The sequence below is a fragment of the Paenibacillus sepulcri genome (genome assembly GCF_042647105.1).
GTDB classification, from domain to species: Bacteria; Bacillota; Bacilli; order Paenibacillales; family Paenibacillaceae; genus Paenibacillus_Z; species Paenibacillus_Z sepulcri.
Map to the genome: position 1 here is coordinate 4,264,628 of NZ_JBHRUP010000001.1, position 57,671 is coordinate 4,322,298.

49 protein-coding genes (2 of these 49 running past the window's edge) are annotated in these 57,671 nt (G+C 53.7%); 27 read left to right on the plus strand and 22 right to left on the minus strand.

The features are described 5' to 3' along the window. Window positions 1-2,348, plus strand: partial view of an ATP-dependent DNA helicase gene (locus tag ACFOLF_RS18895; protein WP_210039134.1) — the 3' portion only. It extends 28 nt beyond the left edge of the window; the window shows 2,348 of its 2,376 coding nt (coding positions 29-2,376); the start codon falls outside the window, past its left edge; the stop codon is at window positions 2,346-2,348. A 67-nt stretch (window positions 2,349-2,415) separates the two neighbouring features. Here ACFOLF_RS18895 and ACFOLF_RS18900 read toward each other — a convergent pair whose 3' ends face one another. From ACFOLF_RS18900 to ACFOLF_RS18920, 5 genes are all read right to left on the minus strand, one after another. Then, window positions 2,416-3,165: an anti-sigma factor gene (locus tag ACFOLF_RS18900; RefSeq protein ID WP_210039133.1), complete on the minus strand. Its 750-nt coding sequence runs from the start codon at window positions 3,163-3,165 to the stop codon at window positions 2,416-2,418. After that, a complete protein-coding gene (locus ACFOLF_RS18905) occupies window positions 3,162-3,734 on the minus strand; it encodes an RNA polymerase sigma factor (protein WP_210039132.1) in 573 nt (190 codons plus the stop codon). The genes ACFOLF_RS18900 and ACFOLF_RS18905 overlap by 4 nt, the downstream gene beginning before the upstream one ends. A 140-nt stretch (window positions 3,735-3,874) precedes the next feature. Beyond that, on the minus strand, window positions 3,875-4,831 hold the full coding sequence (locus tag ACFOLF_RS18910) for a plastocyanin/azurin family copper-binding protein (protein WP_210039131.1): 957 nt from the start codon (window positions 4,829-4,831) through the stop codon (window positions 3,875-3,877). Window positions 4,832-4,842: 11 nt separating this feature from the next. After that, window positions 4,843-6,438, minus strand: a complete 1,596-nt coding sequence (locus ACFOLF_RS18915; protein ID WP_210039130.1) for a plastocyanin/azurin family copper-binding protein — start codon at window positions 6,436-6,438, stop codon at window positions 4,843-4,845. 185 nt (window positions 6,439-6,623) lie between these two features. Next, the gene (locus ACFOLF_RS18920; protein ID WP_210039129.1) at window positions 6,624-7,487 is read right to left on the minus strand and encodes a LysR family transcriptional regulator; all 864 of its coding nucleotides are present in this window, start codon (window positions 7,485-7,487) and stop codon (window positions 6,624-6,626) included. Between the two features lie 154 nt (window positions 7,488-7,641). Between ACFOLF_RS18920 and ACFOLF_RS18925 the strand changes: the two genes are divergently transcribed. The 11 genes from ACFOLF_RS18925 to ACFOLF_RS18975 all read left to right on the plus strand — a co-directional run bounded on the left by ACFOLF_RS18925 (window position 7,642) and on the right by ACFOLF_RS18975 (window position 23,762). After that, window positions 7,642-8,532: a DMT family transporter gene (locus ACFOLF_RS18925; RefSeq protein WP_210039128.1), complete on the plus strand. Its 891-nt coding sequence runs from the start codon at window positions 7,642-7,644 to the stop codon at window positions 8,530-8,532. A 156-nt stretch (window positions 8,533-8,688) separates the two neighbouring features. Next, window positions 8,689-10,686, plus strand: a complete 1,998-nt coding sequence (locus ACFOLF_RS18930; protein WP_210039127.1) for a GTP-binding protein — start codon at window positions 8,689-8,691, stop codon at window positions 10,684-10,686. A gap of 35 nt (window positions 10,687-10,721) precedes the next feature. After that, window positions 10,722-11,831 carry a nitric oxide synthase oxygenase gene (locus ACFOLF_RS18935; protein ID WP_210039126.1) on the plus strand — a complete coding sequence of 370 codons (1,110 nt, stop codon included), beginning with the start codon at window positions 10,722-10,724 and terminating at the stop codon, window positions 11,829-11,831. Between the two features lie 170 nt (window positions 11,832-12,001). Next, window positions 12,002-14,227, plus strand: a complete 2,226-nt coding sequence (locus tag ACFOLF_RS18940; protein ID WP_379114428.1) for a methyl-accepting chemotaxis protein — start codon at window positions 12,002-12,004, stop codon at window positions 14,225-14,227. Window positions 14,228-14,420: 193 nt separating this feature from the next. Continuing rightward, window positions 14,421-15,965 carry a spore germination protein gene (locus tag ACFOLF_RS18945; RefSeq protein ID WP_379114430.1) on the plus strand — a complete coding sequence of 515 codons (1,545 nt, stop codon included), beginning with the start codon at window positions 14,421-14,423 and terminating at the stop codon, window positions 15,963-15,965. A 7-nt stretch (window positions 15,966-15,972) separates the two neighbouring features. Next, entirely contained in the window at window positions 15,973-17,190 is a 1,218-nt protein-coding gene (locus ACFOLF_RS18950; protein WP_210039125.1) for a Ger(x)C family spore germination protein, read from the plus strand. Window position 17,191: 1 nt separating this feature from the next. Next, window positions 17,192-17,416, plus strand: coding sequence for a hypothetical protein (locus ACFOLF_RS18955; RefSeq protein WP_210039124.1), 225 nt, complete (start codon window positions 17,192-17,194; stop codon window positions 17,414-17,416). A 16-nt stretch (window positions 17,417-17,432) separates the two neighbouring features. Next, on the plus strand, window positions 17,433-18,515 hold the full coding sequence (locus ACFOLF_RS18960) for a GerAB/ArcD/ProY family transporter (RefSeq protein ID WP_210039123.1): 1,083 nt from the start codon (window positions 17,433-17,435) through the stop codon (window positions 18,513-18,515). 132 nt (window positions 18,516-18,647) lie between these two features. Beyond that, complete coding sequence (locus ACFOLF_RS18965) at window positions 18,648-20,639, plus strand: DEAD/DEAH box helicase (RefSeq protein ID WP_379114432.1); 1,992 nt, start codon at window positions 18,648-18,650, stop codon at window positions 20,637-20,639. A gap of 185 nt (window positions 20,640-20,824) precedes the next feature. Then, a complete protein-coding gene (locus tag ACFOLF_RS18970) occupies window positions 20,825-22,222 on the plus strand; it encodes an MBOAT family O-acyltransferase (RefSeq protein ID WP_210039122.1) in 1,398 nt (465 codons plus the stop codon). Window positions 22,223-22,274: 52 nt separating this feature from the next. After that, entirely contained in the window at window positions 22,275-23,762 is a 1,488-nt protein-coding gene (locus ACFOLF_RS18975; protein WP_210039121.1) for a copper amine oxidase N-terminal domain-containing protein, read from the plus strand. Window positions 23,763-23,791: 29 nt separating this feature from the next. Here the strand turns inward: ACFOLF_RS18975 and ACFOLF_RS18980 are convergent, their stop codons facing one another. Then, complete coding sequence (locus ACFOLF_RS18980; RefSeq protein ID WP_210039295.1) at window positions 23,792-24,361, minus strand: nucleotidyltransferase family protein; 570 nt, start codon at window positions 24,359-24,361, stop codon at window positions 23,792-23,794. A gap of 47 nt (window positions 24,362-24,408) precedes the next feature. After that, entirely contained in the window at window positions 24,409-25,383 is a 975-nt protein-coding gene (locus tag ACFOLF_RS18985; RefSeq protein ID WP_210039120.1) for a helix-turn-helix transcriptional regulator, read from the minus strand. A gap of 177 nt (window positions 25,384-25,560) precedes the next feature. Here ACFOLF_RS18985 and ACFOLF_RS18990 point away from each other — a divergent pair, with 177 nt between their 5' ends. Beyond that, on the plus strand, window positions 25,561-26,697 hold the full coding sequence (locus ACFOLF_RS18990; RefSeq protein ID WP_379114434.1) for a GIY-YIG nuclease family protein: 1,137 nt from the start codon (window positions 25,561-25,563) through the stop codon (window positions 26,695-26,697). A 24-nt stretch (window positions 26,698-26,721) separates the two neighbouring features. Here ACFOLF_RS18990 and ACFOLF_RS18995 read toward each other — a convergent pair whose 3' ends face one another. The 4 genes from ACFOLF_RS18995 to ACFOLF_RS19010 all read right to left on the minus strand — a co-directional run bounded on the left by ACFOLF_RS18995 (window position 26,722) and on the right by ACFOLF_RS19010 (window position 33,490). Beyond that, complete coding sequence (locus ACFOLF_RS18995; protein ID WP_446686461.1) at window positions 26,722-28,380, minus strand: response regulator; 1,659 nt, start codon at window positions 28,378-28,380, stop codon at window positions 26,722-26,724. Between the two features lie 76 nt (window positions 28,381-28,456). Next, window positions 28,457-29,302, minus strand: a complete 846-nt coding sequence (locus ACFOLF_RS19000) for a CheR family methyltransferase (protein ID WP_379114485.1) — start codon at window positions 29,300-29,302, stop codon at window positions 28,457-28,459. Further along, window positions 29,295-33,020 carry a response regulator gene (locus tag ACFOLF_RS19005; protein WP_210039118.1) on the minus strand — a complete coding sequence of 1,242 codons (3,726 nt, stop codon included), beginning with the start codon at window positions 33,018-33,020 and terminating at the stop codon, window positions 29,295-29,297. Before ACFOLF_RS19005 ends, ACFOLF_RS19000 begins: the two co-directional genes overlap by 8 nt. A gap of 134 nt (window positions 33,021-33,154) precedes the next feature. Beyond that, window positions 33,155-33,490, minus strand: coding sequence for a general stress protein (locus ACFOLF_RS19010; RefSeq protein WP_210039117.1), 336 nt, complete (start codon window positions 33,488-33,490; stop codon window positions 33,155-33,157). Between the two features lie 184 nt (window positions 33,491-33,674). Here ACFOLF_RS19010 and ACFOLF_RS19015 point away from each other — a divergent pair, with 184 nt between their 5' ends. Continuing rightward, window positions 33,675-35,441 carry an alpha-glycosidase gene (locus tag ACFOLF_RS19015; protein ID WP_210039116.1) on the plus strand — a complete coding sequence of 589 codons (1,767 nt, stop codon included), beginning with the start codon at window positions 33,675-33,677 and terminating at the stop codon, window positions 35,439-35,441. Between the two features lie 283 nt (window positions 35,442-35,724). Further along, window positions 35,725-36,990, plus strand: a complete 1,266-nt coding sequence (locus tag ACFOLF_RS19020; RefSeq protein WP_210039115.1) for a glucose-1-phosphate adenylyltransferase — start codon at window positions 35,725-35,727, stop codon at window positions 36,988-36,990. 72 nt (window positions 36,991-37,062) lie between these two features. Here the strand turns inward: ACFOLF_RS19020 and ACFOLF_RS19025 are convergent, their stop codons facing one another. The 3 genes from ACFOLF_RS19025 to ACFOLF_RS19035 form a co-directional block, all read right to left on the minus strand. Beyond that, window positions 37,063-37,566 (minus strand): ferritin, encoded by a 504-nt coding sequence (locus tag ACFOLF_RS19025; protein ID WP_379114488.1) that lies wholly within the window; start codon window positions 37,564-37,566, stop codon window positions 37,063-37,065. Window positions 37,567-37,635: 69 nt separating this feature from the next. Continuing rightward, the gene (locus ACFOLF_RS19030; RefSeq protein WP_210039113.1) at window positions 37,636-37,860 is read right to left on the minus strand and encodes a DUF1450 domain-containing protein; all 225 of its coding nucleotides are present in this window, start codon (window positions 37,858-37,860) and stop codon (window positions 37,636-37,638) included. A 143-nt stretch (window positions 37,861-38,003) separates the two neighbouring features. After that, on the minus strand, window positions 38,004-39,173 hold the full coding sequence (locus ACFOLF_RS19035) for a hypothetical protein (protein WP_210039112.1): 1,170 nt from the start codon (window positions 39,171-39,173) through the stop codon (window positions 38,004-38,006). Between the two features lie 184 nt (window positions 39,174-39,357). Between ACFOLF_RS19035 and ACFOLF_RS19040 the strand changes: the two genes are divergently transcribed. Further along, window positions 39,358-39,567 carry a YwbE family protein gene (locus ACFOLF_RS19040; protein WP_210039111.1) on the plus strand — a complete coding sequence of 70 codons (210 nt, stop codon included), beginning with the start codon at window positions 39,358-39,360 and terminating at the stop codon, window positions 39,565-39,567. 64 nt (window positions 39,568-39,631) lie between these two features. Here ACFOLF_RS19040 and ACFOLF_RS19045 read toward each other — a convergent pair whose 3' ends face one another. Then, a complete protein-coding gene (locus ACFOLF_RS19045; RefSeq protein WP_210039110.1) occupies window positions 39,632-40,213 on the minus strand; it encodes a thioredoxin family protein in 582 nt (193 codons plus the stop codon). Between the two features lie 188 nt (window positions 40,214-40,401). Here ACFOLF_RS19045 and ACFOLF_RS19050 point away from each other — a divergent pair, with 188 nt between their 5' ends. Together ACFOLF_RS19050 and ACFOLF_RS19055 are read left to right on the plus strand one after the other, a co-directional pair. Further along, window positions 40,402-40,881 carry a YhcH/YjgK/YiaL family protein gene (locus ACFOLF_RS19050; protein WP_210039109.1) on the plus strand — a complete coding sequence of 160 codons (480 nt, stop codon included), beginning with the start codon at window positions 40,402-40,404 and terminating at the stop codon, window positions 40,879-40,881. A 96-nt stretch (window positions 40,882-40,977) separates the two neighbouring features. Beyond that, complete coding sequence (locus ACFOLF_RS19055; protein WP_210039108.1) at window positions 40,978-41,490, plus strand: CcdC family protein; 513 nt, start codon at window positions 40,978-40,980, stop codon at window positions 41,488-41,490. Between the two features lie 83 nt (window positions 41,491-41,573). Here the strand turns inward: ACFOLF_RS19055 and ACFOLF_RS19060 are convergent, their stop codons facing one another. From ACFOLF_RS19060 to ACFOLF_RS19070, 3 genes are all read right to left on the minus strand, one after another. Continuing rightward, window positions 41,574-41,975: an SRPBCC family protein gene (locus tag ACFOLF_RS19060; RefSeq protein WP_210039107.1), complete on the minus strand. Its 402-nt coding sequence runs from the start codon at window positions 41,973-41,975 to the stop codon at window positions 41,574-41,576. A 61-nt stretch (window positions 41,976-42,036) separates the two neighbouring features. After that, on the minus strand, window positions 42,037-42,525 hold the full coding sequence (locus ACFOLF_RS19065; RefSeq protein ID WP_210039106.1) for a DinB family protein: 489 nt from the start codon (window positions 42,523-42,525) through the stop codon (window positions 42,037-42,039). A gap of 41 nt (window positions 42,526-42,566) precedes the next feature. Then, entirely contained in the window at window positions 42,567-43,442 is an 876-nt protein-coding gene (locus ACFOLF_RS19070) for a DUF6597 domain-containing transcriptional factor (RefSeq protein WP_379114436.1), read from the minus strand. 187 nt (window positions 43,443-43,629) lie between these two features. Here ACFOLF_RS19070 and ACFOLF_RS19075 point away from each other — a divergent pair, with 187 nt between their 5' ends. The 8 genes from ACFOLF_RS19075 (at window position 43,630) to ACFOLF_RS19110 (ending at window position 52,327) form a co-directional block, all read left to right on the plus strand. Next, window positions 43,630-44,178 (plus strand): glutathione peroxidase, encoded by a 549-nt coding sequence (locus ACFOLF_RS19075; protein ID WP_210039104.1) that lies wholly within the window; start codon window positions 43,630-43,632, stop codon window positions 44,176-44,178. Between the two features lie 42 nt (window positions 44,179-44,220). Continuing rightward, on the plus strand, window positions 44,221-45,282 hold the full coding sequence (gene add / locus ACFOLF_RS19080) for an adenosine deaminase (RefSeq protein ID WP_210039103.1): 1,062 nt from the start codon (window positions 44,221-44,223) through the stop codon (window positions 45,280-45,282). Between the two features lie 346 nt (window positions 45,283-45,628). Continuing rightward, the gene (locus ACFOLF_RS19085) at window positions 45,629-46,867 is read left to right on the plus strand and encodes a sugar ABC transporter substrate-binding protein (RefSeq protein WP_210039102.1); all 1,239 of its coding nucleotides are present in this window, start codon (window positions 45,629-45,631) and stop codon (window positions 46,865-46,867) included. A 21-nt stretch (window positions 46,868-46,888) separates the two neighbouring features. Beyond that, window positions 46,889-47,809: a carbohydrate ABC transporter permease gene (locus ACFOLF_RS19090; RefSeq protein ID WP_379114438.1), complete on the plus strand. Its 921-nt coding sequence runs from the start codon at window positions 46,889-46,891 to the stop codon at window positions 47,807-47,809. Window positions 47,810-47,860: 51 nt separating this feature from the next. Next, window positions 47,861-48,718 carry a carbohydrate ABC transporter permease gene (locus ACFOLF_RS19095; protein WP_210039101.1) on the plus strand — a complete coding sequence of 286 codons (858 nt, stop codon included), beginning with the start codon at window positions 47,861-47,863 and terminating at the stop codon, window positions 48,716-48,718. A 444-nt stretch (window positions 48,719-49,162) separates the two neighbouring features. Then, window positions 49,163-50,173, plus strand: a complete 1,011-nt coding sequence (locus ACFOLF_RS19100) for an alcohol dehydrogenase catalytic domain-containing protein (protein WP_210039100.1) — start codon at window positions 49,163-49,165, stop codon at window positions 50,171-50,173. Between the two features lie 226 nt (window positions 50,174-50,399). After that, window positions 50,400-50,828, plus strand: coding sequence for a MerR family transcriptional regulator (locus ACFOLF_RS19105; RefSeq protein ID WP_210039099.1), 429 nt, complete (start codon window positions 50,400-50,402; stop codon window positions 50,826-50,828). Window positions 50,829-50,881: 53 nt separating this feature from the next. Beyond that, window positions 50,882-52,327 (plus strand): MDR family MFS transporter, encoded by a 1,446-nt coding sequence (locus tag ACFOLF_RS19110; RefSeq protein WP_210039098.1) that lies wholly within the window; start codon window positions 50,882-50,884, stop codon window positions 52,325-52,327. Window positions 52,328-52,345: 18 nt separating this feature from the next. Here ACFOLF_RS19110 and ACFOLF_RS19115 read toward each other — a convergent pair whose 3' ends face one another. Next, complete coding sequence (locus ACFOLF_RS19115) at window positions 52,346-53,266, minus strand: LysR family transcriptional regulator (RefSeq protein ID WP_210039097.1); 921 nt, start codon at window positions 53,264-53,266, stop codon at window positions 52,346-52,348. A gap of 102 nt (window positions 53,267-53,368) precedes the next feature. Between ACFOLF_RS19115 and aroC the strand changes: the two genes are divergently transcribed. Further along, the gene (aroC, locus tag ACFOLF_RS19120) at window positions 53,369-54,424 is read left to right on the plus strand and encodes a chorismate synthase (RefSeq protein WP_210039096.1); all 1,056 of its coding nucleotides are present in this window, start codon (window positions 53,369-53,371) and stop codon (window positions 54,422-54,424) included. A 680-nt stretch (window positions 54,425-55,104) separates the two neighbouring features. Here aroC and ACFOLF_RS19125 read toward each other — a convergent pair. The 3 genes from ACFOLF_RS19125 to ACFOLF_RS19135 all read right to left on the minus strand — a co-directional run. Next, window positions 55,105-55,758: a DedA family protein gene (locus tag ACFOLF_RS19125; protein WP_210039095.1), complete on the minus strand. Its 654-nt coding sequence runs from the start codon at window positions 55,756-55,758 to the stop codon at window positions 55,105-55,107. Window positions 55,759-55,858: 100 nt separating this feature from the next. Beyond that, window positions 55,859-56,767, minus strand: a complete 909-nt coding sequence (locus tag ACFOLF_RS19130) for a helix-turn-helix transcriptional regulator (RefSeq protein WP_210039094.1) — start codon at window positions 56,765-56,767, stop codon at window positions 55,859-55,861. Between the two features lie 270 nt (window positions 56,768-57,037). After that, a protein-coding gene (locus ACFOLF_RS19135; RefSeq protein ID WP_210039093.1) for an ABC transporter ATP-binding protein crosses the window boundary here: on the minus strand, window positions 57,038-57,671 show its final stretch. 1,364 nt of this gene lie beyond the right edge of the window; only the last 634 of its 1,998 coding nucleotides appear in the window; its start codon lies beyond the right edge, outside the window; its stop codon occupies window positions 57,038-57,040.

Sequence of the window (57,671 nt, forward strand, 5' to 3'; positions counted from 1 at the left end):
GATCACTCGTAGAGTATGTATTTCGCAGCGGAAGTATTGAGTCCGGTTTTCGTTCGGCCAGCTCGCTTACGGATGGGACGAAGGCCCATCAGAAGGTCCAGAAGCAGTATGGGGAGCTTGACCGGAAGGAAGTCTATCTATCAACGGAGATCGCCTATAGGGATCTCCTGTTTGTCATTGACGGAAGATGCGATGGGCTGCTTGCCGGAACTGCGGATACGGTTGCTGGCAGCCAAGGACTTACAATCGACGAAATCAAGTCGACTGCGGGGGATCTGGCCTCTATTGATGAGCAGTCCTACCCCGTTCACTGGGCACAGGCCAAATGCTACGCCTATATGATTGCGAAGGAGCAGGAGCTGGGCAGCATCGGGGTCCAGCTTACCTATGTACAGATAGCTTCGGAAGAGCAGAAGCGTTTTGCGGCGGAGCTGTCTTTTCAGGACCTTGAGCTGTTCATGCTTGAACTGCTGCAGGGCTATTATCCCTTTGCGGAGCAGAAGCGGAGGCATAGCGGGCTGCGGGATGCCAGCATTAAAGCGCTGCAATTTCCGTTCCCGGTGTACCGGGCGGGGCAGCGGAAGCTTGCGGGTTCGGTCTATCAGAGCATTGCGGATGGACGGAAGCTGTTTGCCAAGGCTCCAACGGGGATCGGGAAGACGATCTCCACGATATTTCCTGCTGTGAAAGCGATCGGGGAAGGGCTGCTGCAGCGGATGATGTATCTGACTGCCAAGACGATTACCCGTACTGCGGCGGAAGAGGCTTATGTCATGCTGGAGGCCAGAGGGCTTCATATGCATGTGGTGACGCTTACCGCCAAGGATAAGGTCTGCTTCCAGGAGGAAATGAACTGCACCAGGGAACATTGTCCGTATGCGGACGGATATTACGACCGGGTGAACGAGGCAATGATCGATATGCTCTCTCAGGAGACGCTGCTGACGCGCAGTACGATTGAACGGTACGCCCGCAAGCATACGGTGTGCCCGTTCGAGTTCTCGCTGGATGCAGCTTACGCGGCAGATGCCGTCATCTGCGATTATAATTATGTATTCGATCCGCGCGTTCAGCTGAAGCGTCTGATGGAAGAGCATAAACGTTCGACCGTTCTGCTCATCGACGAAGCGCATAATCTGGTGGACCGGGCCCGCGAGATGTACTCCAGCGAGTTGAAGAAGTCGGATTTTCTGGCGATTCAGCGGGAATATAAAGGCAGTAATTCCGAGCTTCAGCGTGCCGCCAAAGCGGTCAACGATTTTTTTATCGCGGTTCGTAAAGAGGTCGGCGACAGCGGGGTAGAAGTGAAACCGGAGCTGCCGGGACAGCTGCTGGAGCTGCTGGAGATTTTTGTGGAGCATGCGCAGAGTGAGCTGCTTGCAGCCGGCGGCCGCGAAGCGGGGCAGCTGCTGGATCTCTATTATGCGGCACAAGGCTTTATCCGCATTGGCAAGCTGTATGATGAACGATATGTGACTTATGTGGAAAGCGTGCGCAATGAAGTGCAAATCAAGCTGTTTTGCCTGGACCCGTCCTATCTGTTGAAACAGAATGGGAAGGGCTTCCGCTCCCATATTCTCTTCTCCGCCACGCTGTCGCCGCTCAGTTATTATATCGACATGCTCGGCGGCGATGCGGAAACGGATTATTCCGTCGTTGTGCCCTCTCCCTTCTCCAGCGAGCAGCTTGAGGTGTATATGGAGCCGCTGTCGACCCGTTACCGGGACCGCGGGCATACGAGGGAATCCATTGCGGTGCTGATCGGTAAGCTTACGGCCAAACGGACAGGCAATTATCTCATTTTCTTCCCGTCTTACGCTTACATGAATGATATTTATGAGCTGTTCACGACACAGTTTACATCGACAACGATGATACAGGGAGCCGGCATGACGGAGAATGAACGGGAAGCCTTTCTTGCGGCCTTCGATGCGGATAACCCGGAATCCCTTATTGCTTTTGCGGTCATGGGCGGTATGTTCTCTGAAGGTATCGATCTGGTAGGCGACCGGCTGACGGGGGTTGTAGTGGTGGGGGTCGGGCTTCCGCAGGTGGGCCTGGAGCGCAATATTATCAAGGATTATTTTGATGGACAGGGCAAGGACGGCTTCGAGTATGCCTATGTCTTTCCGGGTATGAACAAGGTTCTGCAGGCCGGGGGACGCTTGATCCGGTCGGAGCAGGACAGAGGCACGCTGCTGTTGATTGATGACCGTTATTTTCAACCCCGATACCAGCGTCTGTTGCCCCAGGAATGGAAGACCGCGGATGGCGGCGCTCCAATGATTCCCGAACAATACGGCAATAGGGATGACAGCGGCAGGGAGAGCTTCACGAGGCAAGAATAGAATCAGCCAAGGAGGTTATCCCTTAACCGGATGCCTCCTTGGCTGATTAGAATGGCTGGCAATGAAATTATGCCGAACCGAATATTTTGACGCCGCGCGGCTCGTCGCCGCGGTCATCGGGCTCCAGCGTAATGCCAATCGTATCGAATGCGAGGGTATTGGATGCAATGGGCATGGAGAGTACGCCCATTCCCTGGTCGGCGACCCGGAATGTTCCTGCGCTGCGGCGCTGCCCGTCCTTAACCAGCCATACCTGGTACGCTTCCTTGCTGTCCGTCTGCGGCGCGCCGAATACATAGACAACAAACTGCCTGGTCTTTCCGTTATCCACGATGCAAGCAACCCCGAACGAATCGGCTGCTTCTGCGGTTGGCTGCAGCGGTATGATCTGCTTGATCTGAGCGGCCGAAACCGACAAGGCTTGCTCGATAGAGGGAATTGCCTCCGTTCTGTCACGATACAGCTGCACATTCCAGATCGTGCCGATAATGACAAGGGCAGCCAGCGCAGAAGCGGCGATTGCATAGAAAGGCCGTCTGCTTCTTGCCCGTCTTCCGGGAGCGGAACGCTGCGCTTGCATTTCCACCGCCCTTGCGGCATCCATGACCTGCTGCTTTAAATCTTCGGGTGGTTCCATATGCTCCATATCGGCAGGAAGCGCCTCCCATACGAATCGTAGTTCTTCAAGCTCGATCTGACAGGCTTCGCAGTCGGGAAGATGACGCTCGAAGGCTGATTTCTCATCGCCGGACAGCAGGCCGGAGATATAGTCCAGACATAAATCGCAATGCTGCGGCGGCCGCTCATCCCGCATCATATTCCCTCCCTTCCCGCAAGCAGATGTCTGCGTAATATTTTTAACGTCTGATGAAGCCTGTTTTTGACCGTGCCAAGCGGCTGATTGTAGAGAAGAGCCAGCTCGTTCAAGCTGTAGCCCTGCCAGTAGAAATGCTCCAGCAGCATAATTTGCTGCTTGGACAAGTGGCAGTAGGCATCGCGTATCTCCTCTTTCAACGATTCCCGCTCCACGCGGTCTTCAGGCGAAGCTGTATAGGTATCGGGAATTTGCTCCAGCTCCTCCGGCAGAAAAGAGGCAAGTCCCGCATCCTCCCGGCGCTTTCGGCGCAGCCAATCTGTCGTAATGTTGCGCGTTATGGTGAGCAGCCAGCTGGTAAAGCGGCCTTTGTCCGGATCATATTCCGATTCGGTGGTCCACAGCCGCATAAAGACGGATTGGACAATATCCCTGGCCGCCGGCTCATCCCGCAGGGCTTTCCAGGCAAAGGAATAGATCAATGCCGAATAGCGGTCATACAGGACAGAAAGCGCCGAATGCCGTTTGTGCTTGATCAGCAGCATCAGTTCGTAATCGGAAAGATTCTGCATTACGGAAGTCCTCCGGGACAAGGAATAATGTTGAAGCCGACAAATGTAAGAAGAAACGGCTGCGCCCTTAAAAGCGGCGAGCGCGTTTCTTCTCTCTGGACCTTATCGCTATCAATGCGTTACAGGTTAAAAGCAAGCTGCTACTCCGTTACAACGATTGTACCCTTCATGGCCGGATGTGGCGAGCAGTAATATGAAAATTCACCTTTCTCGTCGAAAGTAACCTCTTTGCCTTCATCCTGACCCAGCAGATCGGTATCAAAGGAATCGTCATCGGCTACTGCACTGTGCCGGATTTCATCCCTGTTGACGAACTTGACGATGTCTCCGGCTTTGATCTCCAGCTTGCTTGGAGTAAAAGCGAAGCTTACGATTTCCACTACATAAACAGTCCCGGCCTTGTCATCCGCGCTTGCAGGACTGCCTGCGCTTTCCGTGTCGGCTTTGGTTGGTGCAGCCGGTTTGTTCTCTTCCGGCTTGGCGGCTTTGTTCCCGGCCGACGCGTCCTCCTGTTTCGGTGACTCCGCTTTTGGCGTCTCCGGTTTGGGGGAATCGGCTTTCGGTGTCTCCGGCTTTACGGTCTCCTGTTTCGGGGATTCCGTTTTTGCCGGATCCGGTTTCGTTGTCTCAGGGCTGACGGCATCGCTGCCTTTGACCGCCTGCTGCGATTCGGCATCCCCGCTTACGGAATCACCCTGAGCCGTATTCTTCGGGCTGTTATCGCCTTCCGCGGGAGCATTGTCATCGCCTTCAGCAGGCTGACCTTGGACAGCGGAGCCGCTGCTGCCCGGGCTGCCTGCCCCTGCCCCCGCGTCCGCCTGTCCGCCGGTAGTATCGGCAGGCTGCCCATCGGACTGGCTTTCATCTGCTGGCGGCGCAGAGTCGTTCTGATTCGTTGACACTGCCGCATTCCCTGCAGCATTTCCCGTGCCGCCTGCCATTTCGCCGTTCATCCCGCCTGCCATCTCGTCAGCTGTCATATTGGAATGGTTCTCTGCAGGTTCACCATTCCCGTTTCCGCTGCTGCATGCTGCCAGCAGCAGGATGCACAGCAGCGCGCAGAGGGACAAGGTCGTTCGAAAATGAAGAATTCTCATTGGCTGTCCACTCATTTCACGATGATCTGGCCGGTCATGAATGCTTTATGCGGCTCACAGAAGTAATCATAGGTTCCCGGTTTATCCAGTTTAATCGTGTAGGTGTCTCCTTTGGCAAGCAAAGGCGTGGCAAAGCTGCCGTCAACGGCAACCGCGTTATGCTTCATGTCGTCGAAATTGGTGAAGATGATGGTGGAGCCGGCTTCCACGGTAAGCGGCCCGGTGCCGAATGAATACTCCTTGATATCGACATGATAGGTTTTGGCTTGAGATGCCGGAGTCGTATCAGGCGTCGTTGTTCCGGCGAATTTAGCCGGGTCAATCACGAACCATACATTGCTGACATTCTGCCCCTTGGTATCGCCATGAGCCTTATCCTGAATGAAATAATAGAGCGGGTAGCCCTTGTAAGTGGACTGCTTGCTGCCGTCCGTACGGGTTATTGTGCCAAGATCGGCACTTGAGACGCCGGTAGGAGCGCTTTTTCCGGAAGCGTTGTAAGCCGGCCAATTGGCCAGGCAGGTTCCTTCGCAGGCGCTTTTTCCCTTCGTATCCTTGTCAAAATAATACAGGGTGCGGCCTTGATCGTCCGTCAGGTAATTACCGAGCGCGGAGGAGGTGCCGAGCATAACCGAGTAGTCCGCTTTGGCCGTGAACCATACGCCGCCGACGCCTTCGCCAAGCACATCGCCCGGGGCTGCATCTTTGGCAAAATAATAGAGCGGCCAGCCTTTGTAAGCGGTTTGTTTGGTGCCGTCCTCACGTGTGAGCGTTGTGAAATCAGCTGCGTTCAGCGAAGCGGGAACCTGCAGCTGGTCCGCATAGTAAATGGGCCACGACTTCAGGCAATCGCCCTGGCAGGAGTTGACGTTCTCGGCATCCTTGGTGAAGAAATACAGCGTCATGCCTGCTTTGTCGGTGAGATACGCACCCAGTTTGTCATTCTGCCCAAGACCGATTTGCATGCCCTGCGGAAGCGTCGCGGATGCCGGGAGAACGCCAGCCTCTTTCAGCATATCGAATAAGGAGTGGCCATGTGCGGTAGGCGCACCCAAAGCTTCAACGAGCGCTGTTGCGATATGTGCATTCGTGAGCGAAGCCATGCCGGCAATTTGCTGAAGTCCCTTGGACTTGGCGAATGTTTCGGTTTCGGCATAAGTATAGTCAGTCCCGGATGGATAGCCCATCACTTCAAGCAGTACCTTGTACAGCTGCTGGGAGCTGATGATGGCTGAAGGATCAAACAAGCCTCCTCCTGTGCCGGACCAGCCCAGCTCGGGATGATTTTTCAGATACGCCAGTACGGGCTTATTGGCTTTGCCCACCAGGTTCGCATCGGTAAAGCTGCTCGTGCCGGTGTAGGAAAGGGCTTCTTCCAGCTTTCCTTGCAGACGGAGCGAAATAATTGCGGCCTGCAGACGTGTCGATGTTTTGCCCAAATAAGCTGCGCTCACGCCATCTCCATCGCCAAGCAGCAGACCCAGCTGTGCGGCTGTGTCCGCATCAGAGGCTGCGCCTCCGGCCGCTGAAGCGCCGAGTGCAGGCAGCAGCAGTGCTGCAAATAATGATAATACAATAAATAATGACCCAAACCTGGCTTTCCCCATTAGAATGCCTCCTCTTATTATCACTTTCATAAGAAGCTAACGAACGGCAGGGACAAACGGTTTGAGTCTTTTTGCCATTCTTGCGAAAAAATATTTCGGGCAATAGGAGAAACGGCGCTGCCGTTCATCGGCAGCGCAGCAAGTTTCTACATATCGGAAATATCGGAGAAGGGTCAGGGCAAATTTTATATTTCTTGAGCGGCGGGAAGGCTGTCGATGAAAGCCCGCAGTGCGCTGCTGATAAAGGAGTCCCTGCGTGTGATGAAGGTTGTTTCGGATTGGCGCAGGGAGACCGGAAATTCATGTATGCGGACGGTGCCTTCCGCCTCATGCTTCTGAACGACGCTCCGCGGCATCAGGGATATGCCGAGTCCGGCGGAGACGCCGCCAATAATCGCCTCAAGCGTGCCGAACTCCATAATAACGGACCGATGAAGACCGCTTGTCCGCATCCACTGCTCCAACACATCCCTGTAGGAGCAGCCCGTGCTGAATACAAGTATGGGCTTCTTCGCCGCCTCTGACAGGTCGGGCACCGCAGCAGCGGATACGATAACAAGCTCCTCGGTGAAGGCGGGAGCGCCCTGGAGCTCGGGATGATCGCACGGGCAGCCGATGAAGGCTCCGTCCAGCTCGTAATGGAGTACTTTGTCCATCAGAAACTGCGAATTTCCGGTTGTGAGCGACAAGAGGACTTTGGGGTAATGGCTGTAATAAGAAGCAAGCAGCGCGGGCATCCGGACTGCCGCTGCTGTCTGGGTTGATCCGATCATGAGCGGACCGTTCGGCTCATCGGAAGAGGAGAAGACCATGGCGGCCTCGTCCAGGAGGCCGACGACCTTGTCTGCATAGCCAAGCAGCGTTCTGCCGCCGGATGTAAGGCTCATCCCCCGGTTGTGACGGAAGAACAGCACGGTGCCAAGCTCGGATTCCAGCTGCTGGACGCGTGCGGTGACATTCGATTGAACATAGCCAAGCCGGGCGGCCGCTTTCGTAATCGACCCTTCCCGGGCAACCATTTGAAATACGCGCAAATCGGAACTCTCCATGAAACCACGCTCCATCTATTTGAAGTATTCCCGCAGGTACATATCTAGTATCTCCAATAATGATAATTAATATCTTATATAATCATTTTACATGAAACCATGCCTCCCCTACAATATAAACATTCTCATCATAGATTAAAGGGAGAGCTGTCCTATGAATAAATATCTCTATATTAGCCTGGTGCTGCTGACAACAATATTAATGGGGCTGGCATTTCCAATCAGTAAAATCGGACTTACTTATGCGCCCCCGTTCTTTCTCATGGGGGCCCGCTTCATCATTGCCGGGAGCCTGCTGGCGGTTATCGTTGCCCGAAGGCCCCGCCCCCGGAGCAGCCAATGGTGGAAAGCCGCAGTACTCGGATTTTTTCAATCTGCGGGAGTTATGGGCTGCGCATCCTACAGCATGCACTGGATCACATCCGGTGAATCCTCCATCATAACCTGTACTAATCCGCTGCTTGTTATCGTACTCGGCACCTTGTTCACCGGGGCCGTCTACCGCGGCCGCCAATGGCTGGGAGTGGCAGTTGGCTTCGTCGGCGTTGCCTTTACTTTCGGCTTTCATATCGGCCTTCAGCCCGGTACTCTGATCAGCTTTGCGGGAGCCGTCTTTTTTGCCGTATCGACCCTGCTCATCAAACGGTGGGGGCCGGCGTTCGATATGACAGTGCTTGCCGCCTATCAAATGCTTGCCGGCGGAGTCATACTTCTCCTGCTCAGTGTCATTACGGGTCATCCTTATTTCATCATCAACAGCACCTCTGTCACCATACTGCTCATGCTGGCGATCCTGTGCTCGATTATTCAGTTCTCGGTCTGGTTCTATCTGCTGCGCAGCGGCGACCCTGCCAAGACGAGCGCCTTTCTTTTTCTTGTGCCGCTCTTTGGCGTAATCTTCAGCTGGCTGATGCTGGACGAAAAGGTGCAGTGGTATGTCGGAGTGGGGGGAGCGTTCATATGCTTAGGAATTTTTCTGGTGAATTGGGACAGCAGGAAACCCGCTGAAATCGTTATTCCGAAGGAGATGCCGCAGCAAGGCTGAGGCGCAGAATCCGCTGATATTTTGCCTGGAGAAAGCCTGCTTCAGACGCCGGGAAGCGGCGCAGCCGGCACTCTTGCCCGCTGCGCGGCTTCTCGCTTCTTCTTTGCAACTTGCGCTATAATAGGAGCAGCAGTTATAAGGGGATGAGCGAGAAGAATGGGGCACCAGCAGCAAGCCATGCGGAATGTTGGCATATTCGCCCATGTTGATGCGGGGAAAACAACAACAACGGAACAAATGCTGTTTCTGAGCGGACATATACGCTCGCTGGGCAGCGTCGATTCGGGAACCTCCCAGACGGATTGGCTCGACGTTGAGCGGGAGCGGGGCATATCGGTAAGAGCGGCGGTAACCCGCATAATGTGGAATGAGACGCCGGTCAATCTGGTGGATACGCCGGGACATGTCGATTTTCTCTCCGAGGTGGAGCGCTCCCTGCGCGTCATGGATGGAGCCGTGCTTATTATTTCGGCGGTTGAAGGCGTTCAGGCCCAGACCGAGGTGATCTGGCAGGCACTCCGCGAGCTGTCGATTCCAACCTTGATCTATATAAACAAAATGGACCGTGTCGGGGCTGATGCTCTGGCTGTATTGAAGCAGATCGGCAGATTGCTCTCACATGGCGTTGTTCCCGTTCAGGCGCCGGAGGGTGCGGAAGGGGATTTTGCAGGTTCACTGGATTTGCTGGCAGAGGACGGAACTGTTCAGGCCGATTGGATATCGCCCTATCGGGATATGATGGTGGAGGCGATTGTGGAACAGGATGAGGAGCTGACGTTCAGCTATCTGGAGGACGGCGATCTGCCTGCTGCCAAGCTGCTGCCAGTCTTGGAGGAAGGGATTCGCCGTTCGGAGCTGTTTCCTATTTTGTTCGGGGCGTCGAAAAGGGGAATCGGCGTGAAGGAGCTGATGGATGCGGTGGTTCGGTTTCTGCCGCCCCCGGAAGGTTCCGAGGATGCTCCTGTGTCCGGTGTTGTGTTCAAAATGGAGAAGGACCCGGCGATGGGCAAGATTGCGTATGTCAGGCTTTATGACGGTACCATCCGCAATCGCGACACGCTGTCCAACTTTACCCGCGATGTCCAGGATAAAGTGACGCAAATCCGCCGGGTGCACGGACAGAAAACAGAGGATATCGGCCTGCTGAAGGCCGGCGATATTGCGGCGGTATACGGCCTAAACCGGGCCCGGATCGGAGATATTCTGGGATCGCCGGACCGCGTGCCGGGAGAGAAGCGGCTTGCCGTCCCGCTGCTTACTGTGCAGGTGCAGTGGCGCAACGAGGCGGAATATCCCGCTATCGTGGCCGCATTCGGTGAGCTGGCGGATGAGGACCCGCTGCTGGATCTCCAGTGGCTGCAGGATGAGCGGGAGCTGCACCTGAAGGTCATGGGGCCTATTCAGATGGAGGTGCTGTCGCATCTGATGCAAAGCCGCTTCGGGCTCGATGTGACCTTCGGAGCTCCCTCCGTTATTTATAAGGAAACTCCCGCAGCTGCAGGGGAAGGATTCATCGCCTATTTGTCGCCAAAGCCCTGCTGGGCGATTCTGCGGTTTCTTATTGAGCCAGCGGAGCGGGGAAGCGGTCTTGCGTATTCCTCCCTGGTAAGGGGGGAGCAACTGCTGGACAGCTACCAGAATGAAGTGGCGCGGCGCGTGCCGGAGGCGCTCTCCCAAGGCATGCTCGGCTGGGAAGTAACGGATCTTCGCGTGACTCTGCTGGAAGGGGAGCATCATGTCTGGCATACGCATCCGCTTGATTTTGTCATTGCCACGCCTATGGGAATTATGAATGGACTGGCGAATGTCGGTACGAAGCTGCTGGAGCCGATGCTGAAGTTCCGCTTGTCCATACCGGAGGAATACGGCGGCAAGCTGCTCGGCGAGCTGGTTGTCATGCGGGGCGAATTCGACGCGCCGGTGGTCCGTCAGGAGCGCATGGAGATTGAAGGCCTGCTGCCGGTGGCGACCACGCTGGATTTCCCCGCGAGGCTCGGTTCGCTCACAAGAGGCAGAGGAACGCTGTCAACCTTCTTCCACGGCTATCGGGACTGTCCGCCGGACGTTCATGTGGAGCGGGTGCGCAGAGGAGTCAATCCGCTGGATCAGCCCAAATATATATTGGCGGCACGCAATGCATTAACTCAAAATTAATTAAAACGATCTTACACAGATGGGCAGGACTCTATATGCAAGAATTAAGCATCATCGACAATAAACAGCGCATGGAAGAGGCTGCTTCCTTTATTCGCGCCTGCTACAGCGAGCTTGGCAAATCCGGGCAGGAAGCGGAGCAGCGGCTTGCAGAGATCGAACAATCAATCAAGGACAGCGGAAGATACGAGCATACGGAGGAAGAACTTTGCCACGGGGCTAAAATGGCCTGGCGCAACAGCAACCGCTGCATCGGCCGGTTCTTCTGGGATTCACTGGCCATTCAGGACGCCCGCAAAGCGCAGACGGAAGAGGATGCCGCAGCGGCATTGCTGGATCATATCGAACATGCCACCAATGGAGGCAAAATACGTCCGGTTATTACAGTATTCGCACCCGAGCGGGCAGAGAACGGCTCGGGAATCCGGATTCACAACCACCAGCTGATCCGCTACGCGGGTTATGAAACGAGCACCGGCATTGTTGGCGATCCGGCATCTGTACCCTTCACATCCATGTGTTTGGAGCTGGGCTGGCGGGGGGCGGGCACGCCTTTTGACGTGCTGCCGCTTGTCATTCAAATTGGCGGACAGGCTCCCCGGTGGTTCGCCATTCCGGAACATCTGGTCATGCAGGTGCCAATCGTGCATCCGGATCTGGAGGCTGTGGCGGAGCTTGGGCTGCAGTGGTATGCGGTGCCGATCGTTTCGGACATGGTGCTGGAAATCGGCGGGATCAGATATATGGCGGCTCCCTTCAATGGCTGGTATATGGGAACGGAGATTGGCGCGCGTAATCTGGCTGATGATTTCCGCTATAACATGCTGCCGAAGGTTGCAGCCAAGATGGGGCTGGACACAAGCAGGGATTCTACGCTGTGGAAGGACCGGGCGCTTGTGGAGCTCAATGTGGCCGTCCTGCATTCGTTCAAGCTCAAAGGGGTAACCATTGTGGACCATCATACGGCGAGCAAGCAGTTCGGGCTCTTCGTCGAGAAGGAGACGCGCAGCGGGCGGGCGGTCACCGGCAGATGGTCCTGGCTGATTCCGCCGCTTTCCCCGGCCACGACTGCCATCTTCCACAACCGTTATGACGATGCGGTAGTAAAGCCGAATTTCTTCTATCGGGAAGACAGGGCAACGTAAGCGGGGCTGCTAGCCGATTTGGACAAATCCTATGAAAAATGCGCCGAAAGGCGCATTTTTTTGCCAATTAAAGCTAAAATTCTACATCAATTGTTAAGATATTAAGTATTTTGTCCCATTTTTTATGTTATAATTACTGACATAAAAAATAGATATGCAGAGGGTTGGGGATGCCTATGTTCGACTGGCTTGGATGGCGCAAGGGACTTCCTTTATGGTGGTCTTATCGGTTGAATGCCGATCTGAAAGAGGATGTGGAGGACAGCTTTGAGGGCATTGCGGACACCAGGATGAACCTGCTGCAGGCATGGACGGCAGAGTATTGGGATCATCTGGACCGCTTGTCCGGCCAGCTGTCCGCATTAAGACAGGGGGCTTCCATTCTCAGCGCAGACAATCAGACAATATGGGAGCGTTTATTCACAGGCACTCATACCCGGGCATCGGATTTCTCGGAAATTTATCTATTAAATGCGGCAGGCAAAGTGGTGTTCTCAACCTGCGAGAGTCACATTGGCCAGCTATACGGCAAAGAAGATCCCATCGCGGGCGGAATCAGCTATTCACGTGAAACGAAGGAAGGCCGCAAATGCCTGTTCGGACCTTATGCAGATCCGTGGACATTGAAAATCGGCCCCAGTTCCTCATCCTTTCACGACAAAATGACGCTGCTCTTCATTACGCCGATTATGGAAGAGGGAGTCTGGTGCGGCGCCGTGTGCGGCCGTGTCCCCAACGATGTCATCGGCGATCTTATTCAAAGGGAATCCGGCCACGTGTATCCGGATTCCGGCGATAATTATATCTTTATGGCGAAGCCCGGGTTAAGCAGCGATATCGCCCCCGGAACGGCGCTCTCCCGCAGCCGGTTCGAAGACCGGACCTTCACGCACGGGGAGAATCTGAAGGACGGGGTGACTACAGACTGGGGCATCGTATCGGTTAAGGAGCATACGGAGCTGGAGATCATGTTTACCGACCCGGCCACCGGCCAGCTTCATCCGGGTGTAGCGAATACGATTCGCAACGGCAGCAATCTATTCGTTGAGTTTCCCGGATATTCCGATTACCGCCACATTTCCGTTATTGGAAAAGGGGTTACCTTCCAGCTGCCGCATTGTCCCGATCTGTGGGGCATGATGTGCGAGGGCGACCTGGAGGAGGTATACCGCATCCGCAGTATCAAATGGACGCAGTTCAAGCATCTGTTGGGCTGGATAACGCTCCTGGGCGTGTTTGGCGCGCTGCTGGCCTATCTGCTGGCCGGTCATGTCGGAAGATTGGCAGAGGCGCTGCTGATCGGGGTCTTCAACCTCCTGCTGGGTCTTGTAATGATGGTTTCGCTGAACCGCAAGGTCAGCAACCGGGTTGTCCGCCAGATGCGGAGACTGAACCGCTTTATCCGGGTTAATGCGGAGGGCAAGGGAGATCTTACCCAGCGGCTGGACACCGGCTCATTCGATAATAATGAAATGCGCGAGCTGTCCAAGTGGGTTAATAATATGATCGATTCCCTGGAGGGCATCATGCTGCAGGTAAAGCTGGCTTCAACCGATGTGCTGACAAGCCAGCGGCTGCTGAGTGATTCTACAGTTGTGACGGCGGGAACAACAGAGCGGGTAAGCGGCAAAGTCAGCGACATGATCAAGAGCATCCGCAGCCAGTTGAAGGATATCGATATTGCCAAGAGCGTGGCTGACGAGATGCGTGTAACTTTGCGGATGCTGGAGAACAAAGCTTCCGAGCAGATTGGCGTCGCCCAGGGAGAACTGGTGCGGATCGGAGACAAAATGGTGCAAATCTCCGATAAGGTGGCGCACACCAATCTTACGATCGAAGCGTTCATGCAGACGACGGATGAAATCCGCAACGTGCTGAATGTCATCGAGGAAATCTCGGCGCAGACGCATCTGCTCGCACTTAACGCCTCGATCGAGGCGGCGCGCGTTGGCGAGCAGGGCCGCGGATTTGCAGTTGTAGCCGCGGAAATCAAGAAGCTGGCCGATCTGACCCGGAAATCCACCGAGGAAGTCCATGAAATCGTGCATAACATCTATCGCAACGCGCAGGAAGCAACGACAACCATGGCGGAAGGAACGCGGGTGGTCAGTGAAGGCAACGAGCTAGTTGCGGCGGCTTCGGAAATCCTGAGAAACGCGGGCGCGGATGAGTCGTTGAAGACGCAAATTATTGATGAGGTCGTAGTCCTGATGGAGAAAATCGCCACGGTCAGCAAAGATAACCGCCTCATCTCCAAGGAAGTGGAAAGCAATGTCCAGGAGCTTCAAACGGATTTCATGAATGTCCGCCATACATCCAGTCACGTGGAGGCGATAACCGCCTTTCTGCAGCAGCTGGTCGGGCAGTTCCAACTAACCGAGAAGCGCAGAAGATAGAGATGCTGCCCGTCGGACTGACGGCTCTCGCAACACCCTTCAAGAATCACAGGCGGCTTAACCGGTGCCGCCGTGATTCGGGAGGGTGTTTTTTTGCTTTCCGGTGAATTTCTTCAGTGAAGGTCGCTTTGCCCGCTTGCTGCCATATCTGATTATTCAGTCCTGATTATGGCAACTATAAAGGCAGGACAACATGACGACAGATCTGAGGACGGAAGATATGAACAAGGCCTGGAACGAATCCAATGACAAACTCACGGCGAGTCTCGAAGAGAACCGGACCCAACTGGTGCACATGTACCAGGATTGCTGCGATATTATTTTTCTGGAGTGTCCGTTTACCCCGGAATTCAGGGGATTTTTTGTTTATTTTGACGGTCTTGCCAATGAGGAGCGGTTGAATGAAATCCGGGATACGTTATCTGTTTCGAGATTCGGGGAAGCCGGTGCCGCTGAGGTGGAGCTTGTGGTCCGGGAAAAGCTGGATTACCTGCCCTGCCACAAGATTCATACGTTCAAACAGCTCGCCGACGAGATCACGATCGGAAATGCCATACTGCTTGTGGATGGCTTGGCACAAGGTCATACATTCATGCTGGCCGATTGGAGAAAAAGAGCGATTGACGAGCCGATTGCCGAATCCGTAGTCAGAGGACCACGGGAAGGCTTTACGGAGGCCATTAATGATAATATGGCCATGCTCCGGCGTAAAGTCAGATCGCCTGAGTTGAAAATGAAGCTGCGCGAGCTAGGGCTTTATACAAAAACGAGGGTTGCCCTGGCCTATGTCGATGGCCTGGTCGAACCCGGATTAATTGAGGAAGTGGAGAAACGCCTTAATCGAATTGAAGTGGACGGCATATTCGAGAGCGGCAACATTGAAGAATATATTGAAGATCAGCCATACTCGCCCTTTCCGCAAATTATTTCGACCGAACGGCCGGACACGGCTGCCTCCGGTTTATTGGAGGGCCGTTTTGTCATTCTGACCGATGGCACACCCTTCGCGCTCATGGCGCCGATTGGCTTAATCTCCATGCTGCAGTCGCCGGAGGACTATTACCAGCGGTATATGATTTCCACGGCGATCCGTTGGCTGCGTTATATATTTATGTTCGTGGCGATGCTGGCTCCGTCGGTTTATGTGGCTATTCTCACCTATCATCAGGAAATGATTCCAACCTCCCTCATGTTGAATGTGGCAGAATCCAGAGAGGAGATTCCTTTTCCGGCACTTGTTGAAGCCTTTATTATGGAAATTATGTTCGAGGCGCTTCGCGAGGCCGGCGTCCGACTGCCGAAACAGGTAGGTGCGGCTGTCAGTATCGTTGGCGCTCTCGTCATCGGACAGGCGGCAACATCAGCGGGACTTGTCTCTTCACCCATGGTCATGGTCGTTGCCATAACCGGTATTGCCTCCTTTATGCTTCCCCAGTACACCCTGGGTATCACCGTACGCATGCTGCGGTTTCCGATTATGCTGTTAGCGGGATTCCTGGGGCTGCTTGGCGTCTTGCTGGGATTGATCGCAATCGCCATACATTTGTGCTCTCTGCGTTCCTTCGGCGTTCCTTATCTCTCTCCGCTTGCCCCCCTGATGAAAGGGGAATTGAAGGATATTCTGGCAAGGGCCCCCGCCTGGAGCCCGTCACGAAGGCCGCGGTTGACCGGATTTGGCGGCGGCATCCGCCGGCCAGGCGGTCTTCGTCCCACTGTTCCCAGGAAAGAGGGAGAGTGAGAGGCCGATGAAGCGAAGAACGATCCGGCAGATTGCACGAATCCTCGTTCTGTCCTTCTCCGTTCCTCTGCTGACCGGCTGCTGGGACCGAAGGGAAATCAATGATTTGGCTATCGTGTTGGCCGCAGGTGTTGATGAAGGGGAGAAAGGGGAGGTTGAACTTACGGTGCAAATTTATGTTCCTTCAGGGAAGGAAGGCACCGGCTCCTCAGGAGGTACAGTAGATGCGAACAGGACGAAGGGGCAAACAACGGTCAGTACGGCAAAAGGCCGTTCACTTGCCGATGCAATGTCCCATACTCAGGAGCGGCTCTCCCGGAAGCTGTTCTGGGGGCATAGCGATGTGTTTGTTTTCGGGAGAAAACGGGCGCAGACCGGCATTAATGATGATCTGGATTTCATCCTCCGGTTTGGCCAGATGCGCGAGAGGGCCGACGTATATGTAACAGGGGGAAAAGCGGTTGACATTATGAAGATACTTCCACGGCTTGAGCGAAGCTCCATGGAGGCGCTTCGCGAGCTGTCTAAATTGGAGGTAAGCACGGAGATTGATCTCAAAACCATCGTCCAGAACATGATAGAAAACCCGGAACAAACGTTTTTTCTTCCCTACGTGCAAGCAGGAAGTGAAATATCGGATGAGCATCATCTGCATAAGACAGACATGTCCTATTTTAATGGCGTTGGTATTTTCAAGCGGGGGGTGATGGTAGGTCATGTGGATGATGATCTTACCCGCGGGGTATTCTGGCTGACTAACCGCATTAAATCTTCAGTCATCACCCTGACTCCGGAGGACTCGGAAGGAACAGTATCGATTAATTTGATAAGCACCTCAACGACCTTCCATCCCCATATTGACCGCAACGGCAAATGGCAGCTGGTCGTGTCCATCGTCGGGATGGCGGATGTTATAGAAAATACGACAAAGCTTGATCTGATGAAGCCTGACAACATTAAGCTGATCAATCAGGGCGCCAGTGACCTCATCCGGGACAGAATCGAGCGGGCGCTCAAACAGATTCAGATGAATATGAAGGCTGACATATTCGGCATGGGAGAATCCTTCAGGAGGCATTATCCCAAACACTGGAAGCAGGCCAAGATGAAGTGGGATGAGCTTTTTCCACAGGTGGATATTGATGCGAATGTAAAGATCCGTATTATTCACATGGGAATTGTGAGTCCCAATATCAGTACGCTTAATCCCGGGGAGGAGAAATGATATGTTTGTCGTCATGGTCTTGATTTATTGGATTATCTGCGGATTCATCTATGGCCTGGACCGAAAATCGCTGCTGGCGGGAAAACGCGAGACCATCGTCTATTGTGTGATTGGAGCTCTGGGGCTGCTGCTGTCGATAGGCCTTCTGATTAACAGCCGGCTGCCCGGGCCTACCCAGTGGATTACGGCCATTTACAAGCCGGTCTCCAGGCTGCTGGAGCCCTGATAAATGGAGGGGACATATGGACCGAGGTAAAATATCTGCCCTGCAGGCAGCCATTCTGTTGTATCAGGCGGTGGCAGCCTCAAGTGTATTGCTGATGCCGGCCATTACAACGAGGCTAACCGGCCGGGATATGTGGATCACTCCGATCATAAGCTCGCTGGTAGGTTATTTAATGATCTGGATCGCGGTTCGCCTTTACCGCCTATCGCCTGACGGCTCCTTCGCCGGCTTGATGGAGTGGGTGCTGGGCAAGACGCTGGGCAAAGTCTGCGGCATTCTGTTTGTTTGTTTTCAGATGCATATTTTGTCCATCGTTATCCGCGATTACGGGGACTTTATTGTCAGTAATTTTTTTGTGAAAACACCGCTGATTGTGGTTAGTGGAAGCATGATCGTCCTTTGCATATGGGTGCTCAAAGCGGGAGTTGAAGTGTTGGCCAGATGCACACAGCTGTTTGCTCCGTTCATCTTATTCTTCCTGCTGCTGGCGCTTCTTCTCTCCATCCCGGGCTTCGAGGCCTACAATATACTTCCTGTATTTGAGAATGGCCTGACGCCGATTTTGAAAAGCTCTCTTGTGGTGGATGGCTGGTACTGCCAGTTCCTGTTGATTTTATATTTCCTGCCTCAGGTCAAGGATGACAAGAAAGTCATGAAATGGGGATTTCTGTCCGTAACGGCAATGGGGCTGACCATGTGCGTCACGAATCTCGCGGTTCTGATGCTCCAGGGAGACTCCACCGCCATCTACAACTATTCTGTTTTTGTAGCAGCTCGTTACATCAGCTTGTCGGATTTTCTCGAGCATGTGGAAGTCATGGTGCTGCTGGTATGGGTATTCGGAGCCTTTATTAAAATCAGCGTCTTTTTTTATGCCGCCACCCTCAGTATGGCAGAGACGCTTGGGTTGAAAAACCATGGGGTTATTGCGGCTCCTATGGGCCTGCTCGCGCTGATCATGTCTTTCTGGTCCTTGCCGGATTTCCAGACGCTGGCGCGATTCGTTTCTACGGCGGGCACTTTTTATATTTTAACAGGCTTTCTTGTTTTTCCAGTCCTGATCTATTTGGCGGCGCTGATACGGAAACGGATCAATTGAAGAGAGCGGCGGTGCCCGGAGCATCGGGCAGGGAACGGCAAGTTTCGGTACATGCGGGCAGTGGTAATGTGGTACGATAGGGGAAGCCGGTTTCCGAACGAATTGTAACGGAAGGTTTAATGATAAAATGAGGTGGATGTATTGGCAGGTTTTGAGGAGTTAGGTATTGCGAAGGAGCGGGCTGCCGCTCTGCACATGGGTGGCATTCAGGAAGCAACCCCGATTCAGGAAGGGGCGATTCCCGTTATTTTGAGCGGGAGCGATGTCATTTGCCAGGCGCAGACGGGAACAGGCAAGACGCTTGCTTTTTTGCTGCCTATGCTGGAGAAGATCAAACCGGATAAGGACGAGCTGCAGGGGCTGATTTTGACCCCGACCCGCGAGCTCGCGCTGCAAATTACGAACGAGCTCAAGCGCTGGCTCTCTTCCAAGACGGAGTTCAGCGTGCTGGCCGTTTACGGCGGGCAGGATGTGGAAGCGCAGATGCGGAAGCTCAAGCGTGCCGTCCACATGATTGTGGCGACACCGGGCAGACTGCTTGATCATATACGCCGCGGGACGATTTCGCTGTCTTCGGTCAAAATGTTCGTGCTCGATGAAGCGGATCAAATGCTGCATTTGGGCTTTCTGAACGAGGTTGAGGAAATTATGACCAAGCTGCCTTACCGGAAGCAGACGATGCTGTTCTCGGCTACGATGCCGGGCAGTGTGCGGACCTTGGCTGCCCGGATTATGCTGGAGCCCAAGGATATTACCGTCAAGGCCCCGAAGGTGACGGTCAAAGGGATTCGCCAACTGGTGGTTGAGACCTCCGACCGCGGCAAACAGGCGGCGCTGGTCCGTCTGATCGAAGAGCAGCGCCCGTATCTGGGCGTGATTTTCTGCCGGACGAAGCGCCGGGCCAAAGCGCTCAATGAAGCGCTGCAGGAGCTTGGCTATGTCAGCGACGAGCTGCATGGCGACTTGTCGCAGGCCAAGCGCGAGCAGGTCATGAAGCGTTTCCGCGATGCGAAGCTCCAGCTTCTGGTGGCGACGGATGTGGCTGCCCGCGGTCTTGATGTGGAAGGGGTAACGCATGTATTCAATTATGATGTTCCCCAGGATGTAGACAGCTACATTCACCGGATCGGCAGAACGGCGAGGGCGGGCGGCGAAGGCCTGGCCATTACGCTTGTGGTGCCGAGCGAAAGGCCGGAGATGGCTGCGATCGAGCAGGGCATCAATCAAAAGCTGGAGCGCGAGCGGGGAAGCGCAAGCGGTGTATCGCTGCATGGGGACTCCGCCGAAGTGCGTCCTGACCGCCAAGGCGCGGGCAGATCCGGCGGGCGCCGCAATGATCGGGATAGCAGAGAGCGCAAGCCGGTCTCAAGAGGCCGTTCCGGCGGCAGGCAGACCGCGCCGGTCCGTGCGGATTCACGCGGACGCGGGCGCTCGGGCGGACGCGGCGCGGACTCTGCTGGCGAGACATTCGAGTGGGGCGCAGGACGCGCCGCTGGAGCAGGGCGCAGTGCCGGGAGGCCGGCTGCAGCGGGACGCAGCGCAGGCGGCAGCCGGGCGGGCGTGGTACGCGGCGGCGAAGGCCGCGAAGCGTATGGGTCTGGCGCAGCGCGCGGAAGCGAAGCGCGGGCGGCTGGCGGCCGGCGCAGCGGCGAAGGCCGCGAAGCGTACGGGTCTGGCGCAGCGCGCGGAAGCGAAGCGCGGGCGGCTGGCGGCCGGCGCAGCGGCGAAGGCCGCGAAGCGTATGGGTCTGACGCGGCGCGCGGGAGCGAAGCGCGGGCGGCTGGTGGCCGGCGCAGCGGCGAAGGCCGCGAAGCGTACGGGTCTGGCGCCGCGCGCGGGAGCGAAGCGCGGGCGGCTGGCGGCCGTCGCAGCGGCGAAGGCCGCGAAGCGGGCGGGGCTGAAGCCGCACGCAGCAGCGAGTTTGCTCCGCGCGCGGGGGCTCCCCAGTTTCCGCGCCTGCGGCAGCAGCCGGAGGCTGCGCAGCGAAGCGATTCAAGGGGCCGCTCCAAAGCGGGCGGGCCTTCCGGCCGCGGCGGAAAATCCTCGCCGTCCGGAGGCAATCGCCGAAGCGGCAATGCCAATGCACCTGGCTCGGGGAAGCCGAACCGCAACAAGTCACGATAACGATAAAGGGAAACAAGGCAGCGGATCTTCCGCTGCCTTGTTTCCCTTGTGAGCTCTGTATGGAAATTAAACCCTTGACAATAAATGGAATGTAATATATATAGATAAAAGTTGAATATTATATGCAATGAACGCCTGCATCCATTTATTTGAAGCTTATTTTTCGTCCGGGGGTTAAAATCAGCATGCTTTTTAATACCTATTTTTTTATTTATCTGTTTTTGCCTCTAACCCTCCTCGTTTATTTTACGCTGAACCGCTTCCGGATGATTACTTCCGCCAAGCTCTGGCTGACCGCTTCCTCCCTGTTTTTCTACGGCTGGTGGAACATCAAATACATTCCCCTTATTCTCGCATCGATTGGATTCAACTATGCGATAGGCAGGCTGCTTTCTGAAACCTCCCCCGCCAGACACAAATTACGGCTGTCCCGCCGGAAGGTCCTTATCGGGGGAATAGCCGCTGATTTGCTGCTGCTCGGCTATTACAAATATGCGGATTTCTTCCTTGCCAACTTGAATGCCCTTACAGGACAAGGGATTGCGCCGCTTGCGATTATTTTGCCGCTTGGCATCAGCTTTTTTACCTTTACGCAAATCGCGTATCTTGTCGATGCCTACCGGGGAAAAGCAAAAGAATATAATATCCTCAGCTATATGCTGTTCGTCACCTTTTATCCCCATCTGATTGCCGGTCCCATTCTGCATCATAGCGAGATGATGCCTCAATTTGACCGTCTCCGCAGCAAGCTGTGGAGCTGGCCCAATGCCTCCAGGGGCGTGTACATCTTCTGCATCGGTCTATTCAAGAAAGTGGTCGTTGCCGACACGTTTGCCATCTATGCCAACAACGGCTTCGAGCACGCCGATCGTTTTCTCCAATCCTGGGTCGCCGCGCTTTCTTATACGCTCCAGCTGTATTTCGATTTCAGCGGATATACGGATATGGCGATCGGAGCTGCTCTATTATTCAATATCAAGCTGCCGCAAAACTTCAACTCTCCCTACAAGGCGCTCAGCATTCAGGATTTCTGGCGAAGATGGCATATGACGCTGAGCCGTTTCCTGCGTGATTATATCTATATTCCGCTGGGGGGCAGCCGCAGCGGAGAGTACATGACCATCCGCAACGTGATGATCACCTTCCTGCTCGGCGGCTTATGGCATGGTGCGGGATGGACCTTCATCGCCTGGGGGTTTCTCCATGGTGCGGGACAAGCCGTGCATCGCCTCTGGTCGAAATCCGGACGTTCCCTGCCCAAGTGGCTGGCATGGACAGTGACATTTGTTTTTATCACGATAACCTGGGTGTTCTTCCGGGCGGAGAACTGGCAGCAGGCCGTACGTATTCTGAAAGGTATGACCGGCCTCTACGGGACCGGCATCACCATATGGCAAAGCTCGTTTGTACCCCTTGTGCTCATCCTGATTGCCATGCCGATTGTGCTGTTTGCTCCCAATTCATCCGAGCGGATGCAGTCTTTTCGCCCCAATTGGAAAACCGCGTTATGGCTGGCAATCGGTTTCATTATTTCTATGGTGTATATGAACCATGTCAGCGAATTCCTATACTTCAACTTTTAAGGACTATCGCGGACATGGGTGTTTGTATTTTTAACGAAAGAAGGATGGCAATGTGGCGGCGAAAACAACGGCAGACCGGGTTCCGGGGCGGTCAGGCGGATATTCAGCCCGTATGAAATCAAAACGGATGCTTGCGGCGTTTGCCGTCTTCGCGGTGCTGGGAGCGGCTTTATTGTCCGCGCTGACTGTCTTGATCGATCCCCTGCAGTTTTATCATCAGGCGATTGGATACACGCCGGTGCTGTACCATGAGGAGCGTTACCAGAATCCGGGGCTGGCTAAAAATTACACCTACGATACGATTATTATCGGAACCTCGATGACGGAGAACTTCCTGCCCTCCGAGGTGGGCCGGGAGCTCAAGGGCAAGGCGCTCAAGCTCTCGCTTGAAGGCTCAACGGCAGATGAGCATCATAAGATGGCGAGTCTGGCCTTGCAGACCGGCCAGGTCCAAAAAGTGCTCTGGGGACTCGATTATTTCTCGCTCAAGCAGAATACGGAAGAGTCGGCAAGCCTGTTCCCCGGTTATATGTACGATAATCATCTGTGGAATGATTACCCGTACTGGTTCAGCTATTCCGCATACCAGCAGTTTATCACCAGCATGAAGGCAAACTTGAAGGGAACAGCCTCCGATGATTTGGAATATCAGAACAATTGGGGACGTCGGGCGGAGTTCGACCGGCAGCTGGTTGTCCAGGCCTATAAGGATGCGCAGTCGGAAGAGGTTTATTTTGGTTTGGGCGAGGACAGCGTAGAGGAGATCAAACAAAGCTTTAATACCCATGTGCTGTCTCTGGTTGCAGACAATCCGGACGTGGATTTTTATTTCTTCTATCCTCCGTACAGCGTGCTGCGTCAGGTTGCCTGGCTGAACCTGAATCCCGGGCGGTTTCAGAATCAGCTGCTGATGAGAAAATGGATTTTTGAGCAGTTCAGCAAGCTCCCGAACGTGAAGCTGTATGATTTTCAATCAGAAAGGCAGTGGACCTACGATCTGGATCAGTACAAGGATCTCTCGCATCACAGCCCGCAGATTAACTCTCTGATCGCTCAATCGATAGGAAGCAATGACGCCCGCTATCTGGTTACGGCGGACAATGTGGAGAAGCTGAACCGTCAGCTTGAAGCGGATAGCAATGAGGCCGTGCTGCTTGGTAATGGTCTTGTCCGCAATATCGAGGTGAAGATTGGAGGCAAGCAGGCGGCATTCAGCCAACGGAGCTGGTCCGGCGGTGAAACGGGGGATATGCTCATACCGGCAAAGGAAGCCGCGGCTGCTCTAGGCGCTGCGATAGCCTGGGATCAGACAACGAAGTCGATGGTGCTATCCAGGCAGAAGCACAGGCTGAAGGCAGCGGTCGGATCCGTAAAAGCGACTGCCGACGGAGCGGATGCAACCTTGACAGCCGCACCGCAAATCATCAACGGCACAGCGATGGTGCCCATCCGCTCCATAGCCCGTCATCTTGGCTGGACGGATCAGATTAATCAGCCGAGCAGCTGGACCATCGCCATAGAGCTTGATGAGAAAAAGTGACTCGAATACGCCTAATTGGATAGAGGGGTCTAGCCATCAAGGATGGTTAACCGCTCCCAGTGCCGCTTCCAGTTCTTCTTTAGGAGACGGTTTCTGTATATGCGGAGTCTATCCGGATCCTCCCGGAAAAATGGGGTCGGCCTGATCACACCGTTCACGGCATCTTCAACCCCCCAAGGGGCATAAAGCACAAGCCCGTTCTCATCTGACAGGGTGAGGCCCAGGGCGGTGGCGGTCTCCGGGAATTTGGACATGGCGTCCCGAGCCGAAGCATGAGGGGGATTATGGTTGATATGATGCATCCGGACCTGGTTTTTGACGGACCAGGGGACTCCGGAATGGAGTCCTGTTAATAGGTCCTCCAGTTCTTTTTCCCTTCCCTCGCTGTCATCGCCGGGATCAAAATAAATCACATCGACATCCGGCAAAGCCGTTCTCTCCCCATAGCCATGCCGGGTGTCCCAGATCTTGGCCCGGACAAACCCGGCGCATACCCACCAGTCCGGCAGGTTCAGCGTCTGAACCGTTCTCAGAATGCCCGTCATCCAATCATCCTCCCGAACCAGACGAAGGATATCTTCTTCTTTTAAGGCTGAAATAAACGTTCACTCCTTGTTCCAGATCATCCGGACATGAACAGCCTCTGTCAGGAAAGCTGGCTTTGATAATAATGGGCAAGCTCGGCAGCGCGGGCGGCCAGCTTCTCCTTCAATGCGGGCGGCTCCAATACTTTGATGGATGTTCCATAGGAGAACAGAATGCCGGGCAAATAAATCAATGCCGCCTCCAGATCCATTTTAAACATAGCCTGGTCTGGCGTTTGCTCCGCGAGGAAGACCTGCATATTCCCATTGCCGCATAATTGTCTGATGGCATCAGGCGTTCCTTCAACCCGAACCGGCGTCAGATTATCCACGGGGACACGCGGCATCAGCTGTCTGGCAAAATAATCGCCCGCCGAGAACGGATGGGGACGCTCGAAAATCTCCTCCGTGACCTTCATATCGAGAATGCGGTCAACGCGGAAGCTGCGGATATCGCCGCGGAGCCGGCAGTGGGCGACGATATACCATTTGCCGGTCCAGTGGACAAGGCCATAAGGGTCAATCGGGCGACCCGGGGTCGAGCTTCCGTTCTCCTTCCGGTAATCAATCAGGACGGTCGTGCTCTGCGCGACGGCGAGCTCCAGCTCGCGAAGAAGCGGCTCATCTGCGGCAGGCTGGCCGCCAAACGCAGGAAGCACATCAAAGCCCCTTGTATGGCGCTCAAGCGCCTCCAGCTGATCTTTATTGGTGTACAATTTGATCTTCGAAAGCGCGCGCTCAAGCGCCTCCTTGTGGGGATACCCAGCGTGCTCGGCGAACAGGGCGGCATGAACCATGGATTTGCGCTCATCCTCATCGAAGAACAGAGGAGCATCCATGAAGGGTTTGAGCAGGCTGTAGCCGCCTTCATGCCCGGGCTCGGCTACAACGGGCACGCCAGTTGCGCATAGAGCGTCTATGTAGCGGTACACGGTGCGGACGCTGCATTCAAGCTCCTCCGCCAGCTGGGCGGCAGTCATTCTTTTGCGCGAGGTTAATAGCCATAGGACGGCCAGCAAGTTATCGGATTTGGACATGCGTGTTTGTACTCCTTTATTCATTCTTCCCTGCAATTGTAGCACATGCGGCTTTGCCCGATTAAGGAGCAGATTGCAGCCCCCTCTGGAAAATCACAGTGAAACAGGTTAAAATAAACGGCGAACGAGCGTTCCTCTTATCTATATACTACCGCTTTGTTTGTGAGGAGGGTAGGATTGAATTCTTTTAACTTTCAGGCGCAAGATTACCCGGAGCGTCCAGGCTGCTATCTGATGAAGGACAGTGATGGGAATATTCTCTATGTCGGCAAATCCAAAAGCCTGCGGAGCCGGCTGCGGTCGTATTTTCAGGGAAAGCCTTCCCATAAACGGCTGGTTCAGCTTGTCGGAAGCATCGCTGCGATCGAGGTCATTCTGGTCAATAATGAATCCGAAAGCCTCATACTCGAAAATAATCTGATCAAAATTCATAAGCCGCCCTATAACCGCGCTTTAAAGAAGGACAACAGCGGATATGCCTATCTGCAGCTGACGGAGGAAAGACTGCCCCGGCTGGATGTCTTCTACCGCGACAGGCGCCCGAAATCGGTCCGCGCGGTCGCCAATCCGCAGTCTGTACCGGATAAGGAAGCTGGCAGCCGCCGGTTCGGCCCTTATTACAGCAGCCGTTTTCGCAATGCGGTGCTTGAATTCGTGACGGATCACTTCAAGCTGCGAACCTGTGATCCAATGCCCAGACGTGCCTGCCTGCTGTTTCATATTCACAGGTGCAGCGGCGTCTGCGAAGGTTTTATCACAGAAGAGGATTACCGGCAAAGCGCAGATCAGGCGGCAGAGCTGCTGGAAAGCGGAGGAGAGAAGCTGATTGCGGCGATGTACGGGAGAATGGAGCAGTATGCCGAAGCGCTTGCGTTCGAGAAGGCGGATAATATGCTCCGGCATATCCGTATTCTGGAGAAGCTGCCCGAGAAGCAGATTGTCGACAGGGAAGGAGCGGCCGATCAGGATGTCATCTACTTCGGGAGGAATCGCGTACTGATCGCCAAGGTGCAGGAAGGGATGCTGCGGGATTTCCGCATGCTGGATCTCAAGCAGGGCTTCGGGGATCAGGCTTGCGATTTGTTTCTGCTGCGGCATTACCGGGAGGAGCGCCCGCATGAGCTGATTGTGAACCGGATCAGCGATCTGAAGACGGTTCAGACCCAGCTGCGGTCAGGGGGAAACAGCCCGCTTCGCATTACGCTCCCCAAGAGGGGACTGAAGTACGATTTGCTGAAGCTTTGCGAGCAGAACTATGAATACCGGATAGGGATGGAAGAGGCGGCTGCAGGCAGCGGCCCGATGCAGGAATGACGGCACGCAAAGAAGCCGATCCCTTCATGGGGCCGACTGTTTGGTTTGCGTGTCAAATCCGTATCGTTTGAGGATTTCCCGGACATCGCCGGCTTGAATAGGCTTGGTCAGAAAATCGGCCATTCCCGCATTCAGACAGCGTTCCCTGTCGCTGCTTTGGCCATTGGCTGTCATGGCGATGACCACTGGAGAATGATCCTCTCCGGAATCGGCCAGCAGCAGCTCCGTTGCCTCCAGACCGTCCATGACGGGCATGCGCAGATCCATCAGGATCAAATCGTACCGCTTCTGCGCTGCCCGGCTAACGGCCTCCCGGCCGTTGCTGACCACGTCGGCGTCAATTCCCATTTTATCCAGCAGCCTCAAAGTCAGCTTCTGATTGATCTCGTTATCATCCGCGACCAATACGCTGGCAGGCTCCATACTTTCCCGGGCTGCCGCGGTCTCGTTCCCGGAGTAGAAAGGATGCGCAAGCTCCGAGTGACGGTCGGCCTCGAGCCTCAATGTAACCGTGAAGCGGAAGACAGAACCGACATCCACGACAGATTCCACACGGATCGAGCCGCCCATGAGCTCCACCAGATTCTTGCATATGGCAAGTCCCAATCCCGTCCCGCTGTACTGCCTGGTCAGTGAGGTATCCACCTGAGAGAAGGGCCGGAACAGCAGGGGCTGTTTATTCTCGGGGATGCCCACGCCGGTGTCTTGAACGGAAAATTCGATATCGATCGATCGCTCCCGTTCGCGAAGCAGCTTGACTGTAATGAGGATGGACCCTTGGGGCGTAAACTTGACGGCGTTTCCCACCAGGTTAATCAGGATCTGACGCAGCTTGGAGCCGTCGCCGACCACCTGTGAAGGCAGATTGGAATCGATGCTTGCGGCCAGCTCCAGATTGAACTGCTTGGACTTGGCTGTAAACAGCTCGAAGGTTTCGGCGATGATCAGGTCCAGTCGGAAAGGGGCTTCCTCCAGCTCCAGTTTGCCGGATTCAATCTTGGCATAGTCCAGAATATCATTGATAATCAGCAGCAGCGCATCGCCGCTGCGGTGAATAATTTCGGCGTATTCCCGCTGCTCGGCATCCAGCTCCGTATCCAGCAGCAGCCCGGTCATGCCAAGCACGCCGTTCATGGGCGTGCGGATCTCATGGCTGACCATGGCCAGAAAGTTCGTCTTGGCCTTGGCGGCGATTTCCGCCGTCTCCTTGGCCTCGATGAGCTCCCGGTTCATTTGCTCCAGCTGCCGGGTCTTCTCATGCAGCAGCTCGCTCTGCAGCTGCAGGGTCTTATGATTGAGATACATGCGGACAAAGCCCTCGATCTTCGTCCGCAAAATTTGCGGCACGAACGGCTTCAGCATATAATCGATCGCTCCGGCCTCGTAGCCGCTGAAGAAATGCTCGCTCTCTTTGCTGGTGGCGGAGATGAAGATGATAGGCACCTCTTGCGTTTTTTTACGCGATTTGATCAGCTTGGCGGTTTCAAAACCGTCCATCTCCGGCATCTGCACATCCAGCAGAATAACGGCAAACTCATCCTTGAGCAGGCAGCGCAGCGCTTCCTCGCCCGACAAGCATTTGACAAGATTATAGCGGTCATTCCCGAGAACGGCTTCAAGCGCCAGCAGATTGTCGGGATGATCATCCACAAGCAAAATATTAATCGGTCCTTCATAAGCAATCATGCGATAGAGTTCACCTGCCCATACTTTATTTCAAGATAAACATCGGTACTCGAAGGAGATAGGCGGACGCTTCTTATTTTGTTTTGCGGTACAAACGGGTCTGGGGATCCATCTCCTCATAGGCGTCGGCATGGAGCGTGAAATTAATCGATTCCTTGGTGCCGAGCGCCAATATGCCAAATGTGCTCAGGCTGTCGTACAGCAGGCCGTGCACATGATTTTGCAGCTCTTTGTTAAAATAAATCATCACATTGCGGCAGAATATGACATTGAACTCATTGAAGGACCGGTCCGTAACCAGATTATGCTGCGCAAACACAATATTGGACTTCAGCTCGGAATGAAACAGCACGGAATCATATTTGGCCGTGTAATATTTGCTGAAGGCTTCCTTGCCGCCGGCATCCATGTAATTGCGGGTAAAGCTCTGCATGCGGTCAATGGAGAAAACACCCTGTTTGGCCGAGTCGAGCACACGCTCGCTCATATCCGTGGCATAGATTCGCGACTTCTCATACAGCCCTTCCTCTTTCAACAAGATGGCCATGGAATAGACCTCCTCGCCCGTCGAGCAGCCCGCATGCCAGATCCGGATGAACGGATAGGTGCGCAGCATCGGTACGACATGCTCGCGGAATGAGCGGAATACAGCAGGGTCGCGGAACATCTCCGTCACATGGATCGTCAGATCGGATAAGAGACGGGTCATGACTTCCCTGTCATGCAGCATCTTGTTCGTGAGCGCGGTTATGGTGGCAAGCCGTTCCGAATTCACCCGATGCCAGATTCTCCGGCGGACGGAGGAGAAGGAATAATTGCGAAAATCATAGCCGTACAATTGATACAGTCCTTCAAGCAGAAGCTCGATTTCGATCCGCTCCCGCTCAGACGCTTCGTTGACAATCTTCTCGTTATTTATACAACCACACCCTCATTAATGACAGCAGCTGATCAATATTTACCGGTTTGGCGATGTAGTCGGAAGCGCCCGCCTCGATGCATTTATCGCGGTCCTCCTTCATCGCCTTGGCCGTAATGGCGATAATGGGCAGCTGCTCGTATTCCGGCATAAGCCGGATATGCCGCATTGTTTCGTAGCCGTCCATCTCCGGCATCATCATGTCCATGAGGATCAGCTTGATATCCGGATGCTTATCCAGCATCTCCAGGGCTTCACGGCCATTCTCGGCAAAATGGATATCCATATTATAGCTCTCCAGCGCGCTGGATAAGGCAAACACATTGCGAATATCATCGTCCACAATCAGAATCGGCTTGCCCTCGAAGATAGTCTCCACACTGTGCAGCCTGTGCAGAACGCTGCGCTTATCCTCCGGCAAATCAGCCACGACCCGATGCAGGAACAACGTCGTTTCGTCAAGCAGCCTCTCCGGCGACTTGACATCCTTGATAATGATGGTCTCCGCATATTTCTTGAGCTGTATTTCTTCCTTCTTGTCCAGCTCGCGTCCCGTGTAAATAATGATCGGCATTTCTCTAAGAATATCATCCTTGCGGATATTATCCAACAAATCGAACCCGTTAATATCAGGCAATCCCAGGTCCAGCACCATGCAGTCGTAATGCTGCGCGGCTAATTCCTCTATCGCTTCCCTGCCTGTGGATACCGCTTTGATAACGACATCATCATGTCCGATCAGCTCCACAATGCTGATGCGCTGCGCAGCATCATCCTCAACAACGAGCAGATGCTTCAGATTCCGCTCCAGGAAGGATTCGATCTGCAGGAACAGAGTCTCCAGCCGCTCCTTGTTCGCCGGCTTGGTCAGATAGGCGATGGCTCCCATCGACAATCCCTGCTGGATATCATCCATGACGGAGATGACGTGAACCGGAATGTGGCGGGTATCGGCGTCATGCTTGAGATGATGCAGCACCGACCAGCCATCCATGACCGGCAGCATGATGTCCAGCAGAATGGCATCCGGGCTATAAGTTTTGGCGCATGCGAGGCCGATATCTCCCTGCAGCGCTACGATGCCTTTAAATCCGCGCGACCTTGCGATATCGAGCAGCACCCGGGCAAAGTGAATATCGTCCTCAATGATAAGGACAACCCGGTCTTGGGGCGCGATCTCGTCACGGTCGTCCTCCACCGTCAGATTGGCCGGCATAACCTGGGCTGTGGAGGCGGCAAGCGCCGCTTCGCCCGAGGCGAAAGCGGAGGCTGTCTGATCAGCCGACGGAAAAGCCATGCTTTCCTGGTCCAGGCTGTGCTCCGGGTGACCCGCAAGCCAGGAATCTTCTTCCGCTCCGGCCGGACTCTCCACGCTTGCCGCCACATGGAATTCCGGCAGGTACAAGGTGAAGGTGCTGCCTTGGCCTTCTTCGCTGTGCAGCGTAATTTCTCCGCCGAGCAGCTTGGCCAGATCCCGGCTGATGGCAAGGCCAAGGCCGGTCCCGCCATAGGTGCGGCTTGTCGTGCCGTCCGCCTGCTGGAAGGCCTCGAATATTATCTGCTGCTTCTCAAGAGGAATGCCGATACCGGTATCGCGCACCTCGAAGGCCAGGACCGATCCCTTCCCCTCGGCAAAATCAAGGTCATCCCGGTGAGAGGAGCGGATGCTGAGGCTGACCGAACCCTCCTGCGTAAATTTGAAGGCGTTGGACAAGAGGTTCTTGAGTATTTGCTTGATCCGCTGGCTGTCTGTATACAAGCTGGCCGGGGTTCCTGGCTCGATCTGGATCTGGAGATTGATGTTCTTCTGCTGGCTGACGGGCTTGAAGCTGCTCCGCACCATTTCTGTCAAATCCCGGATCGGCACCTCCTCGGTGACAATATTCATTTTGCCTGCCCCGATTTTGGACAAGTCCAGGATTTCATCAATCAATTTAAGCAAATCTCCGCCCGAGGAATGGATGGTCGTGGCAAAATCAACCTGTTTGGCGGTTAAATTGCCTTCTTTATTATCCTTGAGCATCTGGGACAGGATGAGCAGACTGTTAAGCGGCGTGCGCAGCTCATGCGACATATTGGCCAAAAATTCTGATTTATATTTGGAAGAAAGCGCAAGCTGCACGGTTTGCTTCTCCAGAGCCGTCTTCGTTTTCTCGATTTGCTCGTTCTTCTGCTCAGTCTGGCGCATCTGCTGCTCCAGCTCATGGGTTTTCTTCACCAGTTCATCATTATTGTGCTCGAGCTGCTCCTGCTGACTCTGCAGCTGTTCCTCCGACCTCTTGAGCGCCTCGGTTTGTTCTTCCAGGTTCTCATTGGATCTGCGGAGCTCTTCCTGCTGCGACATGAGCTCCTCAGATTGGACCTGCAGCTCTTCAGCCATGGTCTGCGACTCATGAAGCAGCTCCTGTACGCGGATTCGTCCGAACAGATTGTTCAGGGCAATGCCGCAGTTCTCTGCCAATTCATGGACCAGCTTGCGCTGCCTTTCATCGAAGGCCTGCAGGCTGGCAAGCTCAATAACGGCAAGCAGCTGCTTCTGATAGGTAACCGGAACGAGCAGAAGCGTACGGGGGACGGTCTCGCCGATCCCGGATTTGAGCTTGATATAGGATTCGGGCAGCTCGCTCAGCTCGAGCTCCTCTTGACTGCGCGCACATTGACCCACAAGCCCCTCGCCGAAGGCAAAGGATTGGCCGAACAGCGCCTCTTCGTGAAGGGCATAGGAGCCTTCAAGCTTCAGCCGGTTCGCAGAGCCCAATTCTTCCCTTACATACATTCCGCCATAAGAGGCCCCGACAAGCGGCACAAGCTGCTCGATGAAGAGCTGGCCGACCATGGCAATTTCCTGCTCGCTTTGCAGCACAACGGCGACGGCGGCCAGATTCGTTTTTACCCAGGTCTCATCTTCCATCTGCTTGTTGTAGGCTTGCTCTATTGTAGTTTTCCGTTCCAGATCATCCGCCAGGGAGTAGAATGCCTTGGCCACTTCGCCAAATTCATCCTGGGTTTCCGTATATTTTCGGGAGCGGGGATCGAGCATGCCCCGGGCATAAGCGCCGATTAAGGAAGAAAGACTATTCAGACCGCGGTTCATGCTGGTCAGGTTCCACAGCATAATGCCAAGACCGAGCAATAAGCCGAGTATGGTAGTCGAGATCATAATGATCTGCGTGGTCTGATTCATGCTCTTGGCTTCGGCTACCGCCTGATCCATAGCCTGGCGGTGAAAGCTGCTTAAATCATCAATCAGATTAACGGCTGCTTCCTGGTACCCCAGCCCTTCCTTCTCACGGAGCGCAATCGCCTCCGTGCCCTTGCCCTGCTGCACCAGCTGAATAACCCGGGTGGTATAGACATTATACTGATCCAGGTTTCGTTCAAGCTCGCGCAGGATGCTGTTCTCCGTGTCCGAGGATGCGATTTTCTTCAGGCTTTCGAGGGACTGTTCAGCTTGCACAGGCGACTCCTTGAGCAGAGCTTCGTTCTTCTGCAGGGTTTCTTCCGTCGGCACCGTCAGGACATTGACGAGTCCCTTGGCCGTATTATTGACATAACCGCGCAGATCGTAAGCAAGCATGAGCTTCTGATACCGGTTGGAATAAACCTCATCCAGTTTGCCGTTCATCTTGGTGAAATTATTCAGCCCCGCCAGGGATATGATAAGCAATAAACCAATCATGACGAAAAAACTGATCATTAGTTTAGCCTTGATTTTCATGTAAGCTGACTCCCATTTTTGTTTTTTTTCTCTTTCTTATTGCCATGCATTCGTAAATATACGAACGATTAGGCCGCAAGCCTAATAGGCTGCGACCTAATTTATCCAGTTGCTTATGCGGTTGTTCAAGCCCATTAGTGAATGTTGGTGATAACAAGTACACGACCACGGTCGAGCTCCTCTTCATAACGCTCGGATTCACTGTCGGTAAAGCCGATAGACTGCAGCTTCGCACGTATTTCATCACCCCGTGAGCGGAATACATTGGCCATCGTCGTAAAGACGCCTTCTTCCGCCATCCCGATGGAATTCGTGTCCGTAGCGTCAGCCAGCGATTTGGTCTGATCGCTGTCATGGGCGAGTACGAATATATTGTCCTGTTTATAACCCTGTCGGTTCAGCTCCCGCACGGTGTGCAGAGCATCCATGGCTGTCGTCACAATTTGAACGGTCGGTTTAGTTTCATACATAGAAATCCCTCCATAATTCAATTTGGTCTTGGCCAGGTTAGCCTAAGTCAGACTTACCCCGGTGTATATTCAGTTGAAACAATACTCCGGATAGGATAAGGCGGTTCACAGCGGAAATTTCCCGTTTAAACAAGTAGTAAATACCGCCTGACAAGCGTGTGTGACATAAGGGGGAGGGATCAGGATGTTCAGGGAATGCTTTTATCACAAACCGCGGAGCAATTGGGCTTATGCCTATGACAAAGAGACGATTCATCTGCTGGTCCAGACGAAGAAGGACGATGTGGACGAGGTCGCTGCCATGACCGGCGACAAATACGATTGGGAACATTTGCAGGAGGATATCCCGATGGAGAAGGTGGCAGCCGATCGCTTCTTCGATTACTGGATGGCGGCGGTCAAGCCGGCATTCAAACGTTTCTCCTATGGATTTCGCATGAGAAGCGGCGATGAGCTTGCTTATCTGACGGAAGCGGGTGTTTCTTCCGAGCCGCCGGCGCCCACACGGGGTTATTACGAGTATCCGTACATTCATGAGGTGGATCTATTCTCCGCCCCGCAGTGGGCCAAGGATGCAGTGTTTTATCAAATCATGCCGGACCGGTTTGAGAAAGGCAAAAGCGGAAGCAGGCGGGAGAGACTGGCGGATTGGGGTTCTGAGCCGACCAAAGAAAATTTTTTCGGCGGTGATTTGCAGGGCATTCTCGGCCGTCTCGACCATTTGAGCGAGCTTGGGATTACCGCTGTTTATTTGACGCCGATCTTCGAATCGCCCTCCAATCATAAATACGACATCATCGATTATCGCAGGATCGATCCTTATTTTGGAGATATTCAGGATTTGAAGCAGCTTGTGGAGGCTTGTCATGAACGGGGAATCCGTGTTGTGCTGGATGCGGTGTTCAATCATGCAAGCGAGCATTTTCCTCCGTTCCGCGACGTGGTGGAGAAGGGGGAACAATCCCGCTACAAGGATTGGTTCCATATCCGGTCTTTTCCGCTGCAGGTGAAGGATGGCAGGGCGACCTATGAGACCTTCGGTTTTTTTGAACATATGCCCAAGCTCAATACCGCGAATAGAGATGTGAAGCGTTATTTGCTGGACGTGGCGGAATATTGGATCAGGGAGACGGATATTGACGGCTGGCGCCTTGATGTCGCCAATGAGGTGGATCATCATTTTTGGCGTGAATTCAGGCAGCGGGTAAAAGCGGTCAAGCCGGATGCCTATCTGATTGGCGAGGTATGGAGCGATTCCATGATGTGGCTGCTTGGCGATCAGTTTGATTCGGTGATGAACTATCCCTTCGCAGATACCGTTATGGACTTCATTGCGGAGGAAAATGTGGACGGGCTTACGTTCGCGGAGCGTATAAATGCGCTCTTGATCCGCTATCCCCAGCAGACCAGCGAGGTGATTTTCAATCTGCTGTCCAGCCATGATACCTCTCGCGTATTGACCCGGGTCGGGGAGAACAAGGAGCGGCTGAAGCTTGCGGTCGTGTTCCTGATGACCTACATCGGAACCCCTTGTATCTTTTATGGCGATGAAATTGGCCTCAAGGGCGGAGATGATCCGGACAACCGCCGCTGCATGATATGGGGCAGGCAGGAGCAGGACCGGGAGCTGTTCGACTTTTATAAGCTGCTGATTGACCTTCGCAAAGCCCATACGGCTTTGCGGAGCGGACGCTTTCGCTTCCTGAAAGCGGACTCTGGCGACCAGAGGATCATCTATGAACGAATGGATGCCGGCGAACATTTTACCATCTGGATGAACAACACGGAGGAACGTACGGTTCTGGAGCATCACATTCCGGGCGGAGACTGGGTTGACGCGCTGTCCGGGGAGGGGGTCCCTTTGATCGATGGCATGCAGAAGGTGGAACTGGAGCCATTCGGATACCGGATATTGTCCCGCAGCCTGCAGGACATACTAGTTAAGAAATAACATAACCGCGACATGCTCCATACCCGAAAAATATGATCTTGAAGCTGCTTGCCTGCGTCCAAAACATGAAATTTTTTGATGCGTTTCATAAACCTGTGCTGCGTGGTATTAAAGAAACACACAGCAAACAAGCCGGTTTTCTTGAACTTATAGAATTTATAACGCTTCACATTGATAAATTTCTATATGTTCTAAAGGGAAGAAACTTACCTTTGCCGCCAATGAACGGCGAAGCCGTTTCTTCTTGCCGGAACTTGTTGCATCACCGGGAGGTAATGAGGAAATGAATGCCAATTCTTGTCTTGCTATGCTGCTTGCCGGAGGTGAGGGCCGCAGATTGGGACCTCTCACAGCGAAGCTCGCCAAACCGGCCGTGCCTTTCGGCGGCCACAGCCGAATTATTGATTTCACGTTAAGCAATTGTGTCCATTCCCACATAGAAACGATCGGCGTACTCACCCAGTATCAGGCCGAATCGCTACATAAACACATTGGCGATGGCAGAGCCTGGCGCAACAGAAAAAGCGGGAGAAGGACAGATATCGCCCTTCTTCCATCCAGCAGAATCGGCGAAAGCGGTTATGCCGGAACCGCGGATGCGATTTATCAGAATATCGATTATGTGGATCAGCAGAATCCCGAGCATGTATTGATTTTATCGGGCGATCATATTTATAAAATGGATTATGGCGCATTGATGGAGAGGCATATCAAAAGCGGCGCTGCTGCGACGATTGCCGTCAAACGCGTTCCGTGGAAGGATGCAAGCCGCTTCGGGATCATGAATACGGATGAATCGGAGCGGATCGTGGAGTTCGCCGAGAAACCGGCCGAGCCTGTCAGCAACCTGGCCTCCATGGGGATCTATATGTTCCGCTGGGCCGATCTGCGCAGCCTGCTGATCGAAGATGCCGACAACGCCGCTTCCAGCCATGATTTCGGCAAGGATGTCATCCCGCAAATGCTGCGCTCCAGGATGCATCTGCAGGCTCATTCATTTGACGGATACTGGCGCGATGTAGGTACAATCGACAGCTTGTGGGAAGCGCATATGGATTTGATTGACGGACAAATTGCTGCAGGCGCGGCGGCTGCGGGCAAAGCCGATGCCGATGCCTGGCCAATCCTGTCGAAGGAAAAGCTTTATACGCTGTCTTCCTACATGAGTCCGGCTGTCGACGTGCAGAACTCGATTGTACATCCCGGCAGCTCGATTGAAGGGGATGTTGACCGCTCCGTTGTTTTCGGTGATGTCGCCATTGGCGAAGGGTCCGATGTCCGCGAAAGTGTAGTCATGCCGGGGGCCCGTATTGGACGCAATGTATGGCTTTACCGTGCCATCGTAGGCGAAGGGGCTGTCATCGAGGATGGAGCGGTGATCGGGAATATGAATGGGGAAATCACGGTGATCGTCGCTAATGACCGCGTAGCCGTTCATCCGCGGTTCATGGTTACACCGTCCCGCCTTCCGCACAACTTCTTCGAGGAGCGGGATGTGTATATGCCGTTTATTTCCAGGGAAAGTAAAGTGCTGAGCGACAACGCTTAAGCTTGTAGGATCAATAAAATAAATCAAGCCCGGAGCCAACCGCTCCGGGCTTGATTCTGTTTGCGCAGGGATCTATACGGCAGGAGGCGTAAATTTGCGCTGTGCGAATTCATTCTCCAGCATGAAGAAAGCGTTGCTGTCCGTATCGATCCGTTTGAGCTTCTGAATGATGGTGTCGAACATCGATTCTTCTTCAACCTGCTCATCAATAAACCATTTCAAAAACTGGATTGTTGCATGCTCGCGGTCATTCAATGCCAGATCGGACAGATGATAAATCCGTTTGGTCACCTCTTGCTCATGCTGATAAGCTTGCTCGAAGGCATCAAGAATGGAGCTATAGTCATTGTTTGGAGTTTCCATACCGGTTAAAGTGACGCGGCTGCCGCGGTCATTCAGGTATTTGTAAATCTTCATCGCGTGGAACCGTTCCTCTTCCGCTTGAACAATAAAGAAATTAGCGAAGCCGTCCAGACTTTCGCCTGAGCAGTATGCGCCAATGGCCAAATAGACATGAGCGGAATACAACTCGAAGTTTAACTGTTCGTTCAAAGCATGACTTAAGGTTTCATTCATCATCGGGCCGCACTCCCTTACTGTAAAATGGTAACTTGCTCTTCGCTATCGTACCATAATCAAGGGCGGTTAGCCTATTCGATCTTTCAGCTTGCGGTACAAAACTTCAGCCGTCGGAGCTACGACGATCTCCGATTTGCCGATCATAACCAGACACTGTCTGGAGCACAGCTTGCAATTGCCGAGGCAGTCCTTCTTCTTCTGTTTTAAATCCGGAAACTCATGCTTAAGCGATGTATAAACCGACTTGGAGCCGTTTTTGAAGTTTCTGCAGCAGTATTTGATTTTCTTCATCCGATTATACCGACCTCTTTCGGACTTGGATTTAAAATCCATCTGCAGATAATGATAGTAATTCTCATTCTCAATGTCAACACCTGAGAAAAGATAAAATCCCCCGGCTCGCGATGACCAGCTTGAGCCGGGGGATTCATGAATTAATTGACTGTAGGCAGGGAAAACTTTTTCGTCCAGGTCGTACCGCTGTCCGTGGTTCCATAGATAGCCGAGTACGATAGACTCGTTATCGCAATAAAGCCGTCTTTGGCGGAAGTAAAGGACAGTTTGCCCGCATAACCGGGAATGCCGGTAATGGTCTTGAAGGTTTTGCCGTTATCCAATGATCTGCCGATCGAAACTTTCTCGTAAGCGCCGGATGAAGCGGCCAGATAAGCGGCTTCATGACCGATGACTTGCATGTTCTCAGGAGAGCCTGTCGGACCGTTCAGACCGGCAACCTCAGGTCCGGGCGCCGGGCCGCCGCCAGCCGTTGAATTGGAGACAAGCTGCTTCCAATGTGCGCCTGCGTCGCTTGTATGAAACAGGGAGTAGGACGTTTGCGACATGCCCGAATCCCCGTAGAGCACAACCCATACGTTGGATTCTTCAGTGCCGTAGATCTGTCCGCCGACAACGGTGGCCGACTTGACGCTCAGCATGTTAGCCCAAGTCTTCCCGCCGTTAACGGTGCGTTTGATTTCGTAGCCTGTTCCGGGAACAAGCGTGACCACCCAGCCTTCATTCTGGTTAATGAAGTGGACGTAGCGGGTGTTGGGAGGGGTCGTTACTTTCTCCCAGGTTTGCCCCCCGTTGGCGGTCTTGAACGTCAGGGTGCGACTGAAGCCGTAACCGACATCCTCAGAGAGGAACTGAACACGGTCAAACGCGTAAGCGCCGGTATGAACCTGCGTCAGCGTGGTGCCGCCATCCGTCGTTTTAAAGAGCAGATTCGGCCCGCCGGCTTTGGTCTTGGCCATCACATAACCTGTCGAGTTGGTTTGAAACTGCATATCCTGAAAATCGTATTTTCCTTCATTGTTAATGGCCTGCCAGCTGCAGCCGCCATCCGACGTGCCGATCATAAAGCCGTTTCCGGCTGCCCGTCCGATCTTCGGGCTGAGGAACTGGATGGATTCAAAATGAGCCTGATCACCGGTGTCCGGCACTGTCTTGAGCGTCAAGCCGTTATCGTCTGCGCGGCAGCCGCCTGAAGACTGCGCCAGTGCTGCTCCTGCCCCGGAAGCGGGCGGCGGTGCGGCGGCGATTCCTGTGAATAATGCTGCGGAAAGAGTAAGAATGCCTAATGCTCCAAGTCTGTTTCTTCTCATGTTCGTATCACCTCGTTATTGTATTACCCCAAAAGCTTCTTTTTCTCTCATCCTCCAGACGGTTTTTCGGACGGAATAGTTGCAGGAGCGGGGGAGATGGGTTTCTTTACATGAGCAATCGTCTGGATTATGATAAAGGACATGGCTTGGAAAGCATCAATGAGATTGAAGGAGGTAAGCGTGTATGAGTGCAAATGGACAGCAGCGGGCGGCGATTCGTCCGGGCTTGCTTGTGGATATCGTATTGAAGAAGGATCAGGCCTCGGGTCAGACGACGCGCGGGGTCGTGAAAGATATTTTAACCAACTCGGCCAATCACCCGCATGGAATCAAGGTAAGGTTGCAGAGCGGAGATGTCGGGCGGGTCAAGACGATTGTGGACAGCAATTCATAACAAAAAGGCGCTCGGGAGGGTAATCGCCTCTGCAGCGCCTTTTTTTGATCATATATATAGTTGTTTACACCAGGTCGCAGGCTTCCTCCGGCATCCAGTGGGCATCCTGTCCGTCCCATTTGACATTGCAGCCGATGGGATTGGTCAGGGGCGTTGATACGGGCTTGCCTGCCAAATGCTCCGTGAGGGCCTGGTCCAGATCGTTGACGGTCATTTTGCCGATTTCACGTGGCTGGTCAACGCCGCGTCCCGTGTAAATAAGCTTGCGGTCGGCATCGAATACATAGAAATGTGGAGTGCGAAGGGCGCCATAAGCGCGTGCGATATCCTGCGATTTGTCATGCAGATAGACCCAGGGGAATCGTTCCTTCTCCATCACCTCCACCATATGCGCGAAGGAATCATCGGGATGCGTCACCTCGCTGTTGGCATTAATGGCGACGAAACGAACGCCATGCTCGGCGAATTTGAGCGCCGTGGCACGGGTTACCCCGTTAGAGCCAAGTACAAAGGGACAATGATTGCAGGTGAAGAACACAACAAGCGCCGGTGCGTCTGAGAAATCATCCTGGGAGTAAGTTTGACCGTTCGTTGCCGGCAGCGAGAAGCTTGGAGCTTCAGCCCCCAATTGCAGTGTGAAAGCCATTACCGTTTCCTCCTCATCTCAATAAAAATGGTCACTCCCCCTGATTATAGCGATCCTTTCCAGCCGATACAACCAGAGGGATGGAAGCGTCTTCCCTTCCAGGCGATTTTTTGAGAAGATAGGGACAGCTCCCGCGCAGGGTGAACCGTAAAGGATGCACTCCCGCGGAAAAGAGAGGAGATACAAGGATGATCTATAGTGATTTGGCGAATTGGGAGACGGAGAAGCATACGTTCCCGGCCCCGGTAAGAAGGGCGGTTGACCGGCTTCAGCAGATGGATTTGGCAGCGCTTCCTCCGGGAAAGCATGAGCTCGGAGAAACGGGGATGTTTCTGCTGCTGAATGAGTTGACAACGAGGGAGAAGAAGGCGATTAAGCCGGAATCGCACAGGGAGCATATCGATGTGCAGCTGCTGCTCAGCGGCAGGGAGTGCATGGGGGTGGCCAAAGCCTCTCCGGAGCAGATCATTATGGATGAGCGGTATGATAAAGAGGATATCGCTTTTTACGATGAGGTTCAGGGGGAAATCGATGTCCATTTGGCTCCCGGTGGTTTTGTCGTGCTGTTTCCTTCGGATATTCACAGGCCCAACTGCTCGATAGCGGAGGATGTGCCCCTGCGTAAAGTCGTGGTCAAGATTCACCGGGATCTGTTTGATGAGCAATGAATGAGCAGGACTTGCACGGGAAATTTGCAACCGGATTTCCAAATAGAGTAGGATAGGGAAGTACACATTCACTTACAAAAAGGGGCTAATGTCCTCGTGGGCTTTCTTCCGGACTCATTTCCTGCACACAGCGCTTCCATCATTCTTACATTAATCTCGGGTATCGCGGTTTTGTTCCTGCGGCTCCGGGCATCGAACCGCCCGACAACCATGCGCAAAATCATTATTCCGCCTATCGGCATGTCAACGGGCTTCCTGATGTTCGTCGTTCCCGTTACGCGCATTCCGTGGAGCTGGGCACTGATCGCGTTTGCGGCAGGTGGACTGCTGTTTGCTTATCCGCTTATCCGGACCTCGGCGCTGGAGCGCAGCGGGGAGACCATTGTGCTCAGACGCTCCAAGACCTTTATCTTTATCCTGCTCGGACTGCTCGTCGTAAGGCTGCTGCTGCATGACGTAGTGGAACAGAGCATCACCATTCCCCAGACCGGCGGATTGTTCTTTATTCTCGCTTTCGGGATGATTCTGGTATGGCGCATTGCCATGCTTAGAGCGTATATCAAGCTGAAGAGGGAAATCGATTTGCAGGACACCGGGCTTTCCAACTGATGGATACCAAACCGGCTCCATACGTAAACCCAAAAAGCAGGGATTCCTATTCGAAGGGAGTCCCTGCTTTTTTCGTACATGCGCTACTTCTCCATCCTGCGTTTCAACGTCTCCAGATCGCGCTGCACCATGCCCGCATCCTCAGCGAATTTCCCGTCGGACATGCCGGAGTGCTGGAACAAGGTAAAGTGAACCTCGCAGCCCTCCCCATTGGGAATGACCCGCATTGGATTATACAGCTCCGGACCGGAGGCGGGACGCACATGGTGATCCAATACGCCCCATTCATTCCTGGCCGCGAAGGCGATGCCCATCGGCCCATCCGGTGTTTCGACGAGCCACTCTCCCCCGGATTGACGGGCCGAGAGGCTGAACGAGGTTGTCCATTCGGGGAAGTTTTCCGGATTCACGGCGTATTCGTATACGGTTTGCGGCGAGTTTTCAATACGAACCTGCAGCGTTTGGGAATGCATCAATTTTGTCAATTCAAACAGCTCCTTATAAAAGAATTCGGCCTTTGAACGGCACAGCCCGCGAAGGGGCGGCTCATCCATAAAGCATGAGGAAATTAAGGTCATGCCCAAGCTGTTTCAAGTAGTTATAGAGCTGCGAGCGGTGGTGAAAGGTATGCGTGACGATTTCAATCAGCCATTTGCTCTGAACCATGCCATGCTCCAGATAGAAAGCCTTGGTGGATTTGTGCAGCAGCTCAACCTCGCTGAGCGAGATCATGCAGGCATGCAGCGTTTCATAATGAAGCCTGAACCGGGCGGCCAATTGCTCAGGATCTGTCAGGCCGCTGACTGCCGTCTCGACCTTTTGGACCTCCTCCTGCGTCTTCTCCTGCATAATCGCCAGATCAGACGCCGGAATCGACACCAGATGATGAACCAGCTGCAGCAGCGTACGCATATTTTCCGCCGGGCGATAGTCCCACTGCTCAGGCTGGATGCGTGTTATAAGCGCTTCGCTGGTCCGTACCGCAAGCTCCAGCTCGTCCAATAGTTGATCGCGAATAGCGATGACTCCACTCATAAGATCATTCCTTTCGTCATTTATAGGAGAAGTATATCCCTTCAAGTACGGATCGGATTGTAAAAATCGGACATCTTGCCGTATTCCCTGGCGGCTGTAATGGGCGAATCGCCGTAAAACCTCCTGAAATCATGAATCAGATGAGCTTGATCGAAGAATCCGTGATTCAAGGCGAGCATGGACCAGTCCACGGGCTCGCGGCTTAGCTCCAGTTGGCTGATAACGGACTGGAACCGGACTATTTCGGAGAACTTTTTGGGAGTGATGCCGATCCATTTCTCAAACATGCGGTTCATCTGCCGGGCGCTGATAATCTCAGCTTGGGCTAACGCCTCGATGCCGGCGGTTCCTTTTGTTGCAAAAATCCGTTCAAGCAGGTTCGCCATCCGGCTGTCCTCTACAGCCTTGCTCCGGTGCAGGAGGGTGGTCAGATACGATTCAATCACCTGTATTCGCGCATCCAGCGAGGAAGCTTCAAACAGACGCTCGCTGATTCCTTCAGCAAGCCGCGGCCATAGAGCATCCAAAGAAAGCTGCTGGTTGGCAAATTCGGACAGCGGGGTCCGTACGAAAGGATAAGCCCCGCCGGGGAAGAAGCGCACGCCGAATTTGCGGGTCGGGTGCTGTTCATCGTAAGCGATAGCAAAGGGATGATCGAACAGACCGATGTAACGGATTTGGCAGCGGTGATCCTTCAGGTCTTGCTCGAACAAAATATCGGTACACCCGTCCGGCAGAACGCGGTCGACCGCTCCATTGTCCGTATTCATTTCCTGCTCCGGAGCAGACAACGGCTCGGATGCCCAATACGTGGATACGAAGGGGCGGAGCAGCTCTGAAGGCGGAATTTCGATATAGCGATGGGAAGGGACTCTTCCGCTAGCTTGCCGGGGTTGAAACAGCTGGTGCAGCTTCATGGAAACATCTCCTCTGCTTCTGAAGGCGGGATACTTGTATTTGTATAGTAACAGATTGTACATATGTCATTCATGAAAGGGATGTTTTCATTTGACAAGAGGATGCTTGATTGCTAAACTACAGATATAAATTGTGCACAATTTAATTTCATCCAATACTTTTAGTGGAAAGAGGAGGAGTTTGATCATGACAACGCTCTACGATCTGCAAGCAGAAACCATCAGAGGTGAAAACAAGGCATTATCCGATTACAAGGGCAAGGTGCTGATTGTTGTCAATACGGCCAGCAAATGCGGCTTCACACCCCAATACAGCGACCTGCAAAAGCTGTATGATGAATATAAGGACCAAGGGCTTGAAATTCTCGGCTTCCCGTCGAATCAGTTTGGGGAGCAGGAGCCTGGTACCAATTCCGATGTGCAGGAATTTTGCCAAATCAATTACGGCGTTAATTTCCCCTTGTTTGCCAAATCTGATGTCCGGGATGAAACGGCAAATCCTGTATTCCGTTATTTGACGGAGGCGGCTCCGTTTGAAGGATTTGACACCACACAGCCCAGCGGCAAAATGTTAAACTCATTCCTGAGCGAGAAAATGCCGCATTGGCTGCAGGATGATTCGATTAAATGGAACTTCACGAAGTTTCTTGTTGATCGTGAAGGCCATGTCGTCAAGCGTTTTGAATCCACAGTAGAACCGCTGGATATGAAATCGGATATCGAAGCGCTGCTGTAATTGTTCTGAAGTTGCCAGGGAGAAGCTAAAGGAGTTGGAAAGATGTCCGAGGTATCACAGCGTGCTCACCAGGAGGAGCCTCTGGCGGCGCTGCCGAAGGTAGATCTCCATGTTCATCTAGACGGCAGCGTCAGACCGGAGACGATTATGGAGCTGGCAGATGCAAGCGGCGTTGCACTGCCTGCCGACCATGCGGAGGAGCTGCTCGCCTATATGCAGGTGGCGGAGGATTGCGATAATCTGCAGGATTATTTGAGCACATTTTCCTTTGTCCTTGCCTTTCTTCAGGATGGGGCGGCACTGGAGCGGGCCGCTTACGAGCTTGCCGCGCAGGCTGCCGGGGAGAACTGTCTTTATATGGAGGTGAGGTTCGCCCCGCAGCTGCATACGGAGCATGGATTGACTCTCGAGGATATTATCGGGCATGTCGTCCGCGGCTTGAAACGCGGTGAGGATACGTTCGGCATTACAGCAAGGACGATTGTGATCTGCATGAGGCATCATGGTATGGAGATCAACCGCGCCGTTCTGGATGCCGCGGCGCATTGGCATGGCCGCGGTGTGGTCGCCGTTGATCTTGCCGGCGACGAAGCCGGTTATCCGGCTGAGCTGTTTCGGGAGCTCTTCGGGGAGGCCCGCCGGCTCGGGCTGCCGATCACCATTCATGCCGGCGAAGCTGCCGGACCCGCCAATATCCGCGAAGCCATCGTTCACCATGGGGCGAGCCGGATCGGACACGGGGTAAGGCTGGACGAGGACCTTGAAGTATTCGAGCTGGTGAAGGCGAGACAAATTCCGCTTGAAATGTGTCCGGTCAGCAATCTTCAGACAAAAGCGGTAGCGGCTTGGTCTTCGTACCCGCTGCGCAAATATGCGGAAGAAGGGCTGATTGTCACCGTAAATACCGATAACAGAACCGTTTCGGGAACGTCGCTTACGATGGAATACCGGAAGCTGATGGAGCATTGCGGCGTGACAGCAGGCGATATTGCCGGGTTTATCCGCAATGGCTTGAACGCGGCCTTCGTGGAGGATGCCGTCAAGCAGCGGCTGCTGCGGCAGTTCGACAATGCCTGCGCAGAGCTGGGGCTTGCGCCAGGCTGAATCCCTGAACAAGGCTTTATACAATTTTATAGCTTTTGAGAAGGACGGCGAATCCCATTCGCCGTCTTTTTGGCGTTTCAGAGCGATTTTTTCCGCGCGTTAGCTCCCAGCGCGCGATATGGCGCTGCATGACGGCGGTCGACCGCATCATTCACCGGCTGCAACGATTGGAAGACGATTCCCGCTTGCGCATCCGGACCATTTTCACCCGGTAGAATTGGCTGTAATAAATTGTTAATTTTATCAGAAACGTTTCATAAGATGTAAACTCGCTTTATTAACCTTATAACATTTATAAGATTTATTCTTATCCAATGAAGTCATGGCACATATAGGAGGGACAAGCATGACGGCAATAAAGCTAAGCCTCACGGCGATTATTCTTATCCTGATGGGCTGCATTCTGGGAAGCTGCTCCCCGGGCAATTCGGAAGAAGGGGGTACGGTCACCTTGAATATCTGGGGGATGGGGGAGGAAGCGAAATCGCTCCCGGAGCTGGCCAAGGTGTTCGAGGCCGAGAACCCCGGCATCCGGATCAAGGTGCAGGCGCTGCCATGGGATAACGCGCACGACAAGCTGCTGACCGCTGTCGCCTCCCGCCGCGGCCCTGATATTATCCAGATGGGAACCACGTGGATTCCCGAGATTGCATCGGCCAAATCGCTGCTGGATCTGACCCCTTACATCGGCCAGTATCCGGAGCTTAATCCGGACAATTTCTATGAAGGCGCGGTCCAGACGACCAGGTATGGGGATGCTTTCGTCGGTGTTCCCTGGTATATCGACACCCGGGTGCTGTACTACCGGACGGATCTGCTTAAGCAGGCCGGTTATGACGAGCCTCCCGGGACCTGGGATGAGCTGAAGGATGCTGCGCGGAAGCTGGCCGGCCGCGGCGGCGGCAAATACGGCATCAGTCTGGATACCGCCGAGCAGACACTGGGCTTCATGTTCGCCCGCCAGAACGGTTCCAGGCTTATTGAAGGAAACACAACGCTGTTCAATCAGGCTCCTTATGTGGAGGCGATCGAATATCTCGACAGCTTTTTCAGGGAAGGCCTTGCGCCCAAGGATCTGGGATTGGATGCCGTCCAGGCTTTTGCAGGCGACGGGGTGATCCCGATGTTCATCAGCGGCCCCTGGATGATCAAGCTGATCCATGATCAGGCTCCGGATCTGGAGGGCAAGTGGGCGACGGCAGAGCTGCCGAAGAAAGAGAACAATGAGTCGCTGCTTGGCGGCGCGGATCTGTCGATCTTTCAATATTCCAAGCATAAGGAAGAGGCGCTGAAGTTTCTGGCTTTCATGTCCCGCACCGAAACGCAGCTGAAATGGATGGAGCTGACCCAGTCCTTCCCTTCGGTCAAGGCGGCATGGGAGGATGACAAGCTGAAGAGCGATCCCAACTTCCAGGTGATCGGCAGACAGGCGGAGAATGCGGCGCCGATGCCGCAGATTACAGCCTGGGAGGAGATTTCGCAAGGCTACTTGAAGGCCTTTGAGAAAATATACCGCAGGGGCGATAATGTCCAGCAGGTGTTCGATGACTACAACGCCAATGCGACGCGCATCTTGAACCGCTAACCGCCGGAGGTCTTGTGAGGGATGGACGTTTACAGAAAGGAAGTGTGCATCATTATGAGAGGCACTCGAAGGGCGCCGTATTTGTTCACTGGCCCCACGCTGATTCTGCTCGCCGTATTCTCGCTGCTGCCTATTCTGGTGGCGCTGGTCATCAGCTTTACCGATATGAATCTGGCGGGTCTCGCGGACTTCTCCACCGTTCGATTCGTCGGCTTCAAAAACTATGTCGATGTTGTCGTGGATCCGATCTTCCTGCAAGCGATCGGCAATACGCTGTTCTATGTGGTCATCGGCGTTCCGCTTGTAATTGCCTTCTCCCTGGCGGTTGCGCTGCTGATCAATTACGGCCGGGCGCGTCTGTTCAAGGCATTCCGGGCCATCTTCTATATGCCCTCGGTGACGAATGTGGTCGCCATTGCCGTTGTCTGGACCTATTTGTACAATCCCAGCCTGGGCTTATTCAATTACATCCTGAATCAATTGGGCCTGTCCTCTGTTCCCTGGCTCACGGAGCCTGTGACGGCCAAGCTTTCACTGATTCTGCTTGCGCTCTGGCGGGCAATCGGACTGAACATGATTATTTTTATCGCCGCCATCAAGGGGATTCCCAAAACGTACTATGAAGCTGCCCAGTTGGATGGAGCGGGAGCCTGGAGACAGATGTTCTCCATCACGATCCCGCTGCTCAGCTATGCCATCTTCTTCGTATCGGTTACGACGATGATCGGCTGGCTGCAGTTCTTCGAGGAGCCGTTCATCATGACCAAGGGCGGTCCCCTGGACGGCACAACCTCGGTTGCGCTGTTCATCTACCGCAATGGCTTTCAGCTCAGTCATTTCGGTTACGCGGCTGCAGGGTCGTTCATTCTGTTCTTTGCGATTATCGCCATTACGCTGATCCAGTTCAGGCTGCAAAATAAAAATGACGAAGCGGGAGCCTAAAGGCAGCTTCGGCTGCGCTCCAACGTTTTGGATAAAGGTGAGGTGAATGCTATGAAAACAGCTGCTGCCGCCGATTCTCCAGCCCGGGGCAAAGGAAGCGGCGCCGTCCAGCAATGGATTGCGGGCATTATTCTCGCTGTGCTGGGAGCTGCAATGCTGGTTCCGCTGGTCTGGATGATCTTGTCCGCCTTCAAGCCGGAGAGCGAGGTGACGCAAATTCCGCCAACGCTGCTGCCGCATCAATTTACGCTGGGAAATTTTCAGAATCTGTTTCAAAATATGCGCTTCGGCTATTACCTGCGCAATACGCTGATCATTGTCTTCTTCTCTTTTGTGGGCTTGTTCCTCAACGCCATGGCGGGCTTCGGCTTCGCCAAGTACAAGTTCAAATTGAAGGACAAATTGTTCTACATCGTCCTTGCGACGATGATGATTCCCGGTCAGGTGACGATGATTCCCATCTACCTGATTCTCAACCAAATGCGTCTGACCAACACGATGCCGGGCGTCGTCCTGCCGGGGCTTGTAGGCGCGTTCGGAATCTTCCTGTTCCGGCAGTTCATGACCGCCATCCCCGATGAGCTGCTGGAGGCGACACGCATGGATGGAGCCGGCGAATTCAAGCTGTTCGTGCGTGTCGTGCTGCCCATGTCGGCCTCGATACTCGCCGTGCAGGCGATTCTGACCTTCATCGCCGGCTGGAACAGCTTTCTGTGGCCGCTTATCATCGCCAATGATGAGAGTCTGTACACCTTGTCGGTAGGACTTGCCCTGCTTAAAGGGCAGTACGGCGGCGATTATGCGCTGCAGATGGCGGGCGCAGCCATTATGGTTGTGCCGATCATCGCCGTCTTCGTCTTCTTCCAGCGGCATATCATCGATAATTATTCCATCTCCGGAATAAAGTAGAACGCCGGTTGGCGGCTTTAAGACTGGCTCATGTGTTTTGCTGTCTCTACAAATTAAGAGGTCTGCCCGAGGAGTAATCCCGGGGAGGCCTCTTCTTGCATAATGACGCGGGGGATTACGTTACGGATTCCCTGTGATTACGTGCAAACTCTCGCATGGCTGGAAAATAAGCGAACGCCTCCCCATGAAATGATGGATTCTGTGCAAAGACGGCTGAACTGCATTTCATGTACACTTACAGTAGAGTCATAATCGACTAACAGGTGTTGCTTGATCTGCTTGTCTGTAAAGGGCTGAACACGGAATGTCTGCAGACTGGACTCGTCATATGCCTTAGAACCGGTATGAAGGGAATGCCAAGCAGCCCAGATCGCAGTACGCCGTCAAGATCTATGCCTATCCGGAAACGGATCTGTAATTCAAAATGTAAAAGGGGGGCTTGCCATGAAAGCAAAAGCAGTGGTATTTACCGGGGTTAATGAGGTTGCCTATTTGGATGTGGAAGTGAAGGATCCCGGACCCGATGACGTTGTTGTGGATGTGGAGCATTCCTGGATCAGCGTCGGCACCGAGCAATCCTACCTGCGGGGGGAGCGGATCAGCGGCGAACAGGTGACCAGAGCAGGCGATGTCCTGCCATTCCCGCAGGTAGCAGGGTATCAGAAGGTTGGAATTGTGCGTGAGGTGGGAAGCGGCGTAACCTCTGTGAAACCAGGGGACCGCGTGTTTGCTTCCGTCAGCCGTGTGGAAGGCATGGCTTTTCCGACCGGCGGGCATATCAATCCGGCGGTGACGCATGTCAGTCAGGTATGGAAGCTGCCGGATGTGGCGGACGGGCCGGATGCGCTTGCATATGCGCCGCTTGTGCTGGCGCAGGTCGGGTACAACTGCGGCATGAGGCCGGCCGTCGCCCCGGGCGACAGGGCTGTGGTTATCGGGGACGGTCTCGTGGGCCAGTGGTCGGCACAGACACTGCTCGCAAGAGGGGCGGACGTGACCGTGCTGGGCCGGAATGACGGGCGGCTCGGGCTGCTGCCTGCCGCTGCCGGGCGGGTGAATTTGCGTAAGCCGGGCGTTCACGAAGCTGTAGAAGATATCACGGATATCCAGGTGGTAGTCGATACGGTCGGGGCGCTGCCTGTATTCCGTTCCATGCTGCCCGGGATGAAAAGGAACAGTCATCTGGTGTCGGCGGGATTTTATGGTCACGAGGGCCAAATCGATATTCAGGAGCTGCGGCCGCGGGAAATTACCCTGCACAGCCCTTCGGGCTGGCAGCCGGACCGCATGGCTGCGACGCTTGCCGCCATCACGGACGGACGGCTGCAGACGGTCCCGCTCATCACCCATATGCTGCCGGCCCATCAGGCGGTGAAAGCATGGCGGATGATTCAGGACAAGCAGGAATTCTTCCTTGGCGTTGTCCTGGATTGGCGGCAGGCAGAAACCCGCTGACACCATCCTTTGGGCGGTGCGGAACATCCTTGTATGAGCCTTATATGAATGGCTTCCCGGCTCTATTGGAAGAATAAATCTATCCATGGCAGCAAAGAGGAACCTGGCGCGGTGTGCGGGTTTCTCTTTGCCGTTCACCATTTCCAATCTGAAGTTTACGTTGACGTTAACGTTATATTGCAGTATGCTTTTCCATAATCAATCGGCTTAGGGCGGGAGGCTAAATATGAAAACATACAAAATCGAAGATGCTGCGGCAAAGACGGGACTTACGAAGCGGACGATCCGTTACTACGAAGAGCTTGGTCTGATCGAGACGCTGGACCGGACAGAGGGCGGCATGCGCTTGTATTCCGAGGAGGATATCGATCGTCTGAACAAGATCGTGCTTGCCAAGGAAGTGCTGGGCTTCTCGCTGCAGGAGCTGCAGCAGTTCATCAAGATGAATGAAGCGATCGACCAGCACCGACATACGGTCAGGTCATTGGAGGACCGGACTGAGCGCAGGCTCAAGCTTCTGGAAATCTCCGAAGTGCTCCAGAGAGAGATCGAAATGATTGAGATCAAGATGAAGCGGATGGATACGTTCAAGGAAGAGCTTCTTGCCTTGAGCCAGCGTGTACGGGAAGCGATCGGCAAGTATGAAGAGGATTAAATTAACTTGATCAAGGCTTATAGCGGAGGCCAAAGCTGGAGGGAATGGAATTCATGACGAACGGGGAAGAAAAATCACCATTCTGGAGTATTATTGCTGCCGTATTTTTCGGCAACTTCATGGCTGTTCTGAGCACGACCACCATCAATGTGGCCCTGCCCGTGTTTATGACGGATTTTCATGCGGAGCTGACCACGGTGCAGTGGATGATATCGGGATTTATGCTGGCAACCGGCGTCATTGCGCCGATCATCGGATATATGGGCGACAAGCTCAGCTATAAACGGCTGTATGTATTTGCGCTGCTGGGCTTTACGATCACCTCCGGTCTGTGCACGCTTGCCTGGAGCATGCAGTCGCTGATCGTTTTCCGGATTCTGCAGGGTCTGTTCAGCGGTATTATTATGCCAACCACGATGACGATTATTTATCAGGTCATCCGCAAAGAAAAGCAGGCGCTCGCTATCGGACTTTGGAGCGTGTCGGCCATGCTGGCACCTGCTTTCGGGCCTACCATTGGGGGGTGGCTGACCGAATATTTCAGCTGGAAATCATTATTCGTGATGAATCTGCCGATTGGCATTCTGGCGATGATCTTCGCTCAGCGCTTCATCCCTTATTACCGCTTAAGCCGCGGCATCAAGCTTGATGTTATCGGCTTTATTGCCGTAATCGTGGGTACGAGCTCCTTGCTGCTTACCTTCAGCGAAGGCCACAGCTGGGGATGGACCTCGTGGAAGACGATTATGCTGTTTATCGCCGGGGCTGCCATCGTGACGTACTTTATTATTCGAACGCTGCACAGCAGAGCTCCGCTGCTGAATCTGCGCGTATTCAAAATCCCGCGCTTCACCTACAGCCTGATCATCAACTGCATCATCACGATTTCGCTGTATGCCGCTACCTTCCTGGTGCCAATCTACATGCAGAACATCAAGCATGCTTCGACGCTTCATACGGGACTTGTCATGCTGCCGGGAACGATTGCAATGGCTATGTTCTCTTTGCTGGTCGGCAGAATTTACGACAAAGTAGGGCCGTTCCGTCTGATTATGGCCGGCGTTATCATTATGGCATTGGCGACCTGGGAGCTCAGCCGGCTGGACCTGGCGACAGGCACCTTCTTCATCGCTTCATGGCTGGCAATCCGCTATGTGGGCATTGCGCTGAGCAATATGCCAGTCACCAACTCCGGGATGACGGCCGTGCCCAGTACCTTCAGCGGACATGCCTCAGCGGTCACCAACTGGATCCGGCAGGGTACTGCGGCGCTTTCCGTCAGTATTTTCAGCAGCATTCTGTCTGCAAGGACTCTTGCCCATCTCAAAGAAATCGGAGCCGACACCCCGAACGGGGCCGATCTGGCTCTGGCCAAATCTGTTCAGGAGGTGTTCATCATCGGAACCGTTCTGGTTGTTCTGGCCGTTCCCTTCACCTTCCTGCTGCGCAGGAAGCATCATGAAGTAAGCGAGGATCTCCTTGCTCCAGGCCGGACTTAAGAATGCAGTGGTTTCACTTTAGCGGCTGTGCATGAGCATCTTCCTGAATTGACCGGCGATCAGCGGAAGGGAGATGCTCTGCCTGACGGTGATCCCGACACTGCGGGGAGGAATCGGAACCAGGGTAGGCAGCTCGAACAATCTGCCCTCCTGCAGCTCCCGCTCCACAAAACGCCGTGTTACGAATGCGGCGCCATAACCGCGTTCGCAGCATTCCACCTGCATTTCCAGGCTGCTCAGCTCGAGGCTTGCTTCCGCCTGGACACCCTGATCGTTCAGCCATTGCTTGAAAAATTGCCCGGTGCTGCTCTCTGGAGACAGAAGCAGCAGCGGGATTTTTGCGATTTCCTCCGCCGACAGGGGCTGCCCGTTCAACTGGCGGTAAGGCGGCCCGACGACCAGACAATCCTGTATCGCTGCGAGCGGGGATACGTGGAGCTCCGGATCTTCGTCCAGAGGCAGATGGACCAGACCCAGATCAATCAGACCGTCCTTCAGCCGTTTGGTGATTTCAGCCGATTTGCCTTGAAACAGATGGATGCGTACAGCGGGGTAGTCGGCTCTAAACAGGTCCAGAGCAGGGAGCAGCAGATGCTTGAGCATCGGGCCGCTGGCGCCAATGCGCAGCTCCCCGGCCGCGAAATCCTTCAAGGCCTGCAGCCTTCGCTCAGCCGAATCGATCAAGGCAAAGGAGGGCTCCACATACTCCAGCAGAGCGGCGCCCTCCGCTGTAAGCTTGACCCCTTTGGAAAGACGGTCAAATAATTTGACATCCAGGCTGTCCTCCAGCTGCTTGATGGCATAGCTGACAGAAGGCTGAGTCATATGGAGCTGCTGCGCCGCTTTGGTCAGATTCTCAACCTTCGCCGTATGAAGGAAAATACGGTACCATTCCATATTCAGCTGCTTATTGATATAGATCACCTCTATGACAGACATTGAGAATGGCGATTTCATTTATCGCTTACTGAAAACTATAATGGAAACAGGCATCAGCAGTCAAAGGAAAGCTTCAAGCAGCGGAAGGGGAGGGATATGACAATGGCGGGAAATTCATTCGGGGAGCAGTTCAGAATCACGACATTCGGAGAGTCGCACGGCGAGGCAGTCGGGGTTATTGTGGATGGCGTTACGCCGGGAATCGAGATAGATGAAGCATTCATACAGATTCAAATGGACCGTAGGAAGCCGGGGCAATCCTCTGTAACTACGCCGCGCAAGGAATATGATGCGGTAAGCATCCTCTCCGGTATGTATGAGGGCAGAACAACGGGAACGCCGCTCTTTATTATTTTGTTCAACAAGGATATGAAGCCTGAGGCTTATAACGATATTCAGCATGCTTTTCGTCCGGGCCACGCGGATTTCACGTATTTGCAGAAGTATGGGATAAGGGATCATCGGGGCAGCGGGCGGGCGTCGGGAAGAGAAACGGCGGGCAGAGTGGCGGCAGGAGCGGTAGCCCGCAAGCTGCTGGAGCACCGGGGCGTGAGTGTGATGGCTTATACGACAGATATCGGTGGGATCCGGTGCGAAACGTTCGATGAGCATCAGATTGAGCTGAATGCGGTCAGAGCCTGTGATCCGGATGCGGCAGTTCGAATGATTGCGAAGATTGAAGAGCTGGCGGCGGCGGGCGACAGCTGCGGGGGAATTGTCGAGTGCCGGATACGCGGCGTTATGCCCGGTATCGGCGAGCCTGTCTTTGATAAACTGGATGCGGATCTGGCCAAAGCGATGTTATCCATCGGGGCTGTCAAAGGGATTGAATTCGGGGAGGGATTCGCGGCAGCGGCTATGCGCGGCAGCGAGCATAATGACGGCATGGATGGTTCGGGATTCCTGAGCAATCATGCGGGCGGGATCATCGGGGGGATCAGCACGGGAGAAGAGATTGTGTTCCGGGTTGCGGTGAAGCCGACGTCCTCGATCTCGCTTCCGCAGCAAACCGTCAATATCCGCGGGGAGGAGCAGACGATCCGTACCGAAGGCAGACATGATCCATGCATCTGTCCGCGGATCGTTCCTGTAGTCGAAGCTATGGCATGTCTGGTGCTTGAGGATCATTACAAGCGGCAGGCGGCAATGAAAGCCTGATGGAAGCTTAATCGGCATACTCTTCCCGGCTGGAGCGAAAGTTTCGTGTGGGATAGTCCTGATGTTCTTCCGGCAGAGCTTCAAATGGAGCAGAGCAGCGCGGCAATCACGGGTGGATTGCCGCGGGCTTGTTCAATTATTTAGCGATCAGAATAATAACGGCTGTCCATACCAACATGGAGAACCCGATAGCAGCCAGCATTCCCCAGTTCCATCCTCTTATCATCATCAAGTTCATCCCCTCCTGTTCTCTCTTTAGTATTTTTGCCCTTTTTTCCGAAAATAAGACATAAGGCTTATAGCTATTACGGAGTATGTGTCGGTCTGGAAATGTAATATTAAATCTTTTATCGGCAGGAGAGGAGGGAATGATTACCTTTGGACCAGAAAAAGTAGGGCTTTATGTGCAGGTAGAGAGAAATTAGGTCTAATCAAGGTCATATTATGTCGGAGGAGTTGTTTTTGAAAATGGAGCGGAGTATTTGAGGTTGATCCGATGAACTATAAAAAACAAATAAAATCCCGCTCTAAACACTTTTGAGCGGGATTTTTCAACATGCGGGAAAGGGCAGCTTTCCGTTGTAAATCGCTGATTTTGCTTATATTCGGAGGAATGCTGCGCCGCCAAAGGACGGGGGGGAGCCGGTTCTTTTTATAGATCCGTTTATAAGCCGCTGGCATTATGACCCGGAACGGGCAAACAGCATTTTGTACACGAGCCTGAACCGGGCCAAGAGCCACGGGACAATAATGTGTTTATGCCGCTTGAGAACCATGACCAAGAGCAGGAAAGCGGCAATGACAAATACGGCGCGAATCGAGTAGCGGGTAATCAAATGGAGGATGTGTTCAAGCTCATTGCCGAATATTTTGCCGATCATGACATAGGTTATGACCCATATCAAGGCCCCGAAGTGGTTGAAAAGGAAAAAAGTCCGCAGAGGAATACGCAGCACACCGGAAACATAACCGGTAAAATGGCGAAGACCGGGAATGAAATAACTGACCAGCAGCAGTTTATTCCCATATTTATCGAACCATATTGTAATTTTGGTTAGTCGCGGCGGGGTGAGGAAAAAATATTTTCCATACTTTTCGAAAAAAGGGATACCGAGCTTCCTGCCGACAAAATACGTGACCGTTGTGCCAATTGTCGCTCCCAGAAAGGCGCAAAGCATAATCCATCCCAAATGAAAATGGCCCACTACCGAGATATGTCCGGAAATAGCCATGGCCAGCTCCCCTGGAAATGGCAGGGCGATGGACTCCGTGAACAGTCCGAAAAATAAAACCAGATAACCATATTGTTCAAATAGCTGATTGATCCACTGCATGGCGTTCGTTATCCCCTTAGCTTCACTCCGTGTATTTCTTAAAAGTATAGCGGAGTCGGCTTAAACCCGATAAGGGCTGGGGATTGGTTTCTTGCTGGACCTAAGTCGGGTTTAACTTTCTTCTGATCGCATCCATATTGGACAATATTCTTTTGCGCAAATGCTCGGGACGAATGTCTTCAAGAAGGATCCCGAATGAAAGCAGGTAACTGTCCAGCCAGTTGCCCTCAGGAAATTCGGCCGTGACGTTGTATGAACCGTCTTCATTGTGCGTAATCATCTTTTCGGCAAATTCATCGTAGACTCGATAAGCACCTTCTGCAGAAATTTTTAGAGTCACCTCAATTGTGCTGCGCATAATGCTGTCTTCTGCCTCCGTGAACGGTACCGCCGGTCTGGGCTCATAGTTGTCATCCGTTACAGCAATGTCTTTCATCCGGCTGATCTTGAATATACGGGGACCATTGCTGGTCAAACAATGACCCGTCAGATACCAGGACTTATTTTTAAACAGCAGGCTGGCAGGCTCAACGCTTCGATCGCTCTGTTCACCGGCTGTATTAAAATATCGAAACGTAATAATGCGGTTCGCCGTAATCGCTTTGCGCAAGAGCGGAAAAAGCTCTCTCTGGCTTTCTTCGCTTCCCCACGGGGAGAAATCCACCTCAATCCAGCTGCTCCTGTCCTTCTTGAACAATCTGCTCAGCTTGCCGAGGACGTCCTCAATTTCAGGGAATTTTGCGGCAGTCAGGCTCTGAAGGGCAATTAAAATATCATCCTGTTCCTGCCCGGACAGCAAAGAGGTGTTGAAGACGTAGCCGTCCATTAGCGATATTCCGCCGCCTTTTCCCCTGCTGCTGTAAATCGGGATTCCCGCTGCGCTCAAAATATCGATATCTCTATATATGGTTCGTGTGGAAACCTCAAAATGCTCTGCCAGTTCAGCAGCGGTCAAAGTCTTCTCATTCAGAAGCATATAAACCAATTCAAAATGCCGGCTTACCGACATATCGATCACCTCAATAAAAGTATACACCTTAAACATGACATTAAAAAAGTCATATTAAGATAAGCCGTGCCCGCAAAACTTCTGCCCTGCAATAGGTGACGCTATAATCTGCAGCCTGTAACAGAGGGTCGAGGGCAGCCGGAACAAAACAGCCCGCACGGCTCACCGATTACTTGGTGCTGTGCGGGCTGTTTTTATTCTCTTGGCTGAGAAAAAATGGTGAATGCAAACGAATGGATCATCAATGAGTCGGAAGCTGACCCTGCAAGCTTAAATTACTTCACGCTGCGGCTTGCGGCCGCTGAACTGGCTTTCATACAGGTCGGCGTAGAAGCCTCCGGCTTCCAGCAGCTCCTCATGCGTACCCTGTTCGATCACAGTGCCGTGATTCATAACGAGAATCAGGTCGGCATCCCGAATGGTCGACAACCGGTGCGCGATGACGAAGCTGGTGCGTCCCTGCATCAACTCATTCATGGCCCGCTGGATCTGGATTTCAGTCCGCGTATCGACGCTGCTTGTCGCCTCGTCGAGAATCAGGATGGCCGGGTCGGCCAGAATGGCTCTTGCTATGGTAAGCAGCTGCTTCTGACCCTGCGAGATATTCGAAGCTTCCTCGTTCAGCACGGTTTCGTAACCTTCCGGGAGCGTTCGGATAAAGTGATCCGCATAAGCCGCCCGGGCGGCTTGAACGACATCCTCCTCGCTGGCATCTTCGCGGCCGTAGGCAATATTGTCGCGGATGGTGCCGTTGAACAGCCAAGTATCCTGCAGCACCATGCCGAACAGGCTGCGCAGATCCCCCCGTTTGAATCGGGTAATATCCACACCGTCGATGGTGATGCTTCCGCCGCTGAGCTCATAGAAGCGCATCAGCAGATTGATCAGCGTCGTCTTGCCTGCG

What these genes read in the sequence shown, in the direction of transcription:
- ACFOLF_RS18900 (WP_210039133.1), bottom strand. Translation starts at nt 3,165, where the DNA reads ATGATGCGGGATGAGCGGCCGCCGCAGCATTGCGATTTATGTCTGGAC.
- ACFOLF_RS18905 (WP_210039132.1), bottom strand. Translation starts at nt 3,734, where the DNA reads ATGCAGAATCTTTCCGATTACGAACTGATGCTGCTGATCAAGCACAAA.
- ACFOLF_RS18910 (WP_210039131.1), bottom strand. Translation starts at nt 4,831, where the DNA reads ATGAGAATTCTTCATTTTCGAACGACCTTGTCCCTCTGCGCGCTGCTG.
- ACFOLF_RS18915 (WP_210039130.1), bottom strand. Translation starts at nt 6,438, where the DNA reads ATGGGGAAAGCCAGGTTTGGGTCATTATTTATTGTATTATCATTATTT.
- ACFOLF_RS18920 (WP_210039129.1), bottom strand. Translation starts at nt 7,487, where the DNA reads ATGGAGAGTTCCGATTTGCGCGTATTTCAAATGGTTGCCCGGGAAGGG.
- ACFOLF_RS18925 (WP_210039128.1), top strand. Translation starts at nt 7,642, where the DNA reads ATGAATAAATATCTCTATATTAGCCTGGTGCTGCTGACAACAATATTA.
- ACFOLF_RS18930 (WP_210039127.1), top strand. Translation starts at nt 8,689, where the DNA reads ATGGGGCACCAGCAGCAAGCCATGCGGAATGTTGGCATATTCGCCCAT.
- ACFOLF_RS18935 (WP_210039126.1), top strand. Translation starts at nt 10,722, where the DNA reads ATGCAAGAATTAAGCATCATCGACAATAAACAGCGCATGGAAGAGGCT.
- ACFOLF_RS18940 (WP_379114428.1), top strand. Translation starts at nt 12,002, where the DNA reads ATGCCTATGTTCGACTGGCTTGGATGGCGCAAGGGACTTCCTTTATGG.
- ACFOLF_RS18945 (WP_379114430.1), top strand. Translation starts at nt 14,421, where the DNA reads ATGACGACAGATCTGAGGACGGAAGATATGAACAAGGCCTGGAACGAA.
- ACFOLF_RS18950 (WP_210039125.1), top strand. Translation starts at nt 15,973, where the DNA reads ATGAAGCGAAGAACGATCCGGCAGATTGCACGAATCCTCGTTCTGTCC.
- ACFOLF_RS18955 (WP_210039124.1), top strand. Translation starts at nt 17,192, where the DNA reads ATGTTTGTCGTCATGGTCTTGATTTATTGGATTATCTGCGGATTCATC.
- ACFOLF_RS18960 (WP_210039123.1), top strand. Translation starts at nt 17,433, where the DNA reads ATGGACCGAGGTAAAATATCTGCCCTGCAGGCAGCCATTCTGTTGTAT.
- ACFOLF_RS18970 (WP_210039122.1), top strand. Translation starts at nt 20,825, where the DNA reads ATGCTTTTTAATACCTATTTTTTTATTTATCTGTTTTTGCCTCTAACC.
- ACFOLF_RS18985 (WP_210039120.1), bottom strand. Translation starts at nt 25,383, where the DNA reads ATGTCCAAATCCGATAACTTGCTGGCCGTCCTATGGCTATTAACCTCG.
- ACFOLF_RS19005 (WP_210039118.1), bottom strand. Translation starts at nt 33,020, where the DNA reads ATGAAAATCAAGGCTAAACTAATGATCAGTTTTTTCGTCATGATTGGT.
- ACFOLF_RS19010 (WP_210039117.1), bottom strand. Translation starts at nt 33,490, where the DNA reads ATGTATGAAACTAAACCGACCGTTCAAATTGTGACGACAGCCATGGAT.
- ACFOLF_RS19015 (WP_210039116.1), top strand. Translation starts at nt 33,675, where the DNA reads ATGTTCAGGGAATGCTTTTATCACAAACCGCGGAGCAATTGGGCTTAT.
- ACFOLF_RS19020 (WP_210039115.1), top strand. Translation starts at nt 35,725, where the DNA reads ATGAATGCCAATTCTTGTCTTGCTATGCTGCTTGCCGGAGGTGAGGGC.
- ACFOLF_RS19025 (WP_379114488.1), bottom strand. Translation starts at nt 37,566, where the DNA reads ATGAATGAAACCTTAAGTCATGCTTTGAACGAACAGTTAAACTTCGAG.
- ACFOLF_RS19030 (WP_210039113.1), bottom strand. Translation starts at nt 37,860, where the DNA reads ATGAAGAAAATCAAATACTGCTGCAGAAACTTCAAAAACGGCTCCAAG.
- ACFOLF_RS19035 (WP_210039112.1), bottom strand. Translation starts at nt 39,173, where the DNA reads ATGAGAAGAAACAGACTTGGAGCATTAGGCATTCTTACTCTTTCCGCA.
- ACFOLF_RS19040 (WP_210039111.1), top strand. Translation starts at nt 39,358, where the DNA reads ATGAGTGCAAATGGACAGCAGCGGGCGGCGATTCGTCCGGGCTTGCTT.
- ACFOLF_RS19045 (WP_210039110.1), bottom strand. Translation starts at nt 40,213, where the DNA reads ATGGCTTTCACACTGCAATTGGGGGCTGAAGCTCCAAGCTTCTCGCTG.
- ACFOLF_RS19050 (WP_210039109.1), top strand. Translation starts at nt 40,402, where the DNA reads ATGATCTATAGTGATTTGGCGAATTGGGAGACGGAGAAGCATACGTTC.
- ACFOLF_RS19065 (WP_210039106.1), bottom strand. Translation starts at nt 42,525, where the DNA reads ATGAGTGGAGTCATCGCTATTCGCGATCAACTATTGGACGAGCTGGAG.
- ACFOLF_RS19070 (WP_379114436.1), bottom strand. Translation starts at nt 43,442, where the DNA reads ATGAAGCTGCACCAGCTGTTTCAACCCCGGCAAGCTAGCGGAAGAGTC.
- ACFOLF_RS19075 (WP_210039104.1), top strand. Translation starts at nt 43,630, where the DNA reads ATGACAACGCTCTACGATCTGCAAGCAGAAACCATCAGAGGTGAAAAC.
- add (WP_210039103.1), top strand. Translation starts at nt 44,221, where the DNA reads ATGTCCGAGGTATCACAGCGTGCTCACCAGGAGGAGCCTCTGGCGGCG.
- ACFOLF_RS19085 (WP_210039102.1), top strand. Translation starts at nt 45,629, where the DNA reads ATGACGGCAATAAAGCTAAGCCTCACGGCGATTATTCTTATCCTGATG.
- ACFOLF_RS19090 (WP_379114438.1), top strand. Translation starts at nt 46,889, where the DNA reads ATGGACGTTTACAGAAAGGAAGTGTGCATCATTATGAGAGGCACTCGA.
- ACFOLF_RS19095 (WP_210039101.1), top strand. Translation starts at nt 47,861, where the DNA reads ATGAAAACAGCTGCTGCCGCCGATTCTCCAGCCCGGGGCAAAGGAAGC.
- ACFOLF_RS19100 (WP_210039100.1), top strand. Translation starts at nt 49,163, where the DNA reads ATGAAAGCAAAAGCAGTGGTATTTACCGGGGTTAATGAGGTTGCCTAT.
- ACFOLF_RS19105 (WP_210039099.1), top strand. Translation starts at nt 50,400, where the DNA reads ATGAAAACATACAAAATCGAAGATGCTGCGGCAAAGACGGGACTTACG.
- ACFOLF_RS19110 (WP_210039098.1), top strand. Translation starts at nt 50,882, where the DNA reads ATGACGAACGGGGAAGAAAAATCACCATTCTGGAGTATTATTGCTGCC.
- ACFOLF_RS19115 (WP_210039097.1), bottom strand. Translation starts at nt 53,266, where the DNA reads ATGTCTGTCATAGAGGTGATCTATATCAATAAGCAGCTGAATATGGAA.
- aroC (WP_210039096.1), top strand. Translation starts at nt 53,369, where the DNA reads ATGGCGGGAAATTCATTCGGGGAGCAGTTCAGAATCACGACATTCGGA.
- ACFOLF_RS19125 (WP_210039095.1), bottom strand. Translation starts at nt 55,758, where the DNA reads ATGCAGTGGATCAATCAGCTATTTGAACAATATGGTTATCTGGTTTTA.
- ACFOLF_RS19130 (WP_210039094.1), bottom strand. Translation starts at nt 56,767, where the DNA reads ATGTCGGTAAGCCGGCATTTTGAATTGGTTTATATGCTTCTGAATGAG.